The organism is Nitrospirillum guanabarense (assembly GCF_034653355.1).
Classification (GTDB): Bacteria; Pseudomonadota; Alphaproteobacteria; order Azospirillales; family Azospirillaceae; genus Nitrospirillum.
Window position 1 is genome coordinate 2,003,732 of the sequence record NZ_JAYEER010000004.1, and the last position, 55,855, is coordinate 2,059,586.

Genomic DNA, 55,855 nt, shown 5'->3' on the forward strand with positions numbered 1-55,855 from the left:
ACGCAATCCACCATGCGGGCGCCGAACAGCTTGGCGCCCGAGAAATCGGCCTCGGCCAGGTTCAGACCGGACAGATCCATATGCGAAAGGTCACGCAGCTTGAAGCTGGCACGCACGCCCCCAGGCTGCTTCGTCAGAAACGCCCGATGCTTGCCAACAATCGCCAGCAACTCCGTCTGGCTCATCCTGGACCGTTCGGGTTCGGCATTTCTGCCGGACGACATCGACATACAAGCCTCCGCGGGGCCGGTCCCCCCGCAATTCGAATCCGCCACGGAATGGCGCACTACCCAAAGACTACCCCGATAACCCGTTCATACCTTATCTTAAAGGCGCGCTGGAAGAGGGGGCGCGCACCCAAAATGAGCCTCTAGGCGAAATAGCGGGCCTGTCACCCCGTCTATTACAGGTGTACAGGCCGTTGACAATCGCCCGTTTTGGTTAAGGACCCGCCGCCGCCGTCCCTGATCCAGGCGCGACATCGCCGTTACCATCACCGCCTTGCCGCGGGGCGTCCTTGACTCCAGAAGCATTGACAGACGCCCTCCACAGGTCTAGATAGCCCCACCTCGGCCCTGGATCCGTCAGATCCGGGACTGAGACCGCATCCCGCGCCAAGGCGCGACGCCAGTCCACGAGTTTCGTGCACTGGCGCTTTTCGTTTGGGCAAATGGGCCTGAATGGACGCTTGGACTAGGGGCGGGATGAAGATCGGAACGGCAATGGCCAGGACGGGTTATGTTTGACGGCTTGACAGGACGGCTCGGCGATATCTTCGACCGGCTGCGTCGGCGTGGCGCCCTCACCGAAGAGGACGTTGGCGCCGCGCTGCGCGAAGTGCGCGTGGCCCTGCTCGAAGCCGACGTGGCCCTGCCCGTGGTCAAGTCCTTCATCAACGGCGTGAAGGAAAAGGCCGTCGGGCAGGAGGTGCTGCGGTCCATCACCCCCGGCCAGATGGTCATCAAGATCGTCCACGACCACCTGGTCGAGATGCTGGGCGAGCAGAACGAGGGCATCAACCTCAACGCTGAGGCGCCGGTGCCGGTGCTGATGCTGGGCCTGCAGGGCTCGGGCAAGACCACCAGCACCGCCAAGATCGCCCGCCTGCTGAAGACCCGCGAAAAGAAAAAGGTGCTGATGGCGTCGCTGGACACGCGACGCCCAGCCGCCCAGGAACAGCTGCGGGTGTTGGGTGAGCAGGTGGACGTGGCCACCCTGCCCATCGTCCCCGGCGAAGACCCGGTGACGATCGCCCAGCGCGCCATGCGCGTCGGCCGACTGGAAGGCTATGACGTCGTCATGCTGGACACCGCCGGCCGCCTCGCCATCGACGAGGAGTTGATGGACGAGGTCGTGCGCATCCGCGACGTGACCAAGCCGGTGGAAAGCCTGCTGGTGGTGGACGCCATGACCGGCCAGGACGCCGTCACCGTAGCCACCAATTTCAATGACAAGGTCGGCGTCACCGGCATCGTCATGACCCGCATCGACGGCGACGCCCGGGGCGGCGCCGCCCTGTCGATGCGCCAGATTACCGGCCGCCCCATCAAGCTGCTGGGCACCGGCGAAAAGATCGACGCGCTGGAGGCCTTCCACCCTGATCGCATCGCCGGCCGCATCCTGGGCATGGGCGACGTGCTCAGCCTGGTGGAGAAGGCCGCCGAGACCATCGACCGCGAGGAAGCCGAGAAGCTTGCCGCGAAGATGGAGAAGGGCAACTTCGACCTGGACGACATGCTGTCCCAGCTGCGCCAGATCCGGAAGATGGGCGGGATGGGCGGCATGCTGTCCATGCTGCCCGGCGTGGGCAAGATCAAGGACCAGCTGTCCAAGGCCAACATCGACGAGCGCATGCTGAAGCGTCAGGAGGCGATCATCACCTCCATGACCCAGAAAGAGCGCCGCGACATCAAGATACTGAACGCATCGCGCCGGCGCCGCATCGCGCTGGGGTCCGGGACCACGGTGGCCGACGTCAACCGGCTGCTGAAGCAGTACCAGGACATGGCCGACATGATGCGCAAGTTCAAGAAACTGGGGAAAAAGGGCCTCATGCGCCAGGGCCTGTCGGCCCTGATGCCCAAGGGCCGCTGATCCGCCAGCCAAATTTAGTATCCGCCTTTCACCATCACCTTCAGTTCAACATCAAAGTCAGGAAGTAAGAAATGTCCCTCAAGATTTGTCTGGCCCGCGGTGGCGCCAAGAAGCGTCCGTTCTACAGCATCGTCGTGTCCGACAGCCGTTCGCCCCGCGACGGCAACTTCATCGAGAAGATCGGCACCTACAACCCGATGCTGCCGCGTGACCATGCCGAGCGCATCACCCTGAAGGAAGAGCGCGCCCGCCACTGGCTGTCCGTGGGCGCCCAGCCGACCGACCGCGTCGCCCTGTTCCTGGGCCGCGCCAACATCATCGAGCTGCCGAAGGTCCGCGAGACCCCGAAGAAGTCCGCCCCGAAGGCGAAGGCCCAGGAGCGCGCCAAGCTGGCCGCCGCTGCCGCCGGCAGCGAGGGCTGATTGGCCTGAGGCCGGCTCGCCATTGGTTGGCCGGCATGAAGGTTGACGGGTTGCGACGGGGGCGGGTGACCGCCCCCGTTCAGCTTTTCCGCCGTTTACAGTCTTCCAGAGAGTATCGTTATGGAAACCGCCACGCGCATCTGCGTCGGGCAGTTCGTGGGCAGCCACGGGGTGCGCGGCCGCGTCAAGGTGAAGAGCTATACGGCCGTGCCGGAGTCGCTGTTCGCCTATGGCCAGCTGACCGACGAATCGGGCGCCCGCGCCTTCGCCCTGACCATGACCGGCATGGGCAAGGATCACTTCCTGGCGGAATTGCAGGGCGTGCGCGACCGTGACGCCGCCGACGCCCTGAAGGGCACGCGGCTGTACATCAACCGCGACCAGCTGCCGGCGACCGACGACGAGGATGAGTTCTACCACGCCGATCTGATCGGCCTGGTGGCGACCACCGCCGACGGCGAGCCCTTCGGCGAGATCAAGGCCATCTACGATTTCGGTGGCGGCGACATGCTGGAGATCGCGCACGCGGCCTCCGGCAAGATGGTCACCATCCCCTTCACCCGCGCCGCCGTTCCGGTGGTGGACGTGAAGGCGGGGATCGTCACGGTTGAGCCGCCGGCCGGCCTGTTCGAGAAGGTCAAGCCGACACCGGAGGAATTGGCCGAGATGGAAGGCGGCCCCGCCGCTGACGAGGCGGTGGCGTCGGAAGGCGGCGTGCCCGAGGCCCACGAGGCCAATGGTGACGAAGAGGCCTGATTCGATGACGGCCGGCTGGCATGTGACGGTGCTGACCCTGTTCCCGGAGATGTTTCCGGGACCGCTGGGCATGAGCCTTGCGGGGAAAGCGCTTGAAAATGGCACCTGGTCGCTGGAATCAGTGGACATCCGGTCGTTCGCGAGTGATAAACACCGCTCCGTGGACGACACCCCGTTCGGCGGCGGACCAGGCATGGTCATGCGGCCCGACGTTCTGGATGCAGCGCTGACCGCCAGCCGGTCGCGATTGAGCCAGGACCAGAGGGAACGGGGCCGGGCGATCTACCTCTCGCCGCGTGGACGTGTGCTGGACCAGGCGCTGGTACGAGAACTCGTGTCGGTGCCCAGCCTCACCGTGTTGTGCGGGCGGTACGAGGGGGTGGATGAGCGGGTCCTGGAAGCGCAGGGCCTCGAGGAAGTGAGCCTCGGGGATTTTGTGCTTTCGGGGGTGAGCCCGCGGCGCTGTGCCTGATCGACGCCTGCGTCCGGCTGTTGCCGGGCGTCATGGGCAACGTCGAGACGGCGGGCGAAGAGAGTTTCGAGCGGGGATTGCTGGAGTATCCCCACTATACGCGGCCAGCCATCTGGCAGGACCGCGCGGTGCCCGAGGTTCTACTCTCCGGGCACCATGAGAAGGTGAAAGCCTGGCGGTTGGCCGAGGCGGAGCGCATCACCAGGGACCGGCGACCGGACCTGTGGCAGCGCTACGAGGAGAGCCGACCCAAGGCCGAAGCCAAGAGCCGCCGGCGGCGCAAGCCGCGGGCCGGTTCAACCTTAGAGGATGGTGTTTCCACGGTGGAGCCCACCGCGGGAACGGCGCCTGTGCCAAACCTGGATTGACCGCCGTGAGGCTGGCCATTGTCATCATGTGGAGTTGAGTGCCATGAACATCATCCAGAAGCTCGAGCAAGAGCAGATTGAAAAGCTGACCGCCGCCCGCGCGGTTCCGGAATTCTCCCCGGGCGACACCGTGAAGGTGAACGTGAAGGTCGTCGAAGGCTCGCGTGAGCGCGTGCAGGCTTACGAGGGCGTCGTCATCGCCCGCCGCAACGCCGGCGTGAACTCCAGCTTCACCGTCCGCAAGATCAGCTACGGCGAAGGCGTGGAGCGTGTGTTCCCGCTGTACAGCCCGCGCCTGGACAGCATCGAAGTCATCCGCAAGGGTGACGTGCGCCGCGCCAAGCTGTACTACCTGCGCGATCGCCGTGGCAAGTCGGCCCGCATCTCCGAGCGCACCACCGGTCGCGGCATGAACAACAAGGACGCCTGAGGCGCCTGTTGTGAGCCCAGGCGGTCGCCACCAGGCGCCGCCCCGGTCGTGAGGCTGAGTATCGAAACACCCGCTGGACGACACGTCCGGCGGGTGTTTTGCTGTTTGTGCCATATCGGCCCCCTCCTCATCGCCTTCGTCCGCCCCCGAAACGCCACACTTCCGCCCCACGGTCGCCGCCATCGCTACGCATCCATCCTCGGGACAGGCGCGCGCATAAGTCGTCCAAGGGGGCGCAATGGCAAAGCGGTGGTGGTGCATGGGCGGGGTGTTGCTGGGGCTATCAGCCTGCGCCGAACCGGGACCGGTTCCGCCTGCGCCACCGCCGCTCACCCCGCAGACCTTCGCCGGCGAGGCGGGCAGCGCCCGGGGCAACTATCCCGGCTTCCAGATCGATGAGACCTACGCACCCCGGCCACCGCTGACGGGCCCTTGCGCCGTGTTCGTCTGGGACCGGCCCCTGCCCGATGGCTGGGCCTTGCGGGCCAAGTCCGCCTCCTGCCCCGATCCGCGCAAAGCCGGTTTCCAGATGCCGGTGGATTTGGGGCAGAGCCTCGTTCCGCTGTCCGACAGCACCCTGACCCACGGCTGGGACATGCCGCCGGAGCCGGATCGGCCCCCCACGGCGCCCAACGCCCAACGCCCCCGCGCGGACAAGGGCCCCTGATCCCCCTCAGGGCGACACGTCCAGGAAGCGGGTGGGCGTCAGGTCCAGCGGGTTGGCAACCCAGCCGATGACGCGGGGCGACACCAAGCGCCGCATGGTCTTGTGGAACAGGGGGATGACAGGCGTGTCATCCATCATCAGCCGTTCCGCCCGGCGCAGCAGGCCGGCGCGGCGGCCGGGATCGGGCTCGCCGTTCGCCTCCTCCATCAGGGCGTCGAACAGCGGATTGCGGTAGCTGGCATAGTTCTCCTGCCCCGCGTCGCCGCGCATCAGCGCCAGGAAGCTGTTGGCGTCGGCGTAGTCGCCGATCCAGGAAGCGAAGACCACATCCTTGAAGGTCTTCCCGTTCGACTGGGCGGCCACGGTGCGATAGTCCTCGGCATCCAGGCGGACCTCCACCCCCAGCGCGTCGCGCCACTGCCGCGCCACCGCCACGGCCACGGCCTGCCAGTTGGCCCCCGCAGGGAACAGCAGGGTGACGGGCGGCAATGCCTTGCCGCCCGTCCCGGGACCATAGCCGGCCTCGGCCAGAAGGGCGCGCGCCCGCCGTTGCCGCTCCGCCTGGGAGAGGTCGCGCCAGGCGGGCCAGCCGGGCTCATAGCCCGCGATGCCCGGGCCGGGCGCCAGACGCGGCACATAGCTGTAGGCCGGCTGCTCCCCGGCCAGCACCTGGGTGGCCAAGGCCTCGCGGTCCACCGCCAGGGTCAGGGCCTCGCGCAGGGCCGGGGAGGACCTCCACGGCTCATTACGCAGGTTGAAGCTGAGGAAATAGGTGTCATAGGTGTCGCCGCGGACGAAGGCGTCCTTCAGCGCCGTCCGCGCCCAGGCCACCTGATCGATGGGCAACTCGTAGGTGGCCTGCAACTGGCCGTCGCGGAACAGCCGCATCTCCTCCGCGCGATCCTCCAGCGGCAGATCCCGCACCGTGGCGATGGGAACCTTGGCCTGGTCGTAATAGGCCGGGTTGCGCACCAGGGTCAGATGGTCGCGCGGCGCGTTTTCCGCCAGCACGTAAGCGCCGCTGGAGACGTAATGGCCCGGCTGGGTAAAGGCCTCGCCATAGGCCTGCACACTGGCCTTCTGCACGGCGAACAGGGCCTGGTGCTGCAGCATGGCCAGGAAGTAGGCGGTGGGCCGCACCAGTTCCACCTGGAAAGTGCGAGCGTCCAGCGCCGTCACGCCCAGGCGGGTGACATCCTTGATGGTCCCCTTGGCGATGGCCTCGCCATTCACCACGATCCACATGTAGTAGGCGTAGGGGGCGGCCGTGCGCGGATCCGCCAGGCGGCGCCAGGAAAAGACGAAATCGTCCGCCGTGACGGGCGTGCCGTCCGACCATTTGGCGTCAGCCCGCAGCTTGAAGGTGTAGATGCGCCCATCAGGGGAGACGGCCCAACTTTCCGCCAGGGCCGGCCGGGCGCCACCGCGTCCGTCTGGGGCCAGCAGCCCTTCCAGCAGGTCGTCGATCACCAGGCTTTCCGAGGAAAGGTCGGCGCGCTGCGGGTCCAGCGTCACCGGCGCGCCGCCGAGGGAGCGCACCAGGGTCTTCGCGGGGGGCGTTCCGGCATCGGCGGGCGCCATATCGGCCGCAGCGGACGGCGGGGGGCCGTTCAGGGCGGTGAGGCCAGCCAGCAGCACCAGGCGGGGCGCCAAGGCCCAGCAGCGCGACGATACCCCCATATGCCCGGCCCCCCAAAGCCCCCCGCCCCGGTACGCCGGGCCCCATCACGGTAGTGGCGCGCCCTCACCGGGGCAAGCGTCAGCTGGCGGCGGATGCCGGATTGGCGGGCGGCACCGCCGGGGCCTGCGGCTGGGGCGCCACCTTGGGCAGGCGCAGGAAAAAGCGCGTGCCCCGGCCGGGCGCGCTATCCACTTCGATGCGACCGCCCAGGGTGCGGGTCACCAGGTTGAAGACGATGTTGAGGCCCAGCCCCGTGCTGCCGGCGCCACGCCGGGTGGTGAAGAAGGGGTCGAAGATGCGCGGCAGGGCATCCGCCGGGATGCCCTTGCCATCATCGGCGAACAGTATCTCCACATGCTCCACCGGCGACTGGCCCGCGGCCGGCGGCGGCGACGGCAGGGAGGAGGCGGTGATGGTAAGGCGCCCGGCCTGCCCCGGGGCGTAGGCGTGCAAGGTGGCGTTGACGATCAGGTTGGTCAGCACCTGGCTGAGCGCCCCGGGATAGGTGTCCAGCACCAGGCTGGCCGGACAGTCTATGGTCAGCACATGGCCCGGACGCTTCCATTGCGGGCCCAGGCTGAAGGCGATCTCTTCCAGGTAAGGCTTCAGCGACAGCACCCGGCGTTCGTCGCTGGTCTGGTCGACGGCGATGTTCTTGAAGCTCTGCACCAGGCGGGAGGCGCGGCCGGCGTTGACGGTCATCAGGTTGGCCGTCTCCTCCACCAGATCCAGGAAATCCATCAGCGCCGCCCGGCGCGGCGGGCCGTTGGCCAGGTCGTCGCGGAATTCCCGCAGGCGATCGGCCAGGAAGGTGGCGGCGGTATAGCTGATGCCCACCGGGGTGTTCAGCTCGTGCGCCACCCCGGCCACCAGCTCACCCAGCGAGGCCAGCTTTTCCGCCTGCACCAGGCTCTCCTGGGTATCGCGCAGTTCCTGCAGCGCCCGGGCGGTCTCGGCGTGGGCCCGCGCCGTCTCCTCCTCATGGCGGTAGCGTTCGGTCACGTCGTTGTAGATCGACACCCAGCCCAGCCCCGGCATGCGGTTACGGCGGAACTCGACGATGCGTCCGTCCTCGCCGCCGATATGGATGGTGCCGCTGCCCTCCGCCCGCTCCCCATCCGGCCGGCCCTCGGCCCGATAGCGCAGCAGTTGCCACTGCACCAGCAGCTCCCGCTCCTCGTCGCCGGGGGTCAGCTGCGGCGGGCGGGCGGCCTGCAGGGCCAGCAGCCGACCCAGCCAGGGTACGGTGGCGAGCGCCTCGGCATCGAACTGGGCGGGATCAAGCCGGATGGCGTCGTAATCACCCCGGCGCGATTGCCAACGGGCGAGATCGGGCATGTTGGGATAGGCGCGGATGATGTCATCCGTGGCGCCACCAATGGCCGGCCAATTGCGACTCCAGACCACGAAATTGAAACGCTCGTCCATCACCATGAAGCCGCCCGGCACCGCTTCCATGGCGGCGCTGAGGATGGCGGACTTGCGCCGCAGTTCCTCCTCCACCAGGCGGCGGTCGGTGATGTCGCTGTAGCTCAGCACGATGCCGCCGCCGGGAATGCGCTCCTCCACCGCGCGGTACCAGCGATCACCGATCATCCCCTCGCGCGCGATGCCGCGCTGGGACAGGCGGCGGGCGATGTAGGCCTCCGGATCCGCCTCCGCCTGCGGCACCTGGCCGGCGGCGATGGAATGGCGCAGCAGATCCTCGAACCGCCAGCCCAGGATGACACCGGGCGCCGGCGAGCGGGGGAACATTTCATGGTAGCGGTCGTTGGCGAACACCACCCGGTCGTCAGGACCGAAGACGACGATGGCCTGGGAAAAGCGCTGCAGCACCGCGTAGAGCTGCGCCGCCATGGCCGGTGACGGCTCGGGCGCGACCGAACCCTGGGCCTGCGGGGCGTCGGACGGATCATTATCGCCGTGCGCTGTCATGCCGTCCCTGATACCTCCCGCTGTTTTCCGGGCCATGGGGTCAGACTACCCGTTGCGATTAGGCAATTGCAATCAGACTTACTCTTTTTACGTGTATTAAGCGCGAGACACGGCAGGGGCCTCACGGGACAGCCTGCACCAGACGCGACACGGGGGCCAGGACGACGCAGGCTGAACCCTGTTGCGCCCGCCCCACGCATGTTCTACCTCTCGCGCTGTCATCCGGCCGCTATCCGGACGACGTAGGTTTCACCGATGTTCACGGGTGCTATACCCCTGGGCGATATCGGGCTATACGTGCCCCGTGCCGCCCCGCTGGAGGCTGCCCCGATCCGGGCGCCTGGGGAACCGGGTTTTCAAGGAGAGTGCGAGCAATGCCGTATGTCGTGACCGAGCAGTGCATCAAGTGCAAGTACACCGACTGCGTGGAAGTCTGCCCCGTGGACTGCTTCTACGAGGGCGACAACATGCTGGTCATCCACCCCGATGAATGCATCGACTGCGGCGTCTGCGAACCGGAATGCCCGGCCGAGGCCATCCTGCCGGACACCGACGGCCGCGCCGAGGAGTGGCTGGAGCTGAACCGCCAGTACGCCGCCGCCTGGCCCAACCTGAACCGCAAGAAGGCGGCCCCGCCGGACGCCGACGCCTTCAAGGGCATACCGGACAAGTTCAAGACCCATTTCAGCGACAAGCCGGGCAGCGGCAACTGAGATCGGCATGAAGCGCCGCCGTCTCCCGACGCGCGGCGCTTTTTCTTTACTCTTTCGGCGGGGCCGCCTAAATCTTGAGCGTCCCCTGCCCAAGACATGCGCGATTCGCATGTCCGACATCCTGGCCCATGCCAGGAACTTAAGTCGAACACGGTCTTGTCGACCTGTCATCGCACCGTCATATCGAGTATAGTCCTGGACGCGAGGATCGGCACGCCGTTCGCGAACGCTTAAGTGCGTGCCACGTTCCCCCAGCGCCTTCGTGCTGTTTGTCCCTTGTCGCGGCCCCTGCCGGGCCGACAGCGACCTTTGCATGCCGTCCCGGCGTCCAGGCCCGCCTTCTCCGAGGCGGGACTTTAAAAGCCGAATTGTGAGAGCCGATCCAAATGACCGATAAGCTCGATTTCGTCACTGGTGATTACGTCGTTTACCCGGCCCATGGGGTTGGACGCATCGTGGCGATCGAAAAGCACGCCATCGCCGATATGGAGGTGGTGCTGTACGCCATCACCTTCGAGAAGGAGCGGATGACGCTGAAGGTGCCGGTGATGAAGGCGAAGAACGCCGGCCTGCGCCGCCTGTCCAGCAAGGATCGGATCAAGGACGCGATGGAGACCCTGCAGGGCCCGTCCAAGATCAAGCGCATCATGTGGAGCCGCCGCGCCCAGGAGTATGAGGCCAAGATCAACTCCGGCGACCCCGTGTCCATCGCCGAGGTGGTGCGCGATCTGCACCGCGGCACCGACCAGTCCGACCAGTCCTACAGTGAGCGGCAGATTTACCACGCCGCGCTGGAGCGTCTGGCCCGCGAGTTGGCCGCCGTCGAGAAGATCGATGAGCGCAAGGCCACCGAACGGTTGGAGGCCGTGCTGGCGAAGGCGGCCTAAGCCATCCGCCGCAAGGTCCGCCGGTATCCGCCCATTGGGGGTACGGTTCGCCGGCATCACTATACTTAGTGGAAAAAGGGGTGATCGGGCTCGATCGCCCCTTTTTTCATGGGACGGCGGCGCATACACTGGTCGGCAACTTCCTCTGCCGGTCTGACCCAACGCATGAACGAACATGAGCGCTTTGTCGTGCTGGGCCGTCCACGGCGCATCTGGGCCGTGGGGGCGATCCATGGCGACGTCGACCGGCTGGCCGCCCTGCACGACGACATCGGCGCGCGTTTCCAGCCGGGCGACCGGCTGATCTACCTGGGTAACCTGATCGGCCGCGGCCCCCGCGTGCGCGACACGATGGATGAGCTGTTGTCCTTCCGCCGCGCCGTCCTGTCTGTGCGCGGCGTCATCGTCGGCGACCTGGTCTATCTGCGTGGCGGGCAGGAGGAGATGTGGCAGAAGCTGCTGCAGCTGCAGTTCGCCCCCAATCCCATCGAAGTGCTGCAGTGGATGATGACCCAGGGCGTGGACGCCACCCTGGCGGCCTACGGCGGCAGCGCCTACCAAGGCGTCGCCGCCGCGCGAGACGGCGCCGTCTCGCTGGCCCGCTGGACCGGGCAGTTGCGCACCGCCCAGCGCGCCGCCCCGGGACATGACGCCCTGTTCGCGGCTCTGCGCCGCGCCGCCTATACCGAGCGGCGGCAGGAGGGACTGCCCGAGCTGCTGTTCGTGAACGCCGGCATCGACACCTCGCGCCCCTTGGCCGCCCAGGGGGACAGCTTCTGGTGGGGTGGTGCCGCCTGGCCCCGCATCGGGGGCCCCTATGCCGGCTTCGGCCGGGTGGTGCGCGGCTACGATCCCGGCCATGGCGGACTGGCGGCCACGCCCGCCACCGTGACCCTGGACGGCGGCTGCGGCTTCAGCGGCTCCCTAGCCTGCGGCTGCTTCGGCCCCGATGGCGAGTTGCTGGAAGTGGTCGAGGTCTGACCCCTTCCCGTTGACGGCGGGTCCTCGGCGCCTCACTTAAGGGGCAGCCTGAACAGGAGCGCCTCCCTTGTCCCGCATTGATGAAACCCGCCCCTTCCTGCCGGTGCAGATCGCCGTGATGACGGTGTCCGACACCCGCGACCCGGCCACCGACAAGTCCGGCGACACGCTGGTGGAACGGCTGATCGGCGCCGGCCATGTGCTGATCGCCCGCACCATCGTCAAGGATGACCAGGCCGCCATCGCGGGACAACTGCGGGGCTGGATCGCGGACCCGGCGGTGGACGTCGTCATCTCCACCGGCGGCACCGGCCTGACCGGGCGCGATGTGACGCCCGAGGCGTTCGAGAGTGTCTATGAGAAGCGAATTGATGGCTTCGGCGAGATGTTTCGCACCCTGTCCTACGCCAAGATCGGCACGTCGTCCCTGCAGAGCCGGGCCACGGGCGGCGTCGCCGGCGGCACCTACCTGTTCGCCCTGCCCGGCAGCCCCAGCGCCTGCCGCGACGGCTGGGACCTGATCCTGCAGTACCAGCTGGACAACCGCTTCCGTCCCTGCAACCTGGTGGAAATCATGCCCCGCCTGCAGGAGCATCGCCCCTGATGGCCAGGCCTGAAGCCGCATGCCGGTGCGATTTCGGTTAAGGGCGGCCCCCGCAGTTGAAGCGCGGGGTGAAAACCTGTATCGATTCAAGGCCCGGCCGGACGCGCCTTTTCCATGCCGTCCAACCCCGCGGCCAGACGCGTTCCGGGGAACCTTCCCAGGGGACATCGCCCCAGGGGCGATGGGAACGCGGGCGGCCAGGGACGCCGGCACCAAGAATGCGGGACCAGGAGAACGACCCCATGACGCGAACCTATATCTCGATGGCCAAGACCGGCGGCCAGGGCAAGACGCTGGTGGCCCAGATGCTGGTCCTGCAGCACGAGCAGAAGGGCGCGCCCGTGAAGCTGGCCGCCGCCGACAGCGACACGCTGAACCAGCGGTCCAAGTTCGGCCGCCTGTTCGCCGGCGTGAAGGAACTGGGCATCGGCGAGCAGCTGACCAACATCAAGACCTCGACCGACCCCAACCTGGCCATCAAGTATTGGGACGAATTCGGCCGCACCCTGCTGGAGGGCGGCTATGTGGTGGACGTGGGCGCCAACGTGGCCGCCGACCTGTTCGCCTGGGCCGAGGCACGCAACGCCGGCGCCCTGCTGCGCCGCCGCAACAGCAACCCCATCGACCTGATCGTCACCACCAAGGCAGAGGCCCAGGCCATCGAGGACGCCCGTGCCCTGATCCAGTACTCGTTCGACAAGAACGAATGGCTGCCCTTCGGCCGCCGCTTCGTGGTGCTGAACGAAGTGGCCGGCGGCTTCGGCCCCTATGAGAACGACCAGTCCTTCCGCCGCCTGAAGAGCTTCCAGAGCCAGGGCGTCGGCCTCATCACCATCAAGCGCTGCGAAAGCGACATCTGGAAGCTGCTGGAGAAGGAGTTCATCTCCGTCCGCGATGCGCTGAAGATGACCGACGCCGACCTGGAAAAGCGCTACGGCATCGACGTGTGGACGGGCCACAGCGGCCTGACCGACCTGCGCGCCTGGGCGCAGGAGACGCTGACCGCGTTCGAGAAGGCCGGCCTGTTCCCCGCCACCGAGCGCGCGGACGCCGAGGCGGCCTCGGCCGAGTAAGCGCCCCTCCCTTTCCTGGATCGGGCCCGGCCCCACCCCTGTAAGCGGGCGGGCCGGGCCCTTTCCGTTTCAAGGATACCTCGCCCTTGGTCCGTTTCGAGAATGTGGGCCTGCGCTATGGCACCGGGCCTGAGGTGCTGCGCGACATCAGCTTCGAACTGGCGCCCGGGTCCTTCCATTTCCTGACCGGCCCCACCGGCGCCGGCAAATCCAGCCTGCTGAAGCTGCTGTACCTGGCGGAACGGCCGTCGCGCGGCCTGATCACCCTGCTGGGCCACCCCCTGTCCAAGACCCCGCGCAAGGCCCTGCCGGCCATCCGACGGGAAATCGGCGTGGTGTTCCAGGACTTCCGCCTGATGAACCACCTGACGGTGTTCGACAACGTGGCCCTGCCCCTGCGCCTGGCCGGCCAGGATGAGACCCATGTGCAGGAAAGCGTGACGGAACTCCTGTCCTGGGTGGGGCTGAAGGCCAAGCTGGACGAGCGGCCCCTGCGCCTGTCGGGCGGGCAGAAGCAGCTGGTGGCCATCGCCCGCGCCGTCGTCACCCGACCCAAGCTGATCATCGCGGACGAGCCCACGGGCAACATCGACCGCGAGATGAGCCTGCGCATCATGCGGCTGTTCATCGAGCTGAACAAACTGGGCACCACCTGCCTGGTGGCGACGCACGACATGGTGCTGGTCGACCGGCTGCAGAAGCCGGTGATGGAGCTGTATGAAGGCAAGCTGGCCGATTCCGGCTGGTGGATGGAGGGGGCGGCCAGCAACGCCGTTGGCCCGGCCCAGGCCCCGGCGCCGCCCCTCGGCTCAGACGACCTTTCGCCGGACTTTTGACCCAGCGCAAATCGCCGGCACCGCCACCAGTGTTAAGCTCCCCTTCAGGGTTGTCCCTTACCCTGGGGTCAGAGGAATAACGCCCAAACGCGGAGTCGGCTTCAAGGCCAATTCCTGCTATCCAGACGATATAGACATCATCCCTGCCCGGCCCCACCACCGCCGGCCCCTGACGGAGTGCACACCCCGGTGACCAACCCCGCCCGCGAGACCACCGCCCCCCGGGCCGAAAGCCCGGCTGACCACTACATGGACGATATCCAGGCCACAGGCGCCGTGCCCTTCATCCTGGTGCACCTGGCCTGCCTGGGCGCCATCTGGACGGGGGTCTACTGGCAGGACGTGGCCCTGGCCGTCGGCCTCTACGGCCTGCGTATGTTCGGCATCACCGGCGGCTATCACCGCTATTTCTCGCACCGTGCCTATAAGACCAGCCGCTGGTTCCAGTTCATCCTGGCCTTCATCGCCCAGACGTCAGCCCAGCGCGGCATCCTGTGGTGGGCGGCCAAGCACCGTCACCATCACCGCTATTCCGACACCCCCGCGGACGTGCATTCCCCGGTGCAGCGCGGCTTCTGGTACGCGCACATGGGGTGGATCTTCACCGCGCGCCACGACAAGACCGACCTGGCCGCCGTGCCGGACCTGGCCAAGTTCCCCGAGTTGCGCTTCCTGGACCGGTTCCATTACCTGCCCGCCTTCATCCTGGCCGTCGCCGTGTGGTTCGCGGCCGGCTGGTCGGGTCTGGTGGTGGGCTTCTTCTGGAGCACCATCGCCACCTACCACGGCACCTTCTGCATCAACTCCCTGGCCCATGTGTACGGCCGCCGCCGCTACCTGACCGGCGACGACAGCCGCAACAACTGGTGGTTCGCCCTGCTGACCATGGGCGAGGGCTGGCACAACAACCACCATGCCTACCAGAGTGCCGCCTGCCAGGGTTTCCGCTGGTGGGAGGTGGACACCACCTACTACATCCTGAAGGCGCTTTCCTGGGTGGGCGTCACCTGGGACCTGCACCGCCCGCCGGCCGCCGTGGTGCGGGGCGAGCAGCGCCTGGGCAAGGCCATCATCGAGAAGGCCGCCGGCCAGTTGGCCGACACCTTCCATGTGGAGCAGATCGCCGCCCGCCTACAGGCCACCCTGGCCGACACCCCTTCGCTGGCCGACGTGAAGGCCGAATTGCAGCACAAGCTGCAGAACGCCCGCGCCCAGGCCGAGGCCATGCTGGCCTCGCTGCACATGCCCGAGCTTCATATGCCCGCCATGCCCAGCCTGCCGGAGCTGCACATGCCGAGCATGCCCACCCTGCCGACGCGAGAGGAATTGAAGGAGCGGGCCGCCGCCATGTTCGTGCGCACCTCTTCCATGGACGATATCGTCGACCGGGCCCGCCAGATGCTCATCGAAGCCGTCTGCGCCCGTCTGGCCGTCGCCGCCGCCTGAGCCGGCCGCTGCCCCAAGGGAAGGCCGCCCCGGAACTGCTGGGGCGGCCTTTTTTGCTGCCTGGCAGGAGCGTTGGCGGCGCAAATGTTCATGTTGTGTTCTTGTTTTGCCGGGCGTAGGCTGCCCTCCGGGTAACGGAGGACGCCATGGTCGACATCCTGGATGACCGCCCGCTGAAGGGCCGGGGCACCATCTCCAACCGCGTGGGCCGGTTCGAGGCCCATGCCCGCATGCGCACCGACGACGGCTGGGCCCGGGCGGGCCATGACGGCTGGGATGAGGAGGCGGATCTGGAGGTGGCCGCCGCCACGCAGGTGCGCCTGGACGCCTCGCGCAGCGTCATCAGCTACAACGACAGCCCGGACGTGAATTTCGATCGCTCCATCAACCCCTACCGGGGGTGTGAGCATGGCTGCGTCTATTGCTTCGCCCGGCCCAGCCACGCCTATCTGGGCCATTCGCCGGGCCTGGACTTCGAGACCATCCTCTACGCCAAGCGCGACGCCCCGGCCCTGCTGGCCAAGGAGCTGCGGGCCAGGGGCTACACGCCCCAGCCCATCGCCCTGGGCGCCAACACCGACGCCTACCAGCCCATCGAGCGGACGGAGCGCATCACCCGCGGCGTGCTGGAGGTGCTGCGCGATTTCCGTCACCCGGTGGGCATCATCACCAAGTCGCCCCTGGTCCTGCGCGACCTGGACATCCTGGCGCCCATGGCGGCGGACGGTCTGGCGCGCGTCTCCGTCTCCATCACCACCCTGGACCGCGGGCTGGCCCGCAAGCTGGAGCCGCGCGCCGGCACGCCGCAACGGCGCCTGGATGCCGTACGCCAGCTGTCGCAGGCGGGCGTGCCCGTCAGCGTCCTGGCCTCCCCCATGATCCCGGCGCTCAACGACGCCGAACTGGAGAGCATCCTGGCGGCCGCCAAGGAGGCTGGGGCGACCCAAGGCCATTACATCCTGCTGCGCCTGCCGCGCGAATTGGCGGACCTTATGGAAGAATGGCTGCGCCTGCATGCGCCCGACCGGGCCGACCATGTGCTGAGCCTGATCCGCCAGTGCCGCGACGGCGGCCGTAACCATGCCGAATTCGGCACCCGCATGCGCGGCACCGGCCCCTATGCCCAGCTGCTGGCCGCCCGCTACAAGCTGGCGGTCAAGCGCCTGGGCCTGGACCAGCGGCGCTGGAGCATGCGCTGTGATCTGTTCCGGCCCCCTCCCCAAGCGGGGGACCAACTGGCGCTCTTCTGAGCGCGCCAATGACAAAAGCCGGCCCCATGAGGGACCGGCCTTCGCTTACGGCTTGTCGCCGGCGCCAGGGCGCTGGACGGATCAGAACTGGGTGACGCCAGCCTGGATCAGGTACAGACGGGCGATGTCGGCGGTGCCGTCGGTGCCCTTGATGCTCTTCATGGTATCCACGGCCTTCTGCTTCTGGCCGGCGGCCAGATAGGCCTGGACCAGGCGCAGCTTGGCCTCTTCCGGATACTTCAACTGATCCTTCTTGATGCCGGCCTGGATGACCTCGATGGCCTTGGCGGCGTTGCCCAGGGCCAAGTATTGCGTGCCGACCTTGACCAGCTGCTTGCCGTCAGGCTGCGCGGCGGCTTCCTTCTCGTCGTCGGGCAGCTTGCGCTGATCGTCGTCCACCTGCTTGCCGGCCATGTCGGCCAGGCGCTTCTCGCGGTCGCCCTGGGCCTTGCCCAGGATGCCGGCCTTGAAGCCTTTGTCCATCGTCGCCTTGGCTTCGGCGCCCAGGCCATCGCTCATGGCCAGCTGCGCGAATTCCAGGTACGGGCCCGGATCCTTCACCAAACCGGCACCGATCTGCAGGCGCAGCACATCGATCTGCAGGCGGTTGGAATTGAAGCCCGGCAGCTTCTGCACGCCGCGGATGACGCTTTCCCAGCTTTCCTGATCCGGGTAGTTGATCAGCAGCCGTTCCATCGCCTCAACGAAGGCGGGCTTGTGATCCATGCTGTATTCGGCGCTGGCGACGGTCTGCAGCAGCGTCTTGGACGGCTTGCCGCCCTGGGCCTGGATCATGGCGCGCGCGGCCTTGGAGGCGTTGGCGTAGTCCTTTTGATCCAGGTAAATCTGGATGGCCAGTTCCTTCAGACGGTTCTCGGTACCGCCGTCCTTGTAGTAGCGGTCGGAAGCGGCGGAGAACTTCGCGTAGTTCTTCACGCTGAAGTAGGCCTCGGCAATCAACTTGTCACGGTTCACCTTGTCGGCGTCCGCCAGCTGGCAGCTGGTCAGGGTCGCTTCCAGCGACTTGGCGAAGTTGCCCATGTCCTTCTGGCCGCTGTAAGCGGAAGCGCGCAGCGTCTCGAAGGTGCAGGTCTCGAAAGCCGACTTCGTCTTGCTGTTCTTCTCAGCCTCGTCGATCTTGTCCAAGGCTTCCTTGAACTTGCCCGCCTTCAGCGCGTTCTGGGCTTCCTGCAGCGGCTTGCCGACTTCCGGGCTGAACTTCTTGGCGTCGGCGGCCTGGGCCGGCGTGGTGGCGCTGATGACAACGGCGCCGCCCATGGTGAGCGCCGAGGCGAGCAGTGCGGCACGAAGGAAGTGCTTGGCGATCATTCCGAGGACTTTACCTGCTTTGTTGAAGGGCTGGACCGACGAGCGGCCCCTCATATCGGGAAATCTAAATTGGCAATTGGGGTGAAATCGGGACAGGCATCCCGGTCAGGGCTCGCGCCCCCAAAAGATCACGAGCCCCCAGAAACGGTTACGGCGACCCCGCATCCCAAGACCAGCTCGGGTAACGAGGCCGCCGCAGACACGGACTTAGTCCATGAACTGTTCCGCACCCACCAGACCCAGCTTGGTCACGCCCAGACGCTGGGCCGAGGCCATGACCATCGCCACGGTGTTATATTTGGCCAGCTTGTTCGGCCAAAGATGAACCTCGGGCTGCGGGTTCTTGAGCGCGGCGTCCTTCAGACGCAGCTCAAGGTCATGGCGATCAACGGTGGTTCCGTTCCACTGAATCGTGTTGTCGAAATCCACCATGATGTTGATCACCTCAGGCGGCGTCGTATTGGTCGACGGCGGGGTCGCCGACGGCATGTCCAACTTCACCGCATGGGTTTGGATCGGAATGGTGATGATCAGCATGATGATCAGAACCAACATCACGTCGATAAGCGGCGTGGTGTTGATGTCCATCATGGCTTCGTCTTCACCGCCTCCGCCAACGTTCATACCCATGGCTTAAACTCCTTCGGCGGAACCGTCAGTGCGCGACCGGGATCGCGCCCGCCGGCGGCTCGGTGATGAAACCGATCTTCACGATGCCGGCCCGCTGGGCCGCGACCACCACCCGGCCCACATATTCGTAGCGCGCGTTCTTGTCGCCACGGATGTGGACTTCCGGCTGGGGCTGTTCCACGGCGCGCACCTTGAGCTTCTCAAGCAGCGCGCTGTAGTCCGGCACCTTGGACTCGTTCCAGAAGATGTCGCCGTCCCGATTAACCGCGATGACGATGTTTTCCGGCTTCGTCTTGGTAGGCTGATTACGTTCCTTCGGCAGGTCCACGTTCACCGTGTGGGTGACGACGGGGACCGTAATCAGGAAGATGATCAGCAGCACCAGCATGATGTCGACGAGGGGGGTCGTATTGATCGCGGATACGACCTCGCCATCATCATCACCATCGCCGGCAGAACCGACGTTCATCCCCATGTTTACGCGCTCCGAGCGGACTTGCCGGCGCCGAGACGACCACCGCTGACCAGCAGGGCGTGCAGGTCGGCGGAGAAGTTGCGGACGCGGTCCATGGCGGTCTTGTTGCGGCTCAGCAGCCAGTTGTAACCCAGCACGGCGGGCACGGCGACGGCCAGACCGATGGCGGTCATGATCAGGGCCTCACCGACGGGGCCGGCGACCTTGTCGATCGAGGCCTGACCGGCGATGCCGATGTTGGTCAGGGCGTGATAGATGCCCCACACCGTACCGAACAGACCGACGAACGGACCGGTCGAACCCACGGTGGCCAGGAAGGCCAGGCCGGACTTCATGCGGTTGCTGATGCTGTCGACCGAGCGCTGCAGCTGCATGGTCACCCAGGTGTGCAGGTCGATCTGGTCGACCAGGGTGCCTTCGTGGTGCTCGGTGGCGCGCAGACCGTCCTCGACCAGCATGCGGAACACGCTGTTCTTGTTCAGCTTGGCGGCGCCGTCGGCCAGGGACGGGGCGGTCCAGAAGGACTTGTCGGCCTGGGCGGCGGAGCGCAGCAGCAGGGTCTGCTCGATCAGCTTGGTGACGATGATGTACCACGTGCCGGTCATCATGATGACCATGATCATCAGAACGCCGCGGGACACGAAGTCACCGCCGTTCCACAGGGCGTTCAGGCCGTAGGGGTTCTCGACGGTCGCGGTGGCGGCGGCCGGGGCGGCGACGTCGCTGGCGGCGGCGTCGGCGGGCGCGGCGGCCGGAGCGGCCTGGTCAGCGGCCGGAGCGGCGGCGGCCGGGGCCGAGCTGTCGGTGGACGGGGTCGTGGTCTGGGCGACCGCGACCGAGGTGAAGGTACCGACGACCAGGGCAACCATGGCGAAACGCACCATGGAACCGGCGGTCAGCTTGAAACGCTCCCTAATGCTCATGACAATTCCAACACATTTGGGTTGATGGGATGAGGAACCCTTGCGCATCCGCGTCTAAGAGGCCCCGGTTTTCTTGAACTGTTAACGCGCGTCCTTGAGCTGGAAGCGGTAGGCGATCTTGGTCGAGGACCAGGTCCCGACAGCCTTGCCTTCCTGCTGCTCAGCCGAGCACTTCCACACGCCGCGCTGGGCCTGCTTGATCACCGCCTCGTCCAGGCGGTCATGCGTGCTGGATTCCACGATCTTGGCGTCGGAGACCTTGCCGCTGGCGTCGCAGTAGACGACGAACACGACGCGGCCTTCTTCACCCAGGCGCGAAGACGCGGACGGATATTCCGGCTGATAGCGGCTGAAGCTGTTCGGGTCCACCTTGACCGGAACGGAGGCCGGGGCCGGCGGAGCGGTGGGCGCGGTCGGCGCGGTCGGCGGAATCACCACCGGCGGCTTGGTCGTCGACACCGAAGCCACCACGGGCGGCGGCGGGGTCTCGATGTTGACCTCGACCGGCGGCACGAACGGCGGCGGCTGCACGGTCTGGGGCGGCGGCGGCGGCGGCGGCGGCGGCGGCGGGGTCTCGTCCTTGATCTCTTCGATGATCTTGGTCTCCACAGGACCCTTGACCACCTCGACGACCTTGTTCGCAAGGCCGGTGACGAGAGCGTAGACGATGCCGGCCTGAATGAGGACTGTGGCGACCAGCCCGATCAACCGGCTGCTTGACGATTGTTTTGCGGTGTAAGGCATTTTCCTGCGGTCACATCACGAAGGAAGACACCGCATCGGAAAACGCCGCGGCGCATCCGAGCGGAAGTGATTCACGGGAGGCAGAACGGGGGGAATCCGTGATGCCCGGAACCTGAGGCCCGCCTGGACATCGAAACGCAATCCTGGGGTCGACCAACACCGACCTTCCCACATCTGCCTCCAATTCATTTGCGAAGCAGTATCCGGCACCCGTGGCGCACATCCGGTTATTTCATAACCTGACAAACACCAGCCCCAAGCACCGCGGTCCGCTTTTCACGAACCTGAACACCGCTTGCGATCGTTGTCGACCTTCACAGTCGAGCCTTGTTGGGTTTTCGTATGCCCGATTTCTAAGACGCACGCAAGCGGCAGGTATGCAGGAAATGACTCTCTCGGTCACTGCCTGTCTTAAACCAGCCGGCCTTCGTAATTTCATGCAACTTTCGCGGGGCACGATCGCCATTTTGCTGCATTGCAGCAGGGGCTTGGGGACTCTCCTCCGTTAACCTGTGGGACTGTTTCTTTTCAGTCTTCTAAGGCACATTGTGAAAGCAGGCCGGGAACACCATGGGTTTCGCGGACGCGGCGATCCGCCCCATCTTGAAAAATTCTGAAAAAAATCTACACGGCATAGCTGTGCCGTCCCGATTCCGGATCGAAGTAGGCATCGAATAGAACCGCGACGCTGCGAACCAGGGGTCGAGCCTCCTCCCTTACCTCGACCCTAGTTTTATCACAGGTTATCATACCATCGTCGGCAAGCGCGGCCAAGGCGCGGCGGGTCGCGGGGGTCAGGATCTCTTCCAAAGAACCACCGTGGCGGCGGCAGGTATCGCTCAAGTCCACCGAGAAGCGGCACATCAACTGTTCGATGATGTCGGCGCGCAGCCTGTCGTCATCGCTGAGGGCCAAGCCCTTGGCCACCGCCCAGGCCTGGACCTCCCCCTCGCCGCCCTCTTCCCACGCCTTCAGGTAGGCGGGCAGCTCCACCCGGTTCTGGATGTAGCCGCCGCGCGTGCGCCCGATGGCGGAGGCGCCGAAGCCCAGCAGCGCCGTCGCCGTGTCCACGGTATAGCCCTGGAAATTGCGTTTCAGCCGGCCGGCGGCATAGGCCGTCGCCATCACATCGTCCTTGCGGGCGTAATGGTCCAGGCCGATGGCCACGTAACCCGCCGCCTCCAGCGTCTCGGCCATGGCGGCCGCCTGCTCGGTCCGCTGGGGGGCGTCGGGCAAGGCGGCGGTCTCGATCCGGCCCTGGTGGGCCTTCAGCGACGGCATGTGGGCGTAGCCGAAGACGCTGAGCCGGTCCGGCGCCAGATCCAGGGCCTGGGTCACGGATTGGACACAGCTGTCCACCGTCTGGTGGGGCAGGCCATAGATCAGGTCCAGGTTGATGCCGCCGATGCCGGCCTGGCGCAGGCGGGCCACCGCCTCCGCCGTCGCGGCGTAGGGCTGGACCCGGTTGATGGCCCGCTGCACCCGGTCGTCAAAGCTTTGCACGCCCAGGCTGGCCCGGGTGACACCGCCCTGGCCCAGGGCCGCCGCCATGGCCGGGGTCAGGGTGCGGGGGTCGATTTCCACCGCGATCTCCGCCGTGGCCGCCGGCCGGCCGAAGCGGCGGGCCAGCCGGTCCATCAGCGACAGGAAGGCCTCGGGGGGCAGCAGGGTGGGCGTGCCGCCCCCGAAATGAATATGGGTGACGGGCGGCGTTCCGCCCCCCCTGGACAGCGTAGAGTCGGGGACCAGCGCGCCCGCCACGGCGTCGATCTCCGCCTCCAACGCCGCCTGGTAGCGGCGGATGGGCGCCTCGTGGTTCACCACGGTGGTGTGACAGCCGCAGTACCAGCACATGCTGCGGCAGAAGGGGACGTGCAGGTAGAGCGACAGGGTGTCGGCCGCCGTCAGTTGCCCCAGCCAGCGGCGGTAGTCGTCGGCCGTGACCGCCGCGCTGAACTGCGGCGAGGGCGGGTAGCTGGTGTACCGGGGGACGCGCTGGTTGCGGTACTTGGCGACGAGATCGGGGCGCATGGGGGACGGGCCTGGCGGAACGGTGTTCGGGACGGACGCATGCTGCGCCCGATGCGTCGGTGGCAAAATGATCTGCCTCAACCCCTCCTTATTCCCAGCCGTCCTTATTCCTGGAGCCCCGAAGCTCGGGAGGCCCGGGACTTGCCCGCGAGGGGCGCCGTCGGCCATCATGGCGCCTTCGCCCGAGCTTAAGCTGTGACCGATGCCCCGCCCCCGCAAGCCCACCTCCGAAATTATCATACAGTTGGGACCCCCCACCCTGCGGCCGGAGCTAGATGCCGGCCACGCCCATGACCACCTGGTTTGCGGCGTGGACGAGGCGGGGCGCGGCCCCCTCGCCGGCCCGGTGGTGGCCGCCGCCGTCATCCTGCCCGTGTGCGCGGAAATTCCCGCCTGGTGTGCCGGCGTCAACGACAGCAAGAAACTGACGCCCGCCGCCCGCGACGCGCTGTTCGACGCCATCCGCGCCCACGCCCGCGTGGGTGTGGGCGTCAGCAGCGTGGAGGAGATCGACACCGTCAACATCCTGCAGGCCACCTTCCTGGCCATGCGCCGCGCGGTGGAGGCCCTGGCGGCCGACGGCGGCCCGCCCCCCTGACTGCCCTGGTGGACGGCAACCAGCGGCCGGCGGGCCTGCCCTGCCCCCGCATCACCACCCTGGTCAGCGGCGACGCGCTGAGCCTGTCCATCGCCGCCGCGTCGATCATCGCCAAGGTCACCCGCGACCGTCTGATGGCGGATCTCGCCCTGTCGCACCCCGGCTACGGGTGGGAGCGCAACGCCGGTTACGGCACGGCCGAACATCGTGACGCAATCAAGATATTGGGGGTCACGCCCGCTCACCGCCGTACATTTGCTCCAGTTTCAGAACAGTTGGCTCTAAACCTTTGACTCTACTGACTCTTGCCTAAAAAATTACATTGACGGCGACTCGGGGCCAACTCATTGTCGGCAAAAATCAACCCCCAATTCGGCGAATACTCCCCATGTTGAAGACCCCGGAAACCCGTACTGACTCCAAGACCAAGTCCAAGGTGCGGGAGGCGGCGCCCGCCAACCGGATACTTGTGGGCGACTGCGTTTCCCTGATGCAGGGTCTGCCGGCCGGATCGGTCGACATGGTCTTCGCCGACCCGCCCTATAACCTGCAGCTGTCCGGCGACCTGATGCGCCCCAACCACACCCGCGTCGACGGCGTGGACGAGGAATGGGACCGCTTCGCCGACTTCGCGACCTACGACCGCTTCACCCGCGACTGGCTGGCCGCCGCCCGCCACGCCCTGAAGGACGACGGTACCCTGTGGGTCATCGGCAGCTACCACAACATCTTCCGCGTGGGCGCCATCCTGCAGGACTTGGGCTACTGGATCCTGAACGACATCATCTGGCGCAAGACCAACCCCATGCCCAACTTCCGGGGCAAGCGCTTCACCAACGCCCACGAGACCATGATCTGGGCGGCCAAGTCGCAGGACGCCAAGTACTTCTTCGCCTATGAGGCGATGAAGAACCTGAACGAGGAGCTGCAGATGCGCAGCGACTGGCTGTTCCCCCTGTGCACGGGGTCGGAGCGCCTGCGCGACGCCGACGGCAACAAGGCCCACCCGACCCAGAAGCCGGAGGCCTTGCTGTACCGCGTGCTGTCCAGCTCCACCCGCGTGGGCGACACCGTGCTGGACCCGTTCTTCGGCACCGGCACCACGGGAGCCGTGGCCAAGCGCCTGCGCCGCAACTGGATCGGCATCGAGCGGGAGAAGACTTACGCCGAGGTGGCCCTGTCGCGCATCGCGGCGGTGGAACCCGCGGCAGAGGCCGAGCTGCTGGAGCCGCCATCCAAGCGCGCCCAGCCGCGGGTACCCTTCGGCTGGCTGGTGGAGCGCGGCCTGCTGCAGCCGGGCACCACCCTGTACGACACCCGCCGCCGCCATAGCGCCCGCATCAAGGCCGACGGGACCCTGGTGGGCGCCAACCACCTGGGTGAGCACAACGGCTCCATCCACAAGGTGGGTGCCGCCATGCAGGGCCTGCCGGCCTGCAACGGCTGGACCTTCTGGCACTATGTCGAAGGCGGCCAGCTGGCCCCCATCGACATGCTGCGCCAACGCGTCATCGCCGAGATGCACTGAGCGGCCCTTCCCGCCACCCGGCCGGGGTGGTAGACGAGCCCTATGAACAAGCTCTTCGCCCAAGTGACCGGCGGTGCGGCCAAGGCCGTACCCGTGCAGTCCGCCTCCCCGGCTGTCACCAATCCCCCGCCGCTGGCCCGCATCTTCGTGCGCGACCTGGTGGTGATGGCCACCGTCGGCATCTATGAGCATGAGAAGCAGAAGGCCCAGCGCCTGCGCGTGAACCTGGACATGATGGTGCTGGACCGCTTGGGGTCGCGCCGCGACGACATCGCCGACGTGGTGTCGTACGAGGACGGCGTCACCATCGTCCGCGAGCTGGCGGCGCAGGGCCATCTGAACCTGGTGGAAACCTTCGCCGAGACGGTGGCCCAGCGCCTGCTGGCCGATGGCCGGGTGCACAGCGTCACCGTGCGGGTGGAAAAGCTGGACGTCTTCCCCGACGCCGCCTCCGCCGGGATCGAGATCACGCGGCAGCGGGGGTGACGCGGGCCATATTTCGCCAAATGGGCACCAAACTGCTGTAAGGTTGCACATTGGTGATGCTGGGCTTCCGCTGCGCCCGTGGAGATGGCTTTGCTCGACGCTGAGACCCTGCTGGCTTTATTCCGGGACCTGGAGGCGGACAACGTCGAGCGGACTAGTGCCGCAACCGACAAGAGTAAGATAGGCCGCGCCATTTGCGCGTTCGCGAACGACTTGGCAGATCGCCGTCAGCCTGGCGTGCTTTTCATCGGCCAGAAGGACGACGGCAGTTGCGCCGGCTTGGACATCACCGACGAGATTCTTAAAATCTTTCGGCCTTTCGATCCGATGGAAATATTCAGCCCCTTCCACAATTGAGCGTGGATCGCAGGATTCTGGACGGCTGTACCGTCGCCGTAGTCGAGGTGCAGCCATCGGACAACCCTCCCGTGAAATTCGATGGCCGCGTCTGCATCCGCGTTGGCCCGCGACGAGGCTTCGCCACCGCCGAGGAGGAGCGGCGCCTGACCGAAAAGCGCCGTTGGGGCGCGCTGCCGTTCGATCAGCATGGCGCGTTGGGCGCGTCCATTGATGACCTCAATCTGCTGACCTTCCGTGAGGAGATCCTTCCCTCCATGGTGGCTCCGGAGGTCCTTGAGGAAAATCACCGGCAACAGGACGACCAGATGCGGGCGCTGCGCCTGCTGACGCCCAACGGCACGCCGACGAATGGCGCCGTACTGCTATTGGGGAAAGATCCTCGGCAATGGCTGCCGGGAGCTTATATCCAATTTGTCCGCTTCAGCGGGATGCAACTCACCGATCCAATTCGCGACCAAAAGGAGGTCAGCGGGACACTGGCATCCCAAATTCGACAGATTGAGGAAATCATCGGCGCGCACATCGCCGTGGCATTGGATCCTACGGCGGCCCGCTCAACTCCCAGCCCCGACTACCCGATTGTCGCGTTGCGCGAATTGGTCCGGAATGCCCTCATCCATCGAAATTATGAAGGTACCGCCGCCCCCGTCCGGTTGCACTGGTATGATGATCGGATTGAAATCCTGAGCCCTGGCGGGCCTTATGGCATGGTCACCATAGAAACGTTCGGACAACCGGGCGCCACGGATTATCGCAATCCCATGATTGCCGAAGCCGCCAAGAGCATGGGTTTTGTCCACCGCTTCGGCTCCGGCATCGCTCGGGCACGCGAAGCACTGAAAACTAACGGCAATCCGGCGCCGCAGTTCATCGTGCAGCCAGCCCATATCCTGGCTATCGTGAGGCCCAAGGCATGACCACCATCGCCTTCTTCAACAACAAGGGCGGCGTCGGCAAGACCTCACTGGTCTATCACCTAGCCTGGATGTTCGCAGAATTAGGCCAGAAGGTCGTCGTTGCGGATCTTGACCCCCAGGCAAATCTCACCTCGATGTTTCTGTCTGAGGAGCGCCAGGAGCAATTGTGGGCACCTGGCGATGATCGGCAGACAATCTGGAGTTCGGTCAAACCTCTCTATAGGAATACAGGCGATATCGCTGGTCCGTTTCTAGAACCTATCAGTGATCGAATACGGCTTATTGCCGGCGACCTAGCCCTCTCTCGCTTTGAAGACAAGCTATCACAAGCTTGGATGAATAGTGCCGATGGTGATGAGGGGGCCTTGAGAACTGTTTCTTCGTTTGGCCGAATCATTAAACAAACGGCTGAGCAAACAGCTGCGGGCGTGACATTGATCGACGTTGGCCCAAACTTAGGCGCTATCAATCGAGCCGCCCTGATTGCAGCCGATTACGTCATTGTACCATTGAGCCCTGACTTATTCTCACTTCAGGGCTTGCGCAACTTAGGCCCTACGCTACGGGAATGGAGGAGCGGCTGGTTACGTCGGCGAGATCGTTTAGATGCCCCGGGACTCTGGCTGCCCGATGGGAAAATAGAGCCCGCCGGCTATATTCTAATGCGCCACTCAGTGCGGTTGGACCGCGCCGTGAAGGCCTTCGACAGATGGATGCGAAAAGTACCTGGTGCATATCGAGTAGATTTGCTTCAAGAAGAATTTGCGGATCCGAATTTAACCTCTGAGGTCGATCCATATTGTCTGGGACGCCTGAAGGACTACCGCTCGCTTATGGCAATGGCGCAGGAAGTTAATAAGCCGATGTTTGCCCTGAGGCCAGCTGACGGTGCGATCGGCGGCCACCAAGCAGCCGTAATCGGTTGCTATCAGGACTTCAAGGCCCTGGCGGAAAAGATCGCGGAACGATGCGACATTAAGGTGTGGGATCCACTAGCGGATCTCCTTGCCTAAACTCACTCCCCCGCCAGCGCCTTGACTTGGAAACCGTTGCTGCGCAGCGCCTCGACCACGCGGCCGGCGTGGTTGGCGGAGCGGCATTCCACCGTGATGTCGATGTCGGTGGCCTTGACGTTGGCGGTGCTGAACAGGCGCTGGTGCACGGCCTCGATGATGTTGCCGCCGGCCTCGCCGATCAGGGTGGTGATGCGGCCCAGGGCACCCGGCCGATCGGGGATGACCACGCGCAGGGTGACGATGCGGCCCTCACGCACCAGCTGGCGCAGGATGACGCTGGCCAGCACGCGGCTGTCGATGTTGCCGCCGGACAGCACCAGGCCCACCTTGCGCCCGGCGAAGCGCTCCGGATGCTTCAGGGCGGCGGCCAGGCCGGCGGCGCCGGCCCCCTCCGACACCGTCTTCTCGATGTTCAGGAACAGGGCCACGGCCCGCTCCACCTCCCAATCCTCCACCAGGATGATGTCGTCGACCTTCTGGCGCACGATCTCCAGCGTGGTGGCGCCCACGTTCTTGACGGCGATGCCCTCGGCGATGGTGTCGCCGCCCACGCTGACCGGCAGGTTGTGCAGCGCCTGGTACATGGGCGGGTAGGCCGTGACCTCCACCCCGATGACCTCGATATCGGGCTTGCGCGCCTTGGCGGCGATGGCCATGCCGGAGATGAGGCCGCCGCCGCCCACGGGCACCAGCAGCACGTCCAGGTCGGGGGCGGCGTTCAGCATCTCCAGCGCCACCGTGCCCTGGCCAGCGATGACCAGCGGGTCGTCATACGGGTGGACGAAGACGTAGCCGTGTTCCCGCTGCAAGCGTTCGGCCTCCGCCGCCGCTTCCGCCAGAACGGCGCCCTTCAGCACCACCTTGGCGCCGAAGTTCTCCGTATGCTCCACCTTGATGAAGGGGGTGCCCTCGGGCATCACGATGGTGGCGGGGATGCCCAGCCGGCCGGCGTGGTAGGCCACCCCCTGGGCGTGGTTGCCCGCGGACATGGCGATGACACCGCGCCGGCGCTCCTCCTCCGTCAGGGACAGCAGGCGGTTCAGGGCGCCGCGTTCCTTGAAGCTGGCGGTGAACTGCAAATTCTCGAACTTCACCCAGATTTCGCAGCCGGCGATGCGCGACAGGGTGCGCGACGGGATGCAGGGCGTGTCGATCACCTGTCCGCTGAGCGCCAGGGCCGCCGCCCGCACATCCTCCAGGGTGACCTTGTCCACGCCCGTGTTGCTGTCCATGAAATCTGTCCTTGAGAACGGCATCCTTGAGGGCGCCAACCATAGACCTCAAGCAGCGGCCCGCGACAGGGGATTTGTCGCGGGTCCGTTGCCAACCTCAAACGCCGGCGGGGCATCCGCCCCTTGGCTTATCCTCCCTTTCCGGTCCACTTCGCTTCCCGGAAAGGTCCGGCGGACGCGCTGGCGTCCTACAGCGGCATGTGGCTTTGGCCTCATGCCGCTTCGCTTGATCCTTACTCCGCCGCCAAGGGTGTGGACTGGCCCGGCGTGCCGGTGCGCCAGTCGCGCAACAAGGCCGCTTCCTTGGCCTTCACCTCGGCGTAGGCCTTCTCCTTGACGTGGCCGTAGCCGCGGATCTTCTGCGCCAGCTCCGCGATCTCCACCGCCAGCGCGTGGTTGTCCTCGGTCAGGCCGGCCAGCAGCTCCGCCACCGTGGCGCGGAAGTCGACGATCAGCTGGCGTTCCATGCGGCGCTCGGCGGTGCGGCCGAAGATGTCCAGCGCGGTGCCGCGCAGGCCCTTGCAAGCCGCCAGCAGGCGGAAGGCCGTCAGCATCCAGGGGCCGAAGGCCCGCTTGCGCATCTCGCCCGTGGCCGGGTCGGCGTGGGACGCGGTGGGCGGCGCCAGATGGAAGACCAGCTTGTAATCGCCCTGGAACTGCTGGCGCACCTGGTCCAGGAAGCCGGTCTGGGTGTAGAGGCGCGCCACCTCGTACTCGTCCTTGTAGGCCATCAGCTTGAACAGCGTGCGGGCCACGGCCTCGGTCAGCTGGTCGGCGCCCGGCACCTTGGCCGTCTCCACCGACCGCACCTGGGCCACCAGCTGGCGGTAGGCGTCGGCGTACGCCGCGTCCTGATAATCGGTCAGGAAGGCGGCGCGACGCTCGATGACCTCCTCCAGCGTCTGCGACAGGCGGCGGTGGGGCTGGTCGGCCGCCGGACCCTTGGGCGTGGCGATCTTCTCGACCGCCGCCTGGTCCAGGGCGGCGCGGCGGCCCCAGCGGAAGGCGTCGGTGTTCATCTTCACCGCCGCCCCGTTCATCTCGATGGCCTTCTCCAGCGCCTCGGCGCTGACCGGCACCAGGCCCTTCTGATAGGCGTAGCCCAGCATGAACAGGTTGGTGGCGATGCTGTCGCCCAGCAGGCCGGTGGCGATGCGGGTGGCGTCCACGGCGTTGACGGCGTCCGCGCCGCAAGCCTTGGCCACCGTCGCCACCATGGACCCGCCGTTCATCTGGAAGTCGGGGTTGGTGACGAAGGCGGCGGTGATGGCTTCATGGGTGTTCAGGATGGCGTGGGTACGGCCCTTGGCCATCTTGGTCAGGGCGTCGGCGTTGGCCGCCACCACGATGTCGCAGCCCAGCACCACGTCGGCGCCGCCGGCGGCGATGCGGGTGGCGTGGATGTCCTCCGGCCGTTCGGCGATGCGCAGGTGGCTGGTGACCGCTCCGCCCTTCTGCGCCAGGCCGGCCATGTCAAGCACGGTGCAGCCCCGGCTTTCCAGGTGGGACGCCATGGCGACGATGGCGCCGATGGTAACCACGCCGGTGCCGCCCACGCCCGTCACCAGGATGTTCCAGGGACGGTCCAGGGTGCGGCGCACCGGCTCCGGCAGCGCTTCCAGGCCATCAGCCTTGCCCCCCACTGGGCCCCCCACGGGCTTGGGCTTGCGCAAGGCCCCGCCCTCGACGGTCACGAAACTGGGGCAGAAGCCCTTCAGGCAGGAGAAGTCCTTGTTGCAGCTGGACTGGTCGATCTGGCGCTTGCGGCCGAACTCCGTCTCCACCGGCACCACGGACAGGCAGGAAGACTTGGTGGAGCAATCGCCGCAGCCCTCGCACACCAGCTCGTTCACCACCACGCGGCGGGCCGGGTCTGGGAAGGTGCCACGCTTGCGGCGGCGGCGCTTCTCGGCGGCGCAGGTCTGTTCATAGATCAGGACGCTGACGCCCTTGATCTCGCGCATCTCGCGCTGCACCCGGTCCAGGTCGTCGCGGTGCTCGATGGTGGTGAAGGGCGGCAGGCCCTGGCCCAGGCCGTACTTTTCCGGATCGTCGCTGACCACGACGATGCGCTCCACACCCTCGGCCTCCAGCTGGCGGGCGATCTGGTGCACGGACAGGCTGCCGTCCACCTTCTGGCCGCCGGTCATGGCGACGGCATCGTTGTAGAGGATCTTGTATGTGATGTTGACCTTGGCGGCGACGGAGGCGCGCACCGCCAGGATGCCGGAATGGAAATAGGTGCCGTCGCCCAGGTTGGCGAAGACATGCTCCTCCCCGGCGAAGGGGGCTTGGCCGATCCAGTGGACACCCTCGCCGCCCATCTGGCTGAAGACGTCGGTGTTGCGGCCCATCCACGTCACCATGTAGTGGCAGCCGATGCCGGCCAGGCCGCGACTGCCCTCGGGCAGGTGGGTGGAGGTGTTGTGCGGGCAGCCGGAGCAGTAGAAGGGTGCGCGGACCACTGTGCTGGCGGAGGCGGAGGGGCGCAGCTGCGCCTCCAGGGCCTGCACCCGCTCAGCCACCCGGTCGACCATCAGGCCCAGCTTGGCCATGCGGCCGGCGAGCGCCAGGGCGATGGTGGTGGGCGATAGCTCCGCCTTTTCCGACAGCAGCGGCCGGCCGTCCTCATCCGTCTTGCCCAGGATGCGGGGGCGGCGGTCCCAGTTGTACAGCTGCTCCTTCAGCTGCGCCTCGATCAGGGCGCGCTTCTCCTCCACCACCAGCAGCTCTTCAGCGCTTTCGGCGAAGTCGCGGATGCCGTGGGGTTCCAACGGCCAGGTCATGGCCACCTTGAAGATGGCGATGCCCAAGTCGGCCGCCATCTCGGCGGTGATGCCCAGCTCATCCAGGGCCTGGCGCACATCCAGATAGGACTTGCCCACGGTGACGATGCCCAGGCGCGGCTTGGCGGCGCCCAGGATGACCTTGTCCAGGCGGTTGGCCCGGGCGAAGGCGCGCGCCGCGTCCAGCTTCCACTGGATCATGCGGTCTTCCTGGATCAGCGGCGTGTCGTGCAGGCGGATGTTCAGGCGGCCGGGCGGCATCTCGAAATCGGCCGGCAGGACCACGCCGCTGGTGATATCGGGCACCCGCACGATGGCGGAGGTGTCGATGGTGTCGGCCAGGGCGGTGAACCCGACCCAGCAGCCGGAATAGCGCGACATTTCCCAGCCGATCAGGCCGTAGTCCAGGAACTCCTGCACGCCGGCCGGGCTCATCACCGGCATGAAGGCGTGGATGAAGGCGTGGTCCGACTGATGCGGCAGGGTGGAGGATTTGGAGGCGTGGTCGTCGCCGGCGATGGCCAGCACGCCGCCATGGCGGCTGGTGCCCGCGAAGTTGGCGTGCTTCAGCGCGTCCAGCGAACGGTCGACGCCGGGGCCCTTGCCGTACCAGATGCCGAACACGCCATCGACCTTGGCGCCCTTGAACAGGTTGACCTGCTGGCTGCCCCAGACGGCGGTGGCGCCCAGTTCCTCGTTCACGCCAGGCTGGAAATGGATGTCGTGGCGGGCCAGGTGCTTGCGCGCCTGCCACAGCGCCTGGTCGTAGGCGCCGAGGGGGGAGCCGCGATAGCCCGAGATGAAGCCGGCGGTGTTCAGGCCCGCCGCGCGGTCGCGGTCGCGCATCAGCATGGGCAGGCGCACCAGCGCCTGGGTCCCGGTCATATAGACCCGGCCGTCCCGCAGGACGTACTTGTCATCAAGGGTAACGGCGGCCAGCGTCATAACGCATCTCCCACTCGGGTGAAACTGGTCCCCTTCCTGGCCCCGGAGCGCGGCCCGATGCGGTCGGGTGGCGGCCTTCCAGGGTACGGTGCCCGGCGGCCTGGGGGTCCGCGAGGTCCGGCGCCGATGTTCCCTCGGCTTACCCTCGCATCTAAGCAGGGATGCAGGCGGCCGAAAATAGGTCATATATACTGACATATTTCCTGTCGGAAGCACCGCAGCAATCGCGCAGACTCGTTCCCGGCGGCCCGCGTTTGGGTTCGTTCCTTACGTTCGCGCCATCCAGCCGTGCGGGTGCGGCGCCGCCGCCGTGGAGCTTGCGTTTTTTGCGGCCGCGACTCGGGGGCGACTGTGGCTTGGAACCGCCCCACCGATTAGTCTGCAGCCAAGTTCCCCTGATGAAGAGCCGCCCTATGGCCAAGCCTGTCGATCCCAGCACCCTGCCCTACCGTCCCTGCGTCGGCATCTGCCTGCTGAACGCCCAGGGCCTGGTCTTCGTCGGCCAGCGGCGCGACACCCCCGGCGCCTGGCAGATGCCCCAGGGCGGCATCGACAAGGGCGAGACGGCGGCGGAAGCCGGCCTGCGCGAGCTGATGGAGGAGATCGGCACCGACAAGGCCACCGTGCTGGAGGAAACGGCCGAGTGGCTGCGCTACGACCTGCCGCCAGAGCTGGTGGGCGTCGCGTGGAAGGGCAAGTACCGCGGCCAGAAGCAGAAGTGGCTGGCCTGTCGTTACACCGGCCAGGATGGTGACATCAACCTGGACACCGAGCATCCCGAGTTCGACGCCTGGCAATGGGTGCCGCTGGAGCGGACGGTGGACCTGATCGTTCCCTTCAAGCGCGAGATCTACACGCAGGTGGTCGCCGCCTTCCGGCATTTGATTTGATTTGCCCTCAGGCGCCGGGCGCGGGCATTCGCCCGCTGGGCTTCCTCCCTTTTCAGTCCGCTGACGCTCCCCGAAAAGGTCCGGCGGCTTCAGTCGCGGCCTACAACGCCATGAACCAAAGGCTCATGCCGTTGGCTTGAAACTTCCAAAGCAAAACGCCGCCCAGGTCACGCGGGGCGGCGTTTTTGTTTTCAGCGCGAAAGAGGCGTCAAGCGGCCAGCGAGGGCACCCCGGCCTTCTTCATCATGCGCTTGTAGGCGTAGCGCGAGGCGACGTCGTGCAGCCAGCCCTGGGGCTTCAGACCACTGGCCTTGAACACCATGGCGACCATGCGGTCCAGGTGGTGCGGGCGGTAATAGCTGTAGGCCCGGCGCACGTAATTGGCGAAGGCCGTCTCGCGGTGATAGGGCGCGCCCTCGTCGGCGTTGGCGGCGTGATAGGCGAAGGACAACTCATCATCCTCCGTCTCGTTGATGCGCGAGAGGGAAATGCGCAGGCGGCCGAACTTGCCCAGGCGCTCCTGGGTCAGGTAATCGCCCAGGTAATCGTAGAACAGCTTGTAGTGCCGGAATTCGTCGGCCGCGATGTGGCGGCAGATCTGCTTCAGCACGGGCTCGTCCGTGGCCTCGGCCAAGGCGGTGTAGTAACTGCTGGTGCCGGTCTCGACGATGCAGCGCGCCACCAGTTCACCGGCGCGGGAACCGCGCACCGACTGGCTGACGTCGATGTCGATCTTGTAGCCTTCGCGGAAGCGCGTCACCGCCGCCTGGAAGCTCCAGTCGGGGTCCACGCGTTCGGCCCAGGTGCCCAGGGCCTCGCCATGCTGCACTTCCTCAACCGCCCACTGGCGGGCCGTGCGGCAGAACTCGGCGTTGTCGGCGAAGACGTTGCACAGGTAGTCGGCGTAGCTGTCGCCGTTGTACTCCACCAGGGCGGCGGCCTTGATGAGCTTCAGGATATCGGGGTTGACCTTGGACCGGTCCAGCTTGTCCCAGGGCAGGCCGGCAACCGTCCAGTGACCGTTGCGGGAGTCCGTAGCCTGAGATTCCGTGCCGTTGACGTCTGCCATGCGCGTTCCGTTCTTCGTGCCCCAGGGCCGGCGCCTTCGCTTCCGGGTGCCGGCATCCGATGACCATGATACAGGCCCGATACCGCCGCCGTGCCCCCACTGCGACGATCGAACCCCACTCGTTTCGAAAAGGCCCGCCTGAAAACGAAAAAGCCGGCGGGCTTTCCGTGATGCCCCACCGGCCGGTATGCCACAAATCCGTAACACCCGCCATGCTTGGCACGGCGCCAAGCTAGCACGATGCCGCCGGTCGGCAAAATGCCCACCCGGCAGGGGTGGGAACTATTGTGCTAAATCAAGGGGCTGGGCTTATGCCCTGGGGGGCCTGCCTAAGGTCGAAGGGGGCTAGGCACGATGTCCTAGCCCCCTTCGGACTTTTTGCGATTTGCTCTCAACTACCCCGAGCCAACCCTTAATGGCCGGCCGAACCGGCGCCGAGGGCTTCCAGCTTGGCCTGGGCGACCAGCAGCTTGGTTTCCGCGGCGCGCTTCTCGACGTCGTTGGCGGCGTCGGCCACGTCCTCGGCCAGATCCTTCACTTGCTGCTCGACGGCGGTACGGTCCAGGGCGGCGACCTCGATCGCCTCTTCCGCCAACACGGTGCAGCGCGTCTCGGTCACCTCGGCGAAACCGCCGGCGACGAAGATGCGGTTGCTGATGGTGGTGATGCCATCAAGGTAGATGTCGATGACGCCCGGCTTCAGCGTGGTGATCAGGGGGGCGTGGCCCGGCAGGGCGCCCAGGTAGCCTTCAGTGCCCGGGACGACCACCATGTCGACCGGCTGGGAAACCAGCAGCTTCTCCGGCGACACCAGCTCGAATTCAACCTTATCGGCCATGATGGGGCTTCCGTTCAGCTTCTTACGATAAGGGACGGAAAGGGATTCCCCCTTTCCGTCCCGGTACTACTCAGGCGATCAGGCGGCCTCGGCGGCCATCTTGCGGGCCTTCTCGACGGCTTCCTCGATGGTGCCGACCATGTAGAAGGCCGCTTCCGGCAGGTGGTCGTACTGGCCGGCCACGATGCCCTTGAACGCGCGGATGGTGTCTTCCAGGCTGACCAGCACGCCCGGCGTGCCGGTGAACACTTCGGCCACATGGAAGGGCTGGGACAGGAAGCGCTGGATCTTGCGGGCGCGGGCGACGGTCAGCTTGTCCTCTTCCGACAGTTCGTCCATGCCCAGGATGGCGATGATGTCCTGCAGCGACTTGTAGGTCTGCAGCACCTTCTGCACCGAGCGGGCCGTCTGGTAGTGCTCTTCGCCCACCACGCGCGGATCCAGCGCACGGGAGGTGCTGTCCAGCGGGTCCACGGCGGGGAAGATGGCCTGCTCGGCGATGGCGCGGCTCAGCACCGTCGTGGCGTCCAGGTGGGCGAACGAGGTGGCGGGGGCCGGGTCGGTCAGATCGTCGGCGGGCACGTACACGGCCTGCACCGAGGTGATCGAGCCCTTCTTGGTGGAGGTGATGCGTTCCTGCAGGGCGCCCATGTCGGTGGCCAGCGTGGGCTGGTAACCCACCGCCGACGGGATGCGGCCCAGCAGCGCCGACACCTCGGCACCCGCCTGGGTGAAGCGGAAGATGTTGTCGATGAACAGCAGCACGTCCTGGCCTTCCTCGTCGCGGAAGTATTCCGCGATGGTCAGGCCGGACAGGGCGACGCGGGCGCGGGCCCCCGGCGGCTCGTTCATCTGGCCGTACACCAGGGCGACCTTGGAGCCCGGGCCGTCGAGCTTGATGACGCCCGACTCGATCATCTCATGGTACAGGTCGTTACCCTCGCGGGTACGCTCACCCACGCCGGCGAAGACCGACACACCACCGTGCGCCTTGGCGACGTTGTTGATCAGTTCCATGATGGTGACGGTCTTGCCCACGCCGGCGCCGCCGAACAGGCCGATCTTGCCGCCCTTCAGGTACGGGGCCAGCAAGTCGATGACCTTGATGCCCGTGACCAGGATCTGCGCGTCGGTCGCCTGCTCGGCGAACTCGGGGGCGGAGCGATGGATGGGGTAGGTCTTCTCGGAGGCGACGGCACCGCGCTCGTCGATCGGCTCGCCGATGACGTTCAGGATGCGGCCCAGGGTGGCGGGGCCGACCGGCATGTTGATGGGGCCGCCGGTGTCGGCGACGGCGCCGCCGCGCACCAGGCCGTCCGTGCTGTCCATGGCGATGCAGCGGACGGTGTTCTCACCCAGATGCTGGGCGACTTCGAGCACAAGGGTCTTGCCCTCGTTCTGCGTGTGCAGGGCGTTCAGAATGGCGGGCAGTTCGGCGTCGAACTGCACGTCCACCACGGCGCCCAGCACCTGCGTGATACGGCCGACGGCGTTGGTCGCCTGGTTAGTCGTAGCCATGGGGTAAGCTCCCTCGGACCCTTGCGAATGTTGTCGTGGCGCCGTCAGACCGCTTCAGCACCGGAGATGATCTCGATCAGCTCCTTGGTGATGAAGGCCTGGCGCGTGCGGTTGTAGTTAAGCGTCAGCTTCTTGATCGTGTCGCCGGCGTTGCGCGTGGCGTTGTCCATGGCGGTCATCTGCGCGCCGAAGAACGAGGCCGAGCTTTCCAACAGGGCGGTGTAGACCTGGATGGAAAGGTTGCGCGGCAGCAGGTCGTTGAGGATGCCCTCCTCAGACGGCTCGAACTCGTAGATGGCCTTGGGCTCGGTGGAGGCCGTGGCCTCCTCCGTCGTGGCCGCCACGGCGAACGGGACGATCTGCTGAACGGTGACGATCTGTGTCATCGCCGACTTGAACTTGTTGAAGATGATGGAGGCGACGTCGAATTCACCGGCGTCGAACAGCTCCAGCACCTTGTCCGCCACCTGGGCGGCGTCCGCGAAGCCCAGGCGCTTGCCGCCCAGGTTCTCGTAGCTGTGGACGATCAGCGAACCGAACTCGCGGCGCAGCAGGTCGCGACCCTTGCGGCCCACGGTCAGCAGCTTCACGGTCTTGCCCTCGCCCTGCAGGCGGGTGACCTGGCGCCTGGCCTCGCGGACGATGGTGGCGTTGAAGCCGCCGCACAGGCCGCGGTCGCCGGTCAGGACGATCAGCAGCTGCGTCTTGTCAGAGCCGGTGCCGGCCATCAGCTTCGGGCCCTGCGCACCCGCCGGCACGTTGGCGGCGAGGGAGGAGAGCATGCGGCCCATGCGCTCGGCGTAGGGACGCCCGGCTTCGGCCTGTTCCTGGGCGCGGCGCAGCTTGCTGGCCGCGACCATCTTCAGGGCCGAGGTGATCTTCTGCGTCGACTTGACGCTGTCGATCCGGATCTTGAGGTCCTTAAGGCTGGGCATGCCGTGCCTTCACTTCCTGAGAGAACTGGACTGGCGGGCGATCCTCCCAAGAGGACCGCCCCACCGTTTGACGGGGTCAGGCGAAGATCTTGGAGAAGCTCTCCAGGAAGGCCTTCAGCTTTTCCTCGGTGTCCTTGCTGATCTGCTTGTCGGTGCGGATCGCGGTCAGGATGTCCTGGCCCTTGCTGCGGATCTCGTCCAGGAAGCGCGCCTCGAAGCGGTTCACGTCCTCGACCTTCACCTTGTCCAGGAAGCCCTTCACACCGGCGAAGATGGAAACCACCTGCTCTTCCACCGGCAGCGGGCTGTACTGCGGCTGCTTCAGCAGCTCGGTCAGGCGGGCGCCACGGTTCAGCAGTCGCTGGGTGGCGGCGTCCAGGTCCGAGGCGAACTGGGCGAAGGCGGCCATCTCGCGGTACTGGGCCAGTTCCAGCTTAATGGTGCCGGCGACCTGCTTCATCGCCTTGATCTGGGCGGCGGAACCGACACGGCTGACCGACAGGCCGACGTTGATGGCCGGGCGGATGCCGCGGTAGAACAGGCCGGTTTCCAGGAAGATCTGGCCGTCGGTGATGGAGATGACGTTCGTCGGGATGTAGGCCGACACGTCACCCGCCTGGGTTTCGATGATGGGCAGGGCCGTCAGCGAGCCGGCGCCGTAGCCGTCGGCCATCTTGCAGGCGCGTTCCAGCAAGCGGCTGTGCAGGTAGAACACGTCGCCGGGGTAGGCTTCGCGGCCCGGCGGACGGCGCAGCAGCAGGGACATCTGACGGTAGGCGACGGCCTGCTTGGACAGGTCGTCGTACACGATCAGGGCGTGCATGCCGTTGTCGCGGAAGAACTCGCCCATGGCGCAGCCGGTGTAGGGCGCCAGGTACTGCAGCGGCGCCGGCTCGGACGCGGTGGCGGCCACGACGATGGAGTATTCCATCGCGCCGGCTTCCTCCAGCGTCTTCACGATCTGGGCGACCGTGGAGCGCTTCTGGCCGACGGCCACGTAGATGCAGTAGAGCTTCTTGGATTCGTCGCCGCCGGCGTTGATGCCCTTCTGGTTGATGAAGGCGTCGATGGCGACGGCGGTCTTGCCGGTCTGGCGGTCGCCGATGATCAGCTCACGCTGGCCACGGCCGACGGGCACCAGGGCGTCCACGGCCTTCAGGCCGGTCTGCATCGGCTCGTGCACCGACTTGCGCGGGATGATGCCGGGGGCCTTCACCTCGACGCGCTTGCGCACGACGTCGACCAGCGGGCCCTTGCCGTCGATGGGGTTGCCCAGGCCGTCCACGACGCGGCCCAGCAGGCCGCGGCCCACCGGCACCTCGACGATGGCGCCCGTGCGCTTCACCGTGTCGCCTTCCTTGATGGCGCGGTCGTCGCCGAAGATCACGGCGCCGACGTTGTCGGCTTCCAGGTTCAGGGCCAGGCCCTGAATCCCGCCCGGGAACTCGACCATCTCACCGGCCTGGACCTTGTCCAGGCCATGGATGCGGGCAACACCGTCGCCGACCGAGAGCACCTGGCCCACTTCAGCAACATCGGCCTCGGTGCCGAAATTCGCGATCTGCTGTTTCAGGATCGCGGAAATCTCTGCGGCGCGGATTTCCATCAGCCCACCCCTTTCATGGCGATTTTCAGCTTGGTCAGTTTGGTGCGCACGGAACTGTCGATCATGCGCGATCCGACCTTAACGATCATGCCGCCCAGCAGCGTCGGGTCGACGCTGGCGGCGACGGAGACTTTGGAGCCCAGGGCCTTCTTGAGCGCGTCGGTCACGGCGGACAGCTGCTCCTCCGTCAGCGGGCGGGCCGAGATGACGGTGGCCGTCTCCTCACCGCGGCGCTGGGCCAACTCGGCGAGGAAGGCGACGATCATGCCGTCGAGGGCGAAAAGCCGGCGGTTCTGGGCGACCAGACCAATAAACTTGCGCACAAGCTCGGACGCGCCCGCCTGTGACAGCACCGCCTCCATGGCGCGGGCCTGCTCGGCACGCGACAGGACGGGGCTGCGCACAACGCGACGCAGATCTGCGCTTTCGGCGAGAATTTGCTTGAGCGACGTCAGGTCCTGCGCGGTTTGGTCCAGCGCCTTCTGCTCGTCGGCAAGGTCGAACAGCGCCGCCGCGTAGCGGGCCGCCAGTCCGGATACGACTGTCCCTTGGGATGCCACCTGGAAACCTCGGTTAATCCGCAGACCTGAAGGATTTCAGGGCCTTAGCAATGTGGGTCCGAACCGGGCGAAAACCACCCCGGCGTCGGGCGTCGTGCACATAACACAGGGCGCCGCAGGGCGCAACTCCGTCACTCCATCCAAAGCATACTATCCCACGGGTGAGCAGCCCGCTTTAAGGCGCCATTAACAGTTGGGGCCGCATAGTCCCCTCAACGCGCCAAAGCCACCCGGCGCCCCGACGAAAAAAGCCCGGAACCTTCCGGGCCCCCAAGATCCAGGGTGGCAGAGTGCTGGTGAGTCATGACTGTCGTCCCCTTCTCCTCTGCCCGCTTCACCCCCTTCGATCTGACCGAGTGGAACAGCGTCGCCCAGCCCAAGCTGGAGCGGGGCCTGTGGGAAACGGTCAGCCGCCATACCGCGCCGGACCATGATCAGCTGATCGTGCGCTTCCCCAACCTGGACCGCCCGGTCTTCCGGTTCGAGCGCGACCGCCGCGGCACCTATCGCCTGTACTTCAACGACCGCCGCGGCTGGTATTGCATCGGCACCGGCGAGAGCGCCGAGGAATGCCTGTCCGTGTGGCGGGGCCGCGTGCCGCGCGCCACGGCCGAGGCCGGCGCCCAGGCCGGTCGCTGAGGCCCGCCGCTATACTAAAGAACGAGGGGCTGCACGCCCCATCGATGCCTGAGTTGCCTGGTTGGAACCCGATTTTAGGTGGCCTGGGATATTAGAAGAGCCTGAGCGTTGTCTTGGAGTCGCGTACCAGTCGAGTGGCCTAGCGTTGCCTGGAACCAGAATTGCCTGAACACCGGCTTCAGTAGCGTTGCCTGATTTGACGCCAGGGGGCAGACCAGCGCCCCCTTCAGGGCAGACGGGACACGGGGCGGAGCGGCGGCGCCAGCACATGGAAAGGCGCCGCCGTTTCCATATCCACCGGCAGGCGGGCGATGGTGTCGCCATCCCCCTGCACCGGGTCGCCCACCGGCCCCTCGATCCGAACCCGCGCCGCCGGGACCACGCGGTACCCCAATCCCCCCTTCGTCCCACCCCGGCGGCCTAGGCGCCCGGTGACCAGGGCCGCGCCATAACCCAGCGCCGCCAGGCGGCCGCCATCCTCGAACAGGCAAACCTGGAAGCCGCCCTCGTCCAGCCGGGCATCGGGCGCGCAGACGAAGCGCCCGCCATAGAAATGCCCCTTGGCCACGATGCAGGACGCGACCTCGTGCACGCGGACGCGGCCGGCCGCGTCCTCCACGGTCACGCGATAGCGCGGGTTGGGCCAGCGGGCGATCTGCGCCAAGCTTTCCAGCACATAGGCGCCCTTGCCCAAGCGGCGCTTCACCGCCGGGTCCACCCCCTCCACCACATGGGCGTCCAGGCCCACGCCGGCCATCATGGTGAACAGCCGACCGTTGGCGCGGCCGGCGTGGATGGTGCGGGGCGCGGCACCCGCCAGGGTGCGGGCCAGATCCGCCGCCCCGGACGGCAGGTCCAGTTCCGCCGCCAGCACGTTGGCCGTGCCCAGGGGGATCAAGCCCAGGGCGGGGGGCGCCGAGGTGGGCGCCGCCAGCAGGCCGTTCACCACCTCGTTGATGGTGCCGTCACCGCCCGAGGCCACGACGGCGTCCGGGATGCGCCCGTCCGTCAGCGCGCCGGCGGCGGCCAGGCCGGCCAGGCGTTCGGCGTCGCGCGGGCCGGTGGTTTCCACCACCGCCACGTCGGCGCCGCCCTGGCGCAGCGCGTCGACGACGCGGCCCATGAAGCCCCGCCGGCGGCGGCCCGCCACGGGATTGTGAATAACCAGTAGACGGCGCGCGGCCACGGCCAGAGGTTCCGTGACAGCCAAGTGAAGGGCGGAAGACATATTTATGAATGCCCCGTGAATATATGATGAAGTCCTTGAACTCTCCTTCATCACCATTTGTCTTGCCCTACATGCTGCGGTATAGCCCTGTCAACATTACTATTGATTGTCTGCGTGGGTCATCTCGGGGGCGTAGCATGGAGACGGACATGGAGACGGAACACGAGGCCCCGCGGCGGTACCGCAGCATTTGGCTCTCGGATCTGCATCTGGGAACCCGCGGCTGCCAGGCCGACATGCTGCTGGATTTCCTGAAGCACACCGAATTGGAGTACCTGTACCTGGTCGGCGACATCGTTGACGGATGGCGCCTGAAGAAGGGCTGGTACTGGCCCCAGGCTCACAACGACGTGGTGCAGAAGGTGCTGCGCCGGGTGCGCAAGGGCACCAAGGTCTTCCTGATCCCCGGCAACCATGACGAAGTCTTCCGCGACTTCATCGGCCTGCAGTTCGGCGGCGTCACCATCCTGGAGGACGCGGTCCACACCACCGCCGACGGCCGCCGCTTCCTGGTGCTGCACGGCGACCTGTTCGACGCGGTGGTGAAGTACGCCAAGTGGCTGGCCTATGTCGGGGACAGCGCCTACACGGTGCTGCTGACCCTGAACACCTGGCTGAACACCGCCCGCCGGCACCTCGGCTTCCAGTACTGGTCGCTCTCCGCCTACCTGAAGAACCGCACCAAGAAAGCGGTGGAGTTCATCGGCAACTATGAACAGGCGCTGGCGGACGAGGCCAAGCGCCGCCAGGTCGACGGCATCATTTGTGGCCACATCCACCACGCCGAGATGCGTGACATGGGTGGCGTCCTCTACTGCAACGACGGGGACTGGGTGGAATCGTGCACCGCATTGGTCGAACACGCCGACGGCACGCTGGAGATCATTCATTGGGCGGACGAAGTGCGCAAGCGCGCGGCGGCGCGGCAGCCTGGGCAGCCGGGCGGGACGACGCAGAAGGCTGCAGCGTGAAAATCCTGATCGTCACCGACGCCTGGCATCCCCAGGTGAACGGCGTGGTCCGCACCCTGACCACGACGCGCGATGAATTGCGCCAGCTGGGCCATGAGGTCGAGGTCATCGCCCCGGACCGCTTCCGCACCGTGCCCATGCCCACGTACCCGGAAATCCGGCTGGCGCTGAAGCCCGGCGCCCGCCTGCGCCGCATGATCGACGAGATCGCGCCCGACGCCATCCACATCGCGACGGAAGGGCCCCTGGGCCTGGCCGCGCGGCGCTATTGCCTGCGTCGGCGCATCCCCTTCACCACCGCCTATCACACGCGTTTTCCGGAATACGTCCGCGACCGCTTCCCCATCCCGCTGCGCCTCAGCTACGCCCTGGTGCGCCGCTTCCACGCGCCGGCCTCCGCCGTCATGGTGGCGACGCCGTCCATCGAGAACGACCTGGTGGACCGGGGCTTCCGCAACATCAAGCGCTGGTCGCGCGGTGTCGACACCGACCTGTTCCGCCCGCGCGAGAAGGACTTCCTGCCCTTTCCCCGCCCCATCTTCATGTATGTGGGCCGGGTGGCGGTGGAGAAGAACATCGAGGCCTTCCTGTCGCTGGACCTGCCCGGCACCAAGGTGGTGGTGGGTGGCGGCCCGCAGCTGGACGAGCTGAAGGCCAAGTACCCGGCCGCGCAGTTCGTCGGCCCCAAGCATGGCGAGGAGCTGGCCAAGCACTATGCGGCCGGCGACGTCTTCGTCTTCCCCTCGCGCACTGACACCTTCGGCCTGGTGCTGCTGGAGGCGCTGGCCTCCGGCGTGCCGGTGGCGGCGTATCCGGTGCCGGGCCCGCTGGACGTGCTGGCGGGATCGGACGTGGCCGTGCTGGACGAGGATTTGCGCAAGGCCGCGCTGGCGGCGCTTGAGATACCGGGTGACAAATGCCGGCGCCACGCCCTGACCTTCTCCTGGTCCGCGTCCGCCGCGCAGTTCCTGAACAACCTGCGCCCTTTCCGCGGCCATCCGGTCCTGGACCCGGTCCCGGCCCCGCAGGCGGACGAGACCAAGAAGGCCAGCTGATCGCGAGGGTTCCCGCGTTCATTGAAGATGGCGCGGACCCGGTGCTAGGGTGGCGGCGACCGTGGCGGGCCGCCCCGCCGCCCTATCCATTCCCCTGACACGATGGGCATGCTGGAAGCGCTTTATCGCGGGCTGACCGCCCTGGCCGGCCCCGCCGTCCGCCGCCTGCTGGACCGCCGGCTGGCGGTCGGCAAGGAAGACCCCCTCCGTCTGCCCGAGCGCCTGGGCCATGCCGGCCTACCCCGTCCCCCAGGCCGGCTGATCTGGTTGCATGCCGCCAGCGTGGGCGAATCCATGGCCGTGTTGCCCCTGATCGACCGGCTGCTGACCCTGTCGCCCCGGCCCACCGTGCTGGTCACCACCGGCACCGTCACCTCCGCCGCCCTCATGGCCAAGCGCCTACCGCCGGGGGCCATCCACCAGTTCGTGCCGGTGGATCTGCCGGCGGCCGTGGCCCGTTTCATGGACCACTGGCGGCCCGACGCGGCGCTGTGGATCGAATCGGAATTCTGGCCCAACCTGCTGCGCGCCCTGCGCAAGGCCCAGGTACCCGCCGCCCTGGTGAACGCACGCCTGTCGGCCGGCAGCCACCGCAACTGGCGCCGCGCGCCGCGCACCGCCCATCGCCTGCTGTCCACCTTCCGCCTGGCGCTGGCGCAAACGGCGACGGAGGCCGGGCGCCTGCGCGATCTCGGCCTAGCCGACGTGCGCTGCGTCGGCAACCTGAAATACTCCACCAGCCCGCTGCCGGCGGAGCCCCCGGCCCTGGCCGCGTTCAAGGCCGCCGTTGGCAACCGGCCGACCTGGGTCTTCGCCAGCACCCACCCGGGCGAGGATGACTTGGCCGTCCAGGCGCACCAGCGCCTGGCCCTCCGCATGCCGGGGCTGTTCACCCTGGTGGTGCCCCGCCATCCCGCGCGGGGGCCAGAGGTCGCCGCCGCCTTCCAGGCCCGAGGCCTGACCGTCAGCCGCCGCGCCACCGGGGCCCTGCCGGACGCCACCGACGCCCTGCACGTGGCCGACACGCTGGGGGAGCTGGGGCTGTTCTTCCGCCTGGCGCCCGTGGCCGCCATCGGTGGATCCTTCGTGCCGGTGGGCGGGCACAACCCCATCGAGCCGGCGCAGCTGGGGGCCGCCATCGTCTACGGCCCGCACATGCATAACTTCGCGGAGATCGCCGCGACCCTGGAGGCCGCGGGCGGCGCCCGCCGGGTGACGGACGTGCATGGCCTCGCCGAGGCCGTGCACCTCCTGCTAACCGACCCGGCCGCGCGCGACGCCCAGGCCGCCGCCGCCAGGGCCGTGGCCGACGACAATCGCGATGCCGTGGACCGGGTGATGGCGGCCCTGGCGCCCCTGCTGGCCGAGGCCGGCCTGCACCTGACCGGGGATGCCCGGTGAAGGCCCCCGGCTTCTGGTATGCCCCCCCAGGGCTGGCGGCGGCGCTGCTGAGCCCCCTGGCCTGCCTCTACGCCCTCGGCGCCCGCCGGCGCCAGGCCAAGGCCACGCCGCAGGGCGCCGGCATTCCCGTCATCTGCGTCGGCAATTTGGTGGCGGGCGGCGCCGGCAAGACGCCGCTGTCGCAGACGGTGATGCGTCACCTGCGCGCCCGGGGCGTGCAGGCCCATTACCTGTCGCGCGGCTATGGCGGCCAGCTGAAGGGCCCCTTGCGGGTCGACCCCGGTCACCACGCGGCCGCCGACGTCGGGGATGAGCCGCTGCTGCTGTCCCGCACCGCCCCCGCCTGGATTTCCGCCGACCGCCTGGCTGGCGCCCGGGCCGCCCGCGACGGTGGCGCCCAGGCCGTGGTCATGGACGACGGGTTCCAGAACCCGGCCCTGGCCAAGGACCTGTCCCTGCTGGTCGTGGACGGCGGCGCGGGCTTCGGCAACGGCCACGTCATCCCAGCCGGCCCCCTGCGCGAGGTGCTGGGCGACGGTCTGGCCCGGGCGGACGCCGTGGTGATCGTGGGTGCCGACCGCACGGGGGCGGAGGCGAGCGTGGCCAAACTGGCTCCGGCCCTGCCCATCCTGGCCGCGCGGCTGGTGCCGGACGCCACCGTGGCCGCCGGGCTGGCCGACCGCCCCGTCCTGGCCTTCGCCGGCATCGGCCGGCCGGGCAAGTTCTTCGACACCTGCGTGGAGCTGGGCCTGACGGTGGCCGAGGCGGTGCCCTTCCCCGACCATCACCCCTATGCCGAGGCTGAGATCGCCCGCCTGCTGGAGCGCGCCGCCACCCTGGGTGCTGTGCCCCTGACGACCGAGAAGGACTGGGTGCGACTACCCGCCGCGCACCAAACCGCCATAAAAGCCCTGCCCGTGGCGCTGGCCTTCGACGACCCCGGCGCGCTGGAGCGTGTTCTGGAAACGGTGTCCTAGAGACACCGGGTTCCCAGGGCGGGCGCGTGCGAGCGCGCTTGACCCCTGGCAAAAAGCGCCCGATAGCTTAGCCGCCGTCGGCGTCGGGACCCGGCGGCACCCATTTTTGTCCGCCTTGGAGGTCACCTTTCCGGGGTCCGGATAAGGGGTCGACACCCAATCCCCCCAGGACGGCCGGCCCATCGCCATGGGGACCGGCACGGGAGTTTCCATGGCCGAGCACGGTACCCAGCCTTCCTCCCTGCGCTATTCCATCGAAGCGGCGGGCATCCGCGCCCTGTTCAACCTGCTGGGCCTGCTGCCGGCCGACGTGGCGTCGGGCTTCGGCGGCTGGGTGGGGCGCACCCTGGGGCCGCGCATCGGCGGCAACGCCAAGGTGCTCCGCAACCTGGAACGGGCCATGCCCCAGCTGGATGCGGCGGGGCGCCGGCGCGTGGCCCGCAAATCCTGGGACAACCTGTGCCGCACCCTGGCCGAATATCCGCACCTGAAGACCATCTCGCGCGAGTGGGAACAGCGGGTGGAGCTGATCGGGGCGGAGCATGTGCGCGGCCTGGTGACCGATGGCAAGCCGGGCGTCATCCTGACCGGCCACTTCGGCAATTGGGAACTGGTGGCCATGACCGTGTTCAAGTGCGGCGCCACCATGACCGCCATCTACCGCGCGCCCAACAACCCCTCGGTCGACAAGCTGCTGGCCGAGGCGCGGGGCGAGCTGGGCACCACCCTGGTACCCAAGGGCCGCGCCTCGGCCAAGGGCATCCTGGCGGCCATGCGGGCGGGCGGCATCCTGGGCATCCTGGCCGACCAGAAGCTGAACGAGGGCATCGCCGTGCCCTTCCTGGGCCATGACGCCATGACCGGCACCATCGCCGGCGATGTGGTGGTGCGCCACGGCGCCGTCGTCGTGCCCATGCGCGTGACGCGCAAGCCCAAGGGCGCCCGCTTCCGCATCGAGGTCTTTCCGCCCATGGACCTGCCGGCGCCCACGGGCGACCGCCCGGCCGACATCCGCGCCATCACCGTGGCGGTGAACCAGCTGCTGGAACGATGGGTGCTGGAAAACCCCGGCCAATGGCTGTGGACCCACCGCCGCTGGCCGAAATAAGTTCGCCTGCGCATGGGGCCTTATCGTTAAAACAGGCTGCCCTGGCCGTCGGGCCGGGCCGCCGCGCGCGGCTTGGGCGTAGGGGCAGACTCGCGGGGCGGAGCGGGCGTCGGAACAGGCGCCCCTTCCCCGTCCAGGGTGGCGCCCACGGCGCCGTCAATGAACTCCACCCGCACGCGGCCGCCGGCAGGGGCATCCGCCACCTTGGTCACGGGGTGGCCGTCGGCGGTGGTGACCAGGGCGAAGCCGCGCGCCAGCACGCCACGGTAGGACAGCGTCTCCAGCAGCTTGGCCTGGCCTTCCAGCCGGCGGGCGCCATCGGCCACGGCGCGGCCGAAGCTGGCGTCCAGGCGGCGGCCAAGGTCGGCCAGGCGCGCGCCCCCCTCCTCCGCCCGGCGCACCAGCGGCTGGGGCGTCAGGCGCTGGGCCAGGGTCTGGGCGCGGGTGGTACGGTCGGCCAGCAGGCGGGTCAGGCCGCCGGACAGCCCCCGCTGGGCGATGTCCAGCCGGGCATAGGCCAGGCCCAGCACCTGGGCCGGATGGCGCAGGCCGGCCCCCAGCTTGGCCACTTCCGTCCGGTGGCGGCGGATCAGGCCGGTCATGGACAGGGCCAGGCGCTCCCCCCGGTCGTCCAGGCGCTGGGCGCAGCCCTCCAGCAGGGCGCGGGGATCGCCCAGGCCGCGCGCCAGCCCTTCCACGCGGTTGCGGCGCTCGGCCAGCAGGCGGTTGGCGGTCCCCTCCAGCCGGCGGCCGCATTCCATGACCTCGGCCATCAGCTCCGCCCGCACCGGTACTGCCATCTCGGCGGCGGCCGTGGGCGTGGGCGCCCGGCGGTCGGAAGCGAAGTCGATCAGCGTCGTATCGGTCTCATGCCCCACGGCAGAGATCAGCGGGATCTGGCTGGCCGCCGCCGCCCGCACCACGATCTCTTCATTGAAGGGCATGAGGTCTTCCAGGCTGCCGCCGCCGCGCGCCACGATCAGCAGGTCGGGCCGGGGCACGGGGCCGCCGGGGGCGATGGCGTTGAAGCCCTGGATGGCGCGGGCCACCTGGGCCGCTGCCTGCTCGCCCTGCACCGCCACCGGCCACAGCAACACGTGGCGGGGGAAGCGGTCGGCCAGGCGGTGCAGGATGTCGCGAATGACGGCGCCGGTGGGGGAGGTCACCACGCCGATGACGCGGGGCAGGAAGGGCAGCGGCCGCTTGCGCTGGGCATCGAACAGGCCCTCGGCCGCCAGCCGGCGCTTGCGCTCCTCCAGCATCTTGAGCAGCGCGCCCTCGCCCGCCAGCTCCATCGTCTCGATGATCAGCTGGTACTGCGAGCGGCCGGGGTATGTCGTCAGGCGGCCGGTGCAGACCACCTCCATTCCGTCTTCCGGCTTCACGGCCAGGCGCATGACCGTGCCCTTCCAGCACACGGCCTCGATCACCGCCTGGTCGTCCTTCAGGCGCAGGTAGAGGTGGCCTGAGGAAACGCGCTTGGGCTGGCTGACCTCGCCGCGCACGCGGACATAGCCGAACGTCTCCTCCACCGTGCGCTTCAGGGCGCGCGACAGATCGGAAACGCTGAGTTCCGGCAGGTTGCCGCCGGCCACCGGCGCGGCACCGGCATAGCCGAGATCGGAACCCTGGGGTGATGATGAGTCGGGGAAGTCTTAAGTCATGGCGCGGGCATGATACAAGCACCCGCTCAACAGATGGAATCGTGATCGGGAGTAGAGGCGATGAAGATCCTGGTGGTCGGATCCGGCGGGCGGGAGCATGCGCTGTGCTGGGCCATCTCCGCCTCCCCCCTGTGCGGCACGCTGTGGTGCGCGCCCGGCAACGCCGGCATCCGCGACGTGGCCCAATGCGTGGACATCAAGGCCGACGATATCGACGGCCTGGTCGCCTTCGCGACGGCCAACGCGGTGGACCTGGTGGTGGTGGGGCCGGAGCAGCCGTTGGTGCTGGGCTTGGTCGACCGCCTGACGGCCGCCGGCATCAAGGCCTTCGGCCCCAGCCAGGCCGCCGCCGCCCTGGAAGGCTCCAAGGGCTTCATGAAGGACATCTGCGCCAAGTACGGCGTGCCCACGGCCGCCTACCGTCGCTTCACCGACGCCAGCGCCGCCAAAGCCTACGCCACCGAGCAGGGTGCGCCCATCGTGGTCAAGGCCGACGGCCTGGCCGCCGGCAAGGGTGTCGTCATCGCCATGACCCTGGAGGAGGCGCACGCCGCCATCGACGACGCCATGCTGCACGGCCGCTTCGGCAGCGCCGGCGCCGAGGTGGTGGTCGAGGAGTTCATGGATGGCGAGGAGGCCAGCTTCTTTGCCCTGTGCGACGGCACCCACGCCCTGCCCCTGGTGGGGGCGCAGGATCACAAGCGGGTGTTCGACAACGACCAGGGGCCCAATACCGGCGGCATGGGGGCCTATTCCCCCGCCCCGGTGCTGACGCCCGAGTTGCAGGACCGGGTGATGCGCGAGATCGTGGAGCCCACGGTGCGGGGCATGGCGGCGGAGGGCAAGCCCTTCACCGGCGTGCTGTTCGCCGGGCTGATGATCGTTGCGAGCCCGGAAGGACCCAAGCCGCGCCTTATCGAATTCAACGCCCGCTTCGGCGACCCGGAATGCCAGGTGCTGATGCGCCGTCTGAAGTCGGACATCGTGCCGCTGCTGCTGGCCACCTGCGACGGGCAGTTGGACCATGTGGACGTGCGCTGGCACGACGAGCCCGCCCTGTGCGTGGTGATGGCGGCCGAGGGCTATCCGGGTGATTATGTGAAGAACACCGCCATCGGGGGGCTGGAGGATGCGGGCAAGGTCGACGGGGTCACCGTCTTCCATGCCGGCACGAAGGCTGATGGCGACCGCGTGCTGGCCAACGGCGGCCGGGTGCTGGGTGTCACGGCCATCGGGAAGACGGTGGCCGAAGCGCAGGCCTTGGCCTACCAGGCGGTGGACCGCATCCGCTGGCCGGAGGGGTTCTGCCGCCGGGACATCGGCTGGCGCGCCCTTGAACGCGAAAAGGCCGAACGGGAACAGAAGCAGGGATGAGGCGGGCGCTCCGGACGGGGCCCCAGCCGTTTTCAGGAACAGGAAAATCATGAATCGCCAGGACCGCCGCCGCCGCATCGCGGAAATCTCCAAGGACGCCAATGCCGGCGCGCCCTTCGTCAACGACATGCGCGTCGCCGCCGACCTGCATCGCCAGGGCCGGCTGAAGGAGGCGGAGAACGCCTACCGCGCCATCATCCGCATCTACGCCTCCGTCCCGGAGATCCGCGTCGCTTGGTCCAACCTGGGCGCGGTGCTGCAGGGCCTGGGCAAGCTGGAGGAGGCGGTGACGGCGCTGAAGAAGGCGCGGTCGCTGAATCCCAACCACCCGCCGCCCCACCAGAACCTGGGCATGGCCCTGCTGGCCCAGGGCAAGGTGGATGAGGCGCTGGAAAGCTTCCGCCGCGCGGTGGAGCTGAACCCGCAGTTCACCGAGGCCTGGCACGCCTTGGGCGTGGCTTCGGGCCAGAAGAACGACCTGGCCGGGGCCGAGGACGCCTGGCGCCGCACGCTGGAGCTGGACCCCAACCGGGCCGAGACCCGCTTCAACCTGGGCCTGATCCTGCGCAACACCGGCCGGCTGGACGCGGCCGCCGCCGAGTTCCATGCCTGCGCCACCCTGGACCCGTCCCAGGGCGACGCCCGCCTGGCCCTGGCCGACACCCTGATCGCCATGGGCCGCGCCGAAGAGGCCGCCCAGATCATCTGGGTGCTGATCCAGACCACACCGGCCCACCCGGTGCCACAGCAGTTCTATGCCCGCGCCCTGACCGTGATGGCGCAGATGGGCAATGGCGACGCCGCCGCCGACCGCGCCGACCAGTGGGCCGCCGCCTACCCGGACAGCGAGGCGGCGCGGTCGGTGAAGATCGCCTTCGACACCTACCGCGCCGAGAAGGCCGCCGCCGAAGCCAAGGGTGGGGAAGCCGCCCAGGCTGAGGAAGCCGCCGCCGAAGGGAAGCCGGAAGCCTAAGACCCGGTCCGATCCCGCCGCTGCTCGCGCGACGCCGCCACCCTCAGGCCAAGGGCGCGCGGCGGCGGGCGGCGGTGGGCCTCCTTCCAGCCCACCCAGCACTGGCGGATCAGCCAGCCGGCCAGCACGGCCAGCCCCAGCACGGCGGCCACCACGATGCCCCAGACCCACAGGTCGGCGCCGTGCACGATGGTCCGCAGGCCCCTGAACACCCCGGGCTGACGCCAGAATATGGCGGCGGTGGCCAGGACGATAAACAGCGGCCCCAGGAGGGGTAGCAGCGGCGCCAGGAGCAGGCTGGGCGCCTGACCGTATACGATGCGCAGAGGGTGGCGCACGGTCGTCCACTCGCACGACAGCGGCAGCAGCACGGACAAGGCCAGAACCGCCAGGATGGTGGTGGGAAGGAAAGCATTCACCGCCAGAGCGGTCTGCCAACCGGCGGGGACGATGACCAGACCGACGGCCAGCGCCAGGATGGCCAGCGCCTCCAGCCCCAACAGGGCGAAAGCGCCCCGCACCGTCCACAGGATGCGCCCCTCCTGGCCCGGGCGGACCCGCAGCACCCGCATGCCGGCGTCCTTGTGGAAGGGCGTGTCGCGCACCACCTCGCCCGTCACATCGCCGCGCAAGGACCAGTAGAAGGCGCCGTAGTCGTCCCGATAGAGCGGCATGCGGTTCCCATCCCCTTGCTGTGGCGGCGGCGTCAGCGTCGTTCCTTGAAAAAATCCCGCAGCAAGGCGCCCGCCCGCCGCTCCTGCAGCCCGCCGTAGGTATCGGGCGCATGATGGCAGGTGGCCTGGCCGAAGAAACGGGGGCCGTGCTCCACGGCCCCGCCCTTGGGGTCGTAGGCCCCGAAATAGACCCGCCGCAGCCGGGCGAAGCTGATGGCGGCGGCGCACAGGGCGCAGGGTTCCAGCGTCACATAGAGGTCCAGGCCCGGCAGGCGCGGCTGGCCCACGGCGGCGCAGGCGGCGCGGATGGCCAGCACCTCGGCATGCGCCGTGGGGTCGGCCAACTCCTCCGTCCGGTTGGAGGCGGCGGCCAAGACGGCACCGGTGACCGGGTCGACGATGACGGCGCCCACCGGCACTTCCCCCCGCGCGGCGGCGGACGCGGCCTCGGCGAAGGCGCGCTCCATGGGGGACGGATCGGGCTCGGTCTCAAGCGGGGACGACAGCATGTCCCCAGCGTGGGGCAGCGCCGCGCACGGCGTCAAGCGGGCGGGCGGCGCATCTGTCATCCGGCGAGAAAATCGACCAGCACGGCCGCCAATTCGTCGGGCGACTCCTCCGGCACATAATGGCCGCAGTCCAGCACCTGGGCGCGCACGTCGGCGGCATGGCCACGCAAGGTATCGGCCAGCAGGGTGCCCACGCCGGCCCGGGCCCCCACGGCCAGAATGGGCAGCGCCAGCCCCATCGCCGCCCGCGCCTTCGCCCGCGCCAGTTCTGCCGGCCGGAAAACCTCGCGATAATAGGCGAAGGTGGAGCGCAGGGCGCCCGGCAGGGACAGCACCCGCACGTACTCGTCCAGGTCGGCCGGCCCGATGGCCCAGCGCCGCAGGGTCTTGGCGTTGAACAGGTGGGCGAGGTAGGCGCGCTCCCGCCCCTGAATCAGCAGTTCCGGCAGGTCGTCCAGGCGGTTGAAGGCGAAGTGCCAGGTGCGGGCGTTGGCCTCGTCCGACGGTATGCCAGGCGGTGGCGGGGGCGTGACGCCGGGCAAGGCCGCGTCCACCGGCGCCAGGCGGCGCGCGTCGGCCTGCCAGTCGGCGGCATAGGCATGGCCGATCCAGGCGCCGACATCATGGCCCACCACATCGAGGGGACCCGCCTTCAGAAGGCCCAGGACATCGGCCAAGCCGTGCATGTCGGCCGCCGCCGTGCCCAGGTCATATCCACCCGCCGGCCGATCCGATTCGCCGAAGCCACGGGGATCCACGGCGACGACCCGCCGCCCGGCGTCGGCCAGCAGCGGCATGACATGGCGCCAGGCGTACCAGCTTTGCGGCCAGCCGGGGATCAGCAGCACCGGTGGGGCCCCTTGGTCGCCGCCCTCCACATAGTGCAGGCGCACGCCGTCCACGGTGGCGAGGCCGTGGCGGAAGCGTCGCCAGAAGCGGTCGGTATGGAAGGGGGTCACGAGTTCGGTCTCCATTTTGGCAACGATCATTTCCTAATTAATCTCGCGAAGGCCGCCGAGGGTCGGCGACACTGTCAGTCGAGCAGTTTCAGGGCGCCGTCGGCCAGGGCGGCCATCTCCGCCCACTCCCGCCCCGTCTTGCCAACGACGCGCATGCCCTGCAGCACGCACAGCAGCAGCCGGGCGGTGAGGGCGGCGTCCAAGTGCGGGGCGATGGTGCCGTCGGCCTGGCCCAGAGCCACCAGGGCGGCCAGGCGATCCTCATTGACCGCCAGGGCCCCCACGACGCGGGCCGCGATCTCGGTATCGGCGGTGGCGAGATCGACGGCGCCGCCCACCACCAGGCAGCCCCGGCGGCCATCCAGCCCGTGGCTGTCGCTGGCATAGAAGTCCAGCACCGCCTTGATCTTGGCCCGCCCGGTGGGTGCGGCCTCCACCAACGCGCGCAACCGGTCGGCCCGTAGCGCCACATAGCGGTCGAAGGCCGCCAGGAACAAGCCGCGCTTGTCGGTGAAGGCTTTGTACAGGCTGCCGGCGGTCAGGCCCAAGGCCCGGGTCAGGTCACTGATGGCGGCGCCGTGATAGCCGCGCTCACTGAACACCGCGATGGCGCGGTCCAACGCCAGGCCGGTGTCGAATTCACGCGGACGGCCGGGGCCGGCGCGGCGGGTGGAAGCAGGGGCGGCGATCATGGCTCCTTATAGGAAATGATCATTTCCGAATCAAGCGCCAGCTATGCCCGGCGCGGGGCCCCCATAGGCTTGGGCCGCCGCCGTCTGCCGCTTGGCAAGGCGGTTGGGCGCGCATACAGTCCGCCCCATGTCCGATACCAAATCCTCCGAAAAGTCCGGCGCCCCCAAAGACGGTGAGCGCATCGCCAAGCGGCTGGCGCGCGCCGGCCTGTGTTCCCGCCGCGATGCCGAGCGCTGGATCGCTGACGGCCGCGTGGCCGTGAACGGCCAGGTGCTGACCTCGCCCGGCGTGAACGTGCGGCCCGGCGATCGCATCGTCGTCGACGGCCAGGTGCTGCCCGAGCAGGAGCCGACGCGCGTCTGGCGCTATCACAAGCCCGCCGGCCTGGTGACCACAGCCCGTGACGAGCTGGCCCGCGCCACGGTGTTCGACCGCCTGCCCGACGGCATGCCGCGCGTCATCAGCGTCGGCCGGCTGGATTTGAACACCGAAGGCCTGCTGCTGCTGACCAATGACGGGGAACTGGCCCGGCACCTGGAGCTGCCGTCCACCGCCTGGCCTCGCCGCTACCGCGTGCGCGTCCACGGCGCCCCGGACACCGCCAAGCTGGCCAAGCTGGCGGAGGGTATCTTCGTCGACGGCATCGAATATGGCCCCATCGAGGCCGTGCTGGACCGGGAGCAGGGCAGCAACGCCTGGCTGACCATGACCCTGCGCGAAGGCAAGAACCGCGAGATCCGCAAGGTGCTGGAGCATCTGGGCCTGACGGTGAACCGCCTCATCCGCGTCGCCTACGGCCCGTTCCAGCTGGGCAAGCTGGAAAAGGGTGAGGTGGAGGAAGTGCCGCGCCGCGTGCTGCGCGACCAGCTGCCCCAGTTCTTTCCCAAGGAAAGCGCCCAGGATCGTAAGGAGGCCCGCGGCAAGGCCGCCGCCGAAGTGCCCGCCCTGCGCTTCGACAAGGCCCCCAAGGCCAAGGTGGCGCCCGCTGCGAAGTCCACGCCCACCAAGGCCGCACCGATCCGCGCCCGGCGGGAGGATGCGGCTGAAGCCCCCCGCTCCACCCGCGCGCCGGCCCGTCCCACGGCCCGCTCCGCTGAACGCCCCTCGGCCCGGGCACGACGCCGCCGTGCACGCCAAACGTCCGCCCGCCACCGGCGACAGCGCCACCGACAAGGCGCGCGCGCTGGCCCTCGCCCTGGACCGGGCGCTGGACGGCACGCCCGACGATGACGGGGACGACGCCCCCGCCCGCCGCCCGCGCAAGGCGGCGGTGACGCGCAGCGCCCCCAGCCTGGGCGAGCGCGTCGACAGCCGGGCCCCCAAGCGGGATGGCGCCAAGCGCGGCGAGCCCACGCGGGGTACGGCCAAGGCGGCCGCCCCGCGCGCCGGCAAGCCAACGCCCAAAGCGGCTTCCGCCAAATCCACCAGCCCCAAATCCGCCGCCTCCAAGCCCGCGCGCCCGGCGGGAAGGCCGGCGCCCAAGGGCAGGAAGCCGTGATGCGCGTCGTCGGCGGGCGGCATCGCGGGCGGGCCTTGGCGGCGCCCAGCGGCAAGGACGTGCGTCCCACCAGCGACCGCACGCGCCAGGCCCTGTTCAAC

Annotated in this window: 52 protein-coding genes and 3 pseudogenes (2 of these 55 cut by a window edge); 32 read left to right on the top strand and 23 right to left on the bottom strand. The window is 67.8% G+C overall.

All coding sequences use genetic code 11. The features are described from left to right. Window positions 1-230: pseudogene (locus UAA55_RS27290) on the bottom strand (pentapeptide repeat-containing protein); its annotated part reaches 394 nt to the left of the window's first position; the annotation flags it as partial. Between the two features lie 508 nt (window positions 231-738). Here UAA55_RS27290 and ffh point away from each other — a divergent pair. From ffh to UAA55_RS27320, 6 genes and pseudogenes are all read left to right on the top strand, one after another. Further along, entirely contained in the window at window positions 739-2,094 is a 1,356-nt protein-coding gene (ffh, locus tag UAA55_RS27295; protein WP_088872013.1) for a signal recognition particle protein, read from the top strand. Between the two features lie 71 nt (window positions 2,095-2,165). After that, on the top strand, window positions 2,166-2,516 hold the full coding sequence (gene rpsP, locus UAA55_RS27300; protein ID WP_322956764.1) for a 30S ribosomal protein S16: 351 nt from the start codon (window positions 2,166-2,168) through the stop codon (window positions 2,514-2,516). A gap of 120 nt (window positions 2,517-2,636) precedes the next feature. Next, on the top strand, window positions 2,637-3,272 hold the full coding sequence (gene rimM, locus UAA55_RS27305) for a ribosome maturation factor RimM (protein WP_145611278.1): 636 nt from the start codon (window positions 2,637-2,639) through the stop codon (window positions 3,270-3,272). A 4-nt stretch (window positions 3,273-3,276) separates the two neighbouring features. Beyond that, a pseudogene (gene trmD / locus UAA55_RS27310) lies at window positions 3,277-4,112 on the top strand (tRNA (guanosine(37)-N1)-methyltransferase TrmD). Window positions 4,113-4,155: 43 nt separating this feature from the next. Continuing rightward, entirely contained in the window at window positions 4,156-4,542 is a 387-nt protein-coding gene (gene rplS / locus UAA55_RS27315; protein WP_322956766.1) for a 50S ribosomal protein L19, read from the top strand. 238 nt (window positions 4,543-4,780) lie between these two features. Beyond that, a complete protein-coding gene (locus tag UAA55_RS27320) occupies window positions 4,781-5,209 on the top strand; it encodes a hypothetical protein (protein ID WP_322956767.1) in 429 nt (142 codons plus the stop codon). A gap of 6 nt (window positions 5,210-5,215) precedes the next feature. Here the strand turns inward: UAA55_RS27320 and UAA55_RS27325 are convergent, their stop codons facing one another. Both UAA55_RS27325 and UAA55_RS27330 read right to left on the bottom strand, forming a co-directional pair. After that, window positions 5,216-6,889 carry a peptide ABC transporter substrate-binding protein gene (locus UAA55_RS27325; RefSeq protein ID WP_322956768.1) on the bottom strand — a complete coding sequence of 558 codons (1,674 nt, stop codon included), beginning with the start codon at window positions 6,887-6,889 and terminating at the stop codon, window positions 5,216-5,218. A gap of 79 nt (window positions 6,890-6,968) precedes the next feature. After that, window positions 6,969-8,825, bottom strand: a complete 1,857-nt coding sequence (locus UAA55_RS27330; protein WP_322956769.1) for a PAS-domain containing protein — start codon at window positions 8,823-8,825, stop codon at window positions 6,969-6,971. Window positions 8,826-9,199: 374 nt separating this feature from the next. Between UAA55_RS27330 and fdxA the strand changes: the two genes are divergently transcribed. The 8 genes from fdxA to UAA55_RS27370 all read left to right on the top strand — a co-directional run bounded on the left by fdxA (window position 9,200) and on the right by UAA55_RS27370 (window position 16,615). Beyond that, window positions 9,200-9,538, top strand: coding sequence for a ferredoxin FdxA (fdxA, locus tag UAA55_RS27335; RefSeq protein ID WP_322956770.1), 339 nt, complete (start codon window positions 9,200-9,202; stop codon window positions 9,536-9,538). A gap of 386 nt (window positions 9,539-9,924) precedes the next feature. Beyond that, a complete protein-coding gene (locus tag UAA55_RS27340; protein ID WP_040845774.1) occupies window positions 9,925-10,425 on the top strand; it encodes a CarD family transcriptional regulator in 501 nt (166 codons plus the stop codon). Window positions 10,426-10,590: 165 nt separating this feature from the next. Continuing rightward, a complete protein-coding gene (locus UAA55_RS27345; RefSeq protein WP_322956771.1) occupies window positions 10,591-11,406 on the top strand; it encodes a metallophosphoesterase family protein in 816 nt (271 codons plus the stop codon). Window positions 11,407-11,473: 67 nt separating this feature from the next. After that, the gene (gene moaB / locus UAA55_RS27350) at window positions 11,474-12,010 is read left to right on the top strand and encodes a molybdenum cofactor biosynthesis protein B (RefSeq protein WP_322956772.1); all 537 of its coding nucleotides are present in this window, start codon (window positions 11,474-11,476) and stop codon (window positions 12,008-12,010) included. 242 nt (window positions 12,011-12,252) lie between these two features. After that, window positions 12,253-13,083, top strand: a complete 831-nt coding sequence (locus UAA55_RS27355; protein ID WP_100085373.1) for a hypothetical protein — start codon at window positions 12,253-12,255, stop codon at window positions 13,081-13,083. An 86-nt stretch (window positions 13,084-13,169) separates the two neighbouring features. Further along, window positions 13,170-13,919 (top strand): cell division ATP-binding protein FtsE, encoded by a 750-nt coding sequence (gene ftsE / locus UAA55_RS27360; protein WP_322956775.1) that lies wholly within the window; start codon window positions 13,170-13,172, stop codon window positions 13,917-13,919. Window positions 13,920-14,108: 189 nt separating this feature from the next. Next, complete coding sequence (locus UAA55_RS27365; protein ID WP_322956776.1) at window positions 14,109-15,365, top strand: acyl-CoA desaturase; 1,257 nt, start codon at window positions 14,109-14,111, stop codon at window positions 15,363-15,365. Window positions 15,366-15,511: 146 nt separating this feature from the next. After that, window positions 15,512-16,615: a PA0069 family radical SAM protein gene (locus tag UAA55_RS27370; RefSeq protein ID WP_322956777.1), complete on the top strand. Its 1,104-nt coding sequence runs from the start codon at window positions 15,512-15,514 to the stop codon at window positions 16,613-16,615. 81 nt (window positions 16,616-16,696) lie between these two features. On the opposite strand, the gene UAA55_RS27375 is transcribed toward UAA55_RS27370, so the two are convergent. The 6 genes from UAA55_RS27375 to hemN form a co-directional block, all read right to left on the bottom strand. Continuing rightward, on the bottom strand, window positions 16,697-17,944 hold the full coding sequence (locus tag UAA55_RS27375; RefSeq protein WP_322956778.1) for a hypothetical protein: 1,248 nt from the start codon (window positions 17,942-17,944) through the stop codon (window positions 16,697-16,699). 207 nt (window positions 17,945-18,151) lie between these two features. Further along, a complete protein-coding gene (locus UAA55_RS27380) occupies window positions 18,152-18,574 on the bottom strand; it encodes an ExbD/TolR family protein (protein WP_322956780.1) in 423 nt (140 codons plus the stop codon). A 25-nt stretch (window positions 18,575-18,599) separates the two neighbouring features. Beyond that, a complete protein-coding gene (locus UAA55_RS27385) occupies window positions 18,600-19,049 on the bottom strand; it encodes an ExbD/TolR family protein (RefSeq protein ID WP_004271983.1) in 450 nt (149 codons plus the stop codon). Window positions 19,050-19,051: 2 nt separating this feature from the next. After that, window positions 19,052-19,972 (bottom strand): MotA/TolQ/ExbB proton channel family protein, encoded by a 921-nt coding sequence (locus UAA55_RS27390; protein WP_322956782.1) that lies wholly within the window; start codon window positions 19,970-19,972, stop codon window positions 19,052-19,054. 81 nt (window positions 19,973-20,053) lie between these two features. Beyond that, window positions 20,054-20,716, bottom strand: coding sequence for an energy transducer TonB (locus tag UAA55_RS27395; protein WP_322956783.1), 663 nt, complete (start codon window positions 20,714-20,716; stop codon window positions 20,054-20,056). Between the two features lie 624 nt (window positions 20,717-21,340). Then, window positions 21,341-22,747, bottom strand: coding sequence for an oxygen-independent coproporphyrinogen III oxidase (gene hemN, locus UAA55_RS27400; RefSeq protein WP_322956785.1), 1,407 nt, complete (start codon window positions 22,745-22,747; stop codon window positions 21,341-21,343). 238 nt (window positions 22,748-22,985) lie between these two features. Between hemN and UAA55_RS27405 the strand changes: the two are divergent. The 6 genes and pseudogenes from UAA55_RS27405 to UAA55_RS27430 all read left to right on the top strand — a co-directional run bounded on the left by UAA55_RS27405 (window position 22,986) and on the right by UAA55_RS27430 (window position 27,649). Next, window positions 22,986-23,638, top strand: a pseudogene (locus UAA55_RS27405) (ribonuclease HII). 197 nt (window positions 23,639-23,835) lie between these two features. Next, entirely contained in the window at window positions 23,836-24,873 is a 1,038-nt protein-coding gene (locus UAA55_RS27410) for a site-specific DNA-methyltransferase (RefSeq protein WP_246130165.1), read from the top strand. 42 nt (window positions 24,874-24,915) lie between these two features. Next, entirely contained in the window at window positions 24,916-25,359 is a 444-nt protein-coding gene (gene folB, locus UAA55_RS27415; RefSeq protein WP_322956786.1) for a dihydroneopterin aldolase, read from the top strand. 84 nt (window positions 25,360-25,443) lie between these two features. Continuing rightward, window positions 25,444-25,716, top strand: a complete 273-nt coding sequence (locus tag UAA55_RS27420; protein ID WP_322956787.1) for an AlbA family DNA-binding domain-containing protein — start codon at window positions 25,444-25,446, stop codon at window positions 25,714-25,716. 71 nt (window positions 25,717-25,787) lie between these two features. Continuing rightward, window positions 25,788-26,636: an ATP-binding protein gene (locus tag UAA55_RS27425; RefSeq protein WP_322956788.1), complete on the top strand. Its 849-nt coding sequence runs from the start codon at window positions 25,788-25,790 to the stop codon at window positions 26,634-26,636. Further along, on the top strand, window positions 26,633-27,649 hold the full coding sequence (locus UAA55_RS27430; protein WP_322956789.1) for a ParA family protein: 1,017 nt from the start codon (window positions 26,633-26,635) through the stop codon (window positions 27,647-27,649). Before UAA55_RS27425 ends, UAA55_RS27430 begins: the two co-directional genes overlap by 4 nt. 2 nt (window positions 27,650-27,651) lie before the next feature. On the opposite strand, the gene UAA55_RS27435 is transcribed toward UAA55_RS27430, so the two are convergent. Further along, the gene (locus tag UAA55_RS27435; protein ID WP_322956791.1) at window positions 27,652-28,884 is read right to left on the bottom strand and encodes a threonine ammonia-lyase; all 1,233 of its coding nucleotides are present in this window, start codon (window positions 28,882-28,884) and stop codon (window positions 27,652-27,654) included. A 233-nt stretch (window positions 28,885-29,117) separates the two neighbouring features. After that, window positions 29,118-32,615, bottom strand: coding sequence for an indolepyruvate ferredoxin oxidoreductase family protein (locus UAA55_RS27440; RefSeq protein ID WP_322956792.1), 3,498 nt, complete (start codon window positions 32,613-32,615; stop codon window positions 29,118-29,120). A gap of 413 nt (window positions 32,616-33,028) precedes the next feature. Here UAA55_RS27440 and UAA55_RS27445 point away from each other — a divergent pair, with 413 nt between their 5' ends. Continuing rightward, window positions 33,029-33,505: an RNA pyrophosphohydrolase gene (locus UAA55_RS27445; protein ID WP_322956794.1), complete on the top strand. Its 477-nt coding sequence runs from the start codon at window positions 33,029-33,031 to the stop codon at window positions 33,503-33,505. A 208-nt stretch (window positions 33,506-33,713) separates the two neighbouring features. Here the strand turns inward: UAA55_RS27445 and UAA55_RS27450 are convergent, their stop codons facing one another. The 6 genes from UAA55_RS27450 to UAA55_RS27475 form a co-directional block, all read right to left on the bottom strand. Then, complete coding sequence (locus UAA55_RS27450) at window positions 33,714-34,574, bottom strand: ferritin-like domain-containing protein (protein ID WP_322956796.1); 861 nt, start codon at window positions 34,572-34,574, stop codon at window positions 33,714-33,716. Between the two features lie 412 nt (window positions 34,575-34,986). Then, window positions 34,987-35,412, bottom strand: coding sequence for a F0F1 ATP synthase subunit epsilon (locus UAA55_RS27455; protein ID WP_322956797.1), 426 nt, complete (start codon window positions 35,410-35,412; stop codon window positions 34,987-34,989). 78 nt (window positions 35,413-35,490) lie between these two features. After that, on the bottom strand, window positions 35,491-36,930 hold the full coding sequence (gene atpD, locus UAA55_RS27460; RefSeq protein WP_145611252.1) for a F0F1 ATP synthase subunit beta: 1,440 nt from the start codon (window positions 36,928-36,930) through the stop codon (window positions 35,491-35,493). 44 nt (window positions 36,931-36,974) lie between these two features. Continuing rightward, window positions 36,975-37,865, bottom strand: a complete 891-nt coding sequence (locus tag UAA55_RS27465; RefSeq protein ID WP_322956799.1) for a F0F1 ATP synthase subunit gamma — start codon at window positions 37,863-37,865, stop codon at window positions 36,975-36,977. Window positions 37,866-37,941: 76 nt separating this feature from the next. After that, the gene (gene atpA, locus UAA55_RS27470) at window positions 37,942-39,471 is read right to left on the bottom strand and encodes a F0F1 ATP synthase subunit alpha (protein WP_322956800.1); all 1,530 of its coding nucleotides are present in this window, start codon (window positions 39,469-39,471) and stop codon (window positions 37,942-37,944) included. After that, a complete protein-coding gene (locus tag UAA55_RS27475) occupies window positions 39,471-40,031 on the bottom strand; it encodes a F0F1 ATP synthase subunit delta (RefSeq protein ID WP_322956802.1) in 561 nt (186 codons plus the stop codon). The genes atpA and UAA55_RS27475 overlap by 1 nt, the downstream gene beginning before the upstream one ends. 303 nt (window positions 40,032-40,334) lie before the next feature. On the opposite strand from UAA55_RS27475, the gene UAA55_RS27480 reads away from it, so the two are divergent. Continuing rightward, the gene (locus tag UAA55_RS27480; protein ID WP_088872042.1) at window positions 40,335-40,670 is read left to right on the top strand and encodes a hypothetical protein; all 336 of its coding nucleotides are present in this window, start codon (window positions 40,335-40,337) and stop codon (window positions 40,668-40,670) included. A gap of 226 nt (window positions 40,671-40,896) precedes the next feature. On the opposite strand, the gene UAA55_RS27485 is transcribed toward UAA55_RS27480, so the two are convergent. Then, on the bottom strand, window positions 40,897-41,898 hold the full coding sequence (locus UAA55_RS27485; protein ID WP_322956805.1) for a diacylglycerol/lipid kinase family protein: 1,002 nt from the start codon (window positions 41,896-41,898) through the stop codon (window positions 40,897-40,899). Between the two features lie 137 nt (window positions 41,899-42,035). Between UAA55_RS27485 and UAA55_RS27490 the strand changes: the two genes are divergently transcribed. The 5 genes from UAA55_RS27490 (at window position 42,036) to UAA55_RS27510 (ending at window position 47,410) form a co-directional block, all read left to right on the top strand. Beyond that, complete coding sequence (locus tag UAA55_RS27490; protein WP_322956806.1) at window positions 42,036-42,869, top strand: UDP-2,3-diacylglucosamine diphosphatase; 834 nt, start codon at window positions 42,036-42,038, stop codon at window positions 42,867-42,869. Then, a complete protein-coding gene (locus UAA55_RS27495) occupies window positions 42,866-43,924 on the top strand; it encodes a glycosyltransferase family 4 protein (protein WP_322956807.1) in 1,059 nt (352 codons plus the stop codon). Before UAA55_RS27490 ends, UAA55_RS27495 begins: the two co-directional genes overlap by 4 nt. Window positions 43,925-44,032: 108 nt before the next feature. After that, window positions 44,033-45,325, top strand: coding sequence for a 3-deoxy-D-manno-octulosonic acid transferase (locus UAA55_RS27500; protein ID WP_322956808.1), 1,293 nt, complete (start codon window positions 44,033-44,035; stop codon window positions 45,323-45,325). Then, on the top strand, window positions 45,322-46,302 hold the full coding sequence (gene lpxK / locus UAA55_RS27505) for a tetraacyldisaccharide 4'-kinase (RefSeq protein ID WP_322956809.1): 981 nt from the start codon (window positions 45,322-45,324) through the stop codon (window positions 46,300-46,302). Before UAA55_RS27500 ends, lpxK begins: the two co-directional genes overlap by 4 nt. Before the next feature lie 211 nt (window positions 46,303-46,513). Next, window positions 46,514-47,410, top strand: coding sequence for a lysophospholipid acyltransferase family protein (locus tag UAA55_RS27510; RefSeq protein WP_322956811.1), 897 nt, complete (start codon window positions 46,514-46,516; stop codon window positions 47,408-47,410). Between the two features lie 26 nt (window positions 47,411-47,436). On the opposite strand, the gene xseA is transcribed toward UAA55_RS27510, so the two are convergent. Then, window positions 47,437-49,005: an exodeoxyribonuclease VII large subunit gene (xseA, locus tag UAA55_RS27515; RefSeq protein ID WP_322956813.1), complete on the bottom strand. Its 1,569-nt coding sequence runs from the start codon at window positions 49,003-49,005 to the stop codon at window positions 47,437-47,439. A 129-nt stretch (window positions 49,006-49,134) separates the two neighbouring features. Here xseA and purD point away from each other — a divergent pair, with 129 nt between their 5' ends. Both purD and UAA55_RS27525 read left to right on the top strand, forming a co-directional pair. Next, entirely contained in the window at window positions 49,135-50,448 is a 1,314-nt protein-coding gene (gene purD / locus UAA55_RS27520; protein ID WP_322956814.1) for a phosphoribosylamine--glycine ligase, read from the top strand. A 49-nt stretch (window positions 50,449-50,497) separates the two neighbouring features. Then, window positions 50,498-51,421 carry a tetratricopeptide repeat protein gene (locus UAA55_RS27525; protein ID WP_322956816.1) on the top strand — a complete coding sequence of 308 codons (924 nt, stop codon included), beginning with the start codon at window positions 50,498-50,500 and terminating at the stop codon, window positions 51,419-51,421. On the opposite strand, the gene UAA55_RS27530 is transcribed toward UAA55_RS27525, so the two are convergent. The 4 genes from UAA55_RS27530 to UAA55_RS27545 form a co-directional block, all read right to left on the bottom strand. Beyond that, the gene (locus UAA55_RS27530; protein WP_322956817.1) at window positions 51,418-52,095 is read right to left on the bottom strand and encodes a hypothetical protein; all 678 of its coding nucleotides are present in this window, start codon (window positions 52,093-52,095) and stop codon (window positions 51,418-51,420) included. The genes UAA55_RS27525 and UAA55_RS27530 overlap by 4 nt on opposite strands. 32 nt (window positions 52,096-52,127) lie before the next feature. After that, entirely contained in the window at window positions 52,128-52,562 is a 435-nt protein-coding gene (locus tag UAA55_RS27535) for a nucleoside deaminase (RefSeq protein WP_416235250.1), read from the bottom strand. Window positions 52,563-52,660: 98 nt separating this feature from the next. Beyond that, entirely contained in the window at window positions 52,661-53,578 is a 918-nt protein-coding gene (locus UAA55_RS27540) for an alpha/beta fold hydrolase (RefSeq protein ID WP_322956819.1), read from the bottom strand. Between the two features lie 59 nt (window positions 53,579-53,637). Continuing rightward, the gene (locus UAA55_RS27545; protein ID WP_322956820.1) at window positions 53,638-54,255 is read right to left on the bottom strand and encodes a TetR/AcrR family transcriptional regulator; all 618 of its coding nucleotides are present in this window, start codon (window positions 54,253-54,255) and stop codon (window positions 53,638-53,640) included. A 127-nt stretch (window positions 54,256-54,382) separates the two neighbouring features. Between UAA55_RS27545 and UAA55_RS27550 the strand changes: the two genes are divergently transcribed. The 3 genes in view from UAA55_RS27550 to rsmD are tightly spaced (each overlapping or abutting the next) and all read left to right on the top strand, a layout consistent with a single transcriptional unit that may run on beyond the window. Beyond that, a complete protein-coding gene (locus UAA55_RS27550) occupies window positions 54,383-55,486 on the top strand; it encodes a pseudouridine synthase (protein ID WP_322956821.1) in 1,104 nt (367 codons plus the stop codon). Beyond that, the gene (locus UAA55_RS27555) at window positions 55,383-55,754 is read left to right on the top strand and encodes a hypothetical protein (RefSeq protein WP_322956823.1); all 372 of its coding nucleotides are present in this window, start codon (window positions 55,383-55,385) and stop codon (window positions 55,752-55,754) included. The genes UAA55_RS27550 and UAA55_RS27555 overlap by 104 nt, the downstream gene beginning before the upstream one ends. Beyond that, window positions 55,754-55,855, top strand: the 5' portion of a protein-coding gene (gene rsmD, locus UAA55_RS27560; protein ID WP_322956825.1) for a 16S rRNA (guanine(966)-N(2))-methyltransferase RsmD. 462 nt of this gene lie beyond the right edge of the window; the window shows 102 of its 564 coding nt (coding positions 1-102); the start codon lies at window positions 55,754-55,756; the stop codon falls past the right edge of the window. Before UAA55_RS27555 ends, rsmD begins: the two co-directional genes overlap by 1 nt.

What these genes read in the sequence shown, in the direction of transcription:
- UAA55_RS27380 (WP_322956780.1), bottom strand. Translation starts at nt 18,574, where the DNA reads ATGGGTATGAACGTTGGCGGAGGCGGTGAAGACGAAGCCATGATGGAC.
- rimM (WP_145611278.1), top strand. Translation starts at nt 2,637, where the DNA reads ATGGAAACCGCCACGCGCATCTGCGTCGGGCAGTTCGTGGGCAGCCAC.
- UAA55_RS27445 (WP_322956794.1), top strand. Translation starts at nt 33,029, where the DNA reads ATGGCCAAGCCTGTCGATCCCAGCACCCTGCCCTACCGTCCCTGCGTC.
- UAA55_RS27330 (WP_322956769.1), bottom strand. Translation starts at nt 8,825, where the DNA reads ATGACAGCGCACGGCGATAATGATCCGTCCGACGCCCCGCAGGCCCAG.
- UAA55_RS27325 (WP_322956768.1), bottom strand. Translation starts at nt 6,889, where the DNA reads ATGGGGGTATCGTCGCGCTGCTGGGCCTTGGCGCCCCGCCTGGTGCTG.
- rplS (WP_322956766.1), top strand. Translation starts at nt 4,156, where the DNA reads ATGAACATCATCCAGAAGCTCGAGCAAGAGCAGATTGAAAAGCTGACC.
- ffh (WP_088872013.1), top strand. Translation starts at nt 739, where the DNA reads ATGTTTGACGGCTTGACAGGACGGCTCGGCGATATCTTCGACCGGCTG.
- UAA55_RS27385 (WP_004271983.1), bottom strand. Translation starts at nt 19,049, where the DNA reads ATGGGGATGAACGTCGGTTCTGCCGGCGATGGTGATGATGATGGCGAG.
- UAA55_RS27540 (WP_322956819.1), bottom strand. Translation starts at nt 53,578, where the DNA reads ATGGAGACCGAACTCGTGACCCCCTTCCATACCGACCGCTTCTGGCGA.
- fdxA (WP_322956770.1), top strand. Translation starts at nt 9,200, where the DNA reads ATGCCGTATGTCGTGACCGAGCAGTGCATCAAGTGCAAGTACACCGAC.
- UAA55_RS27485 (WP_322956805.1), bottom strand. Translation starts at nt 41,898, where the DNA reads ATGTCTTCCGCCCTTCACTTGGCTGTCACGGAACCTCTGGCCGTGGCC.
- UAA55_RS27355 (WP_100085373.1), top strand. Translation starts at nt 12,253, where the DNA reads ATGACGCGAACCTATATCTCGATGGCCAAGACCGGCGGCCAGGGCAAG.
- UAA55_RS27535 (WP_416235250.1), bottom strand. Translation starts at nt 52,562, where the DNA reads ATGGAGCGCGCCTTCGCCGAGGCCGCGTCCGCCGCCGCGCGGGGGGAA.
- UAA55_RS27340 (WP_040845774.1), top strand. Translation starts at nt 9,925, where the DNA reads ATGACCGATAAGCTCGATTTCGTCACTGGTGATTACGTCGTTTACCCG.
- UAA55_RS27430 (WP_322956789.1), top strand. Translation starts at nt 26,633, where the DNA reads ATGACCACCATCGCCTTCTTCAACAACAAGGGCGGCGTCGGCAAGACC.
- UAA55_RS27455 (WP_322956797.1), bottom strand. Translation starts at nt 35,412, where the DNA reads ATGGCCGATAAGGTTGAATTCGAGCTGGTGTCGCCGGAGAAGCTGCTG.
- UAA55_RS27320 (WP_322956767.1), top strand. Translation starts at nt 4,781, where the DNA reads ATGGCAAAGCGGTGGTGGTGCATGGGCGGGGTGTTGCTGGGGCTATCA.
- atpD (WP_145611252.1), bottom strand. Translation starts at nt 36,930, where the DNA reads ATGGCTACGACTAACCAGGCGACCAACGCCGTCGGCCGTATCACGCAG.
- UAA55_RS27395 (WP_322956783.1), bottom strand. Translation starts at nt 20,716, where the DNA reads ATGCCTTACACCGCAAAACAATCGTCAAGCAGCCGGTTGATCGGGCTG.
- UAA55_RS27510 (WP_322956811.1), top strand. Translation starts at nt 46,514, where the DNA reads ATGGCCGAGCACGGTACCCAGCCTTCCTCCCTGCGCTATTCCATCGAA.
- UAA55_RS27390 (WP_322956782.1), bottom strand. Translation starts at nt 19,972, where the DNA reads ATGAGCATTAGGGAGCGTTTCAAGCTGACCGCCGGTTCCATGGTGCGT.
- UAA55_RS27370 (WP_322956777.1), top strand. Translation starts at nt 15,512, where the DNA reads ATGGTCGACATCCTGGATGACCGCCCGCTGAAGGGCCGGGGCACCATC.
- UAA55_RS27410 (WP_246130165.1), top strand. Translation starts at nt 23,836, where the DNA reads ATGCAGGGTCTGCCGGCCGGATCGGTCGACATGGTCTTCGCCGACCCG.
- UAA55_RS27420 (WP_322956787.1), top strand. Translation starts at nt 25,444, where the DNA reads ATGGCTTTGCTCGACGCTGAGACCCTGCTGGCTTTATTCCGGGACCTG.
- hemN (WP_322956785.1), bottom strand. Translation starts at nt 22,747, where the DNA reads ATGCGCCCCGATCTCGTCGCCAAGTACCGCAACCAGCGCGTCCCCCGG.
- UAA55_RS27500 (WP_322956808.1), top strand. Translation starts at nt 44,033, where the DNA reads ATGCTGGAAGCGCTTTATCGCGGGCTGACCGCCCTGGCCGGCCCCGCC.
- UAA55_RS27490 (WP_322956806.1), top strand. Translation starts at nt 42,036, where the DNA reads ATGGAGACGGACATGGAGACGGAACACGAGGCCCCGCGGCGGTACCGC.
- UAA55_RS27530 (WP_322956817.1), bottom strand. Translation starts at nt 52,095, where the DNA reads ATGCCGCTCTATCGGGACGACTACGGCGCCTTCTACTGGTCCTTGCGC.
- UAA55_RS27440 (WP_322956792.1), bottom strand. Translation starts at nt 32,615, where the DNA reads ATGACGCTGGCCGCCGTTACCCTTGATGACAAGTACGTCCTGCGGGAC.
- UAA55_RS27480 (WP_088872042.1), top strand. Translation starts at nt 40,335, where the DNA reads ATGACTGTCGTCCCCTTCTCCTCTGCCCGCTTCACCCCCTTCGATCTG.
- purD (WP_322956814.1), top strand. Translation starts at nt 49,135, where the DNA reads ATGAAGATCCTGGTGGTCGGATCCGGCGGGCGGGAGCATGCGCTGTGC.
- UAA55_RS27375 (WP_322956778.1), bottom strand. Translation starts at nt 17,944, where the DNA reads ATGATCGCCAAGCACTTCCTTCGTGCCGCACTGCTCGCCTCGGCGCTC.
- folB (WP_322956786.1), top strand. Translation starts at nt 24,916, where the DNA reads ATGAACAAGCTCTTCGCCCAAGTGACCGGCGGTGCGGCCAAGGCCGTA.
- UAA55_RS27465 (WP_322956799.1), bottom strand. Translation starts at nt 37,865, where the DNA reads ATGCCCAGCCTTAAGGACCTCAAGATCCGGATCGACAGCGTCAAGTCG.
- UAA55_RS27525 (WP_322956816.1), top strand. Translation starts at nt 50,498, where the DNA reads ATGAATCGCCAGGACCGCCGCCGCCGCATCGCGGAAATCTCCAAGGAC.
- rpsP (WP_322956764.1), top strand. Translation starts at nt 2,166, where the DNA reads ATGTCCCTCAAGATTTGTCTGGCCCGCGGTGGCGCCAAGAAGCGTCCG.
- UAA55_RS27450 (WP_322956796.1), bottom strand. Translation starts at nt 34,574, where the DNA reads ATGGCAGACGTCAACGGCACGGAATCTCAGGCTACGGACTCCCGCAAC.
- UAA55_RS27545 (WP_322956820.1), bottom strand. Translation starts at nt 54,255, where the DNA reads ATGATCGCCGCCCCTGCTTCCACCCGCCGCGCCGGCCCCGGCCGTCCG.
- UAA55_RS27550 (WP_322956821.1), top strand. Translation starts at nt 54,383, where the DNA reads ATGTCCGATACCAAATCCTCCGAAAAGTCCGGCGCCCCCAAAGACGGT.
- UAA55_RS27435 (WP_322956791.1), bottom strand. Translation starts at nt 28,884, where the DNA reads ATGGACAGCAACACGGGCGTGGACAAGGTCACCCTGGAGGATGTGCGG.
- atpA (WP_322956800.1), bottom strand. Translation starts at nt 39,471, where the DNA reads ATGGAAATCCGCGCCGCAGAGATTTCCGCGATCCTGAAACAGCAGATC.
- UAA55_RS27345 (WP_322956771.1), top strand. Translation starts at nt 10,591, where the DNA reads ATGAACGAACATGAGCGCTTTGTCGTGCTGGGCCGTCCACGGCGCATC.